The sequence below is a fragment of the Mediterraneibacter glycyrrhizinilyticus genome, assembly GCF_015560805.1.
Classification (GTDB): Bacteria; Bacillota; Clostridia; order Lachnospirales; family Lachnospiraceae; genus Schaedlerella; species Schaedlerella glycyrrhizinilytica_A.
Window position 1 is genome coordinate 7,315 of sequence record NZ_JADMSO010000009.1, and the last position, 57,671, is coordinate 64,985.

Consider the following 57,671-nt stretch of genomic DNA (forward strand, 5'->3'; position numbering starts at 1 on the left):
TAATCTTCCACCGTATATTCCCCTTGCCTTTTTTCTCTTCGTGCTTCCGCTTCATAAGGAAGTGCAGATTCTTTTACATACATCGGCTCTTTTTTCTGAAATACCTGTTCCAGTGCACGTAATGTGTCATAACGTGGCGATGCAGTCACACCGCCGAATACTTTCTGCACCGTTCCGAGCGGAACTCCGGAAAGATCTGCAATCTGCTCGTAAGTATATCCTAATTCCTGCTTCCGCTCTCTCATCTGTTCGATCGTCATACTTGCCTTTCCATCCTTTCTCGTCTCCGATCTCTTATCCATTGAAATCCCTAATTTCTATCTTAATCCACCAACGAAAATGACCGGAGATATTCGTAGATCTCTCCAAAGTCCACCTTACACTGTCCCTCAAAAATCCCCACCGGAACTTCTGCGTCAAATCCAAAGAGTATCGGATAATTCTCATGTTCAAAATCATATATCAGTACTTTTTTCTTCTCCACATCCACCATCCAATACTCACGTACTCCGGCTGTCATATACTTCTCCAGCTTTATAAACATATCTTTTTTCCGTGTGGATGGAGAAAGGATCTCCACGATAAAATCCGGAGCCCCTACGATTGTATTTCCGGATAATTTGCTCACGTCGCATAGAATGAGTACATCCGGCTGCACGATCGTCTTTTCGTCACAGTCCAGCTGTACATCGATCGGCGCATACATCGGAAGACACTTTCCTTTCTGCTCTAAAATATAATTACTCAACAGTGTATAGATTCTCCCTCCTACAATCTGATGGATTCCCGTCGGCGCTGCCATATCGTAAAGTGCACCGTCGATAAGTTCCATTCGCTGATCTTCCGGCAGTGCACGATAATCTTCCACCGTATATTCCCCTTGCCTTTTTTCTCTTCGTGCTTCCGCTTCATAAGGAAGTGCAGATTCTTTTACATACATCGGCTCTTTTTTCTGAAATACCCGTTCCAGTGCACGTAATGTATCATAACGCGGCGATGCAGTCACACCGCCGAATACTTTCTGCACTGTTCCGAGCGGAACTCCGGAAAGATCCGCGATCTGCTCGTAAGTATATCCTAATTCCTGCTTCCGCTCTCTCATCTGTTCGATCGTCATACTCTTACTCCTCTTCCTGATTCATCTCACACATTTATGACTGTATTCCATCTTACTTACCTCTATCCTATCACTTATTCTTTCCATAATCAACCTTTCATTTCCATTTTACAATAATATTATTTCCATTTTGTAACCATTCAGAACAACTACCGGAATAACTAATTAATTTATTTAAATATGAACCATTAAAATACGAATCCCTCCTAGATATTAGTGTTCTTATCCACTAATCACCTACGAGGGATTCGCATTTCTATTTTCCATACTCTTTCTGTTTTTACTCTATAATTGTAAACAGATAAATATCATTTACCGCAAGTTCAGCTCCCATCACTACCTGTCCATTTTCATAGACATATTCTGCCGACTCTTTTTCCATCCTGGTTCGTCTGATGAGTTCTTCTTGCTCCGCAGGTTTTAAATCTTCCGGACTTCCCCATTCTTCCCACAATTTCAGTGGATTTCCATGTTCTTCATCGATCCGCTCCAGGAATACATTGTAAGGCTCTTTATTTAATTCAACGCAGATAGTCGCTTTCTCTTTTGGTAAATCCAGATTTTTCATCTTCTGCCGGAATAGCAAAATCTGGATTCTTCCATTCCCGGAAAAAGCCGCAACTCCAATCTCCTGATCTGTTGCTCCGTCGCCCAAATCCAAACGATTCTCCGCAAGATCATTCAGCATTTTCAACGCATAATACTGTGGCTTTGGCACTCCACTGTGAGTCATCAGTCCGAACCCTCCGTGGAACTCCTGTGGAAATTCTGAAAATTCTTCAAATATATCGGAAAAACACCAAATAGACGATCCGTCAATCAGAGGTTCCGTATCCAGAGCCACTTTCACAAGATAGGCCGCAACTTTCCTTGTGTCATTTGTGTATGCCGAAAAGATCGCATTCTCATTCCATTCTGAATAATATATTGGAAGCCCCTCAGCCTGAGACTTTACAACTGCGGCATTTTGCCGGAATCCGTTATTTGAAATGTCCGTCAATTCTGATTTATCAGGCATCATCTTCCTCAATCCGTCAAGTATACTACTATTTTCCATACCATCGAACAAATGTTCCATCAACTGCAAATCTGGCATTTCTGCCTGTGGATTTCCCTCTGCTTCAAGATCTTCCGTCGACTCTACGCCCCCGATCGGATCTCCGGCGTATTGATGGCTGGAAATAAAATCTACCGGTATCTCACGTTCTTTACAATATGCCATAAAACTTCCGACCCATTTACTTCCGGAAGCAGCCGGACCTCCGACACAAATCTTATCATCCACTTCCTTAATCGCCCGGGCAGTAATCTCATATAAATGGAAATATTGCTCTTTCGTCCCCGCCCAAAACACGAATACATCCGGTTCATTCCATACCTCAAACGGCCAGCTTTCCACTTCTTCCGCTCCATATCTGTCAATTAAATATGTAACGAACTTTTTGATAAACCCTATCCATTCTTCATCATCCCGCGGCGGCGCGATACATCCTCCATAGTAAAACGCACATTTTGCATCCGAAGAAGCCAGATGTTTTGGCATAAACGAAAGTTCCACATATGGTTTCATTCCACATGCAAGAATATTATCATAGACCATACCTATCTTGCGAAAAGATACCTGTACAAGTTTTTCAGCACCCGGAAGCGGCATTAAATCAGAATACTTCATAACCACTTGCATATCATCGTTAAAAATCCCATGAAAACGCACACGTTGAATCCCCAGTTCCTCATGAACTTGTTTTAATTGTCGCAGATAGTCTGCCCGTAATGCAAGCGGAGCATGACCACTCCCCACACAATATTGCCAATGTTTGTTTAATTGTGTTTTTTTACTGTTTTTTCTAATTTGAATTTCCATAATGTGTTCTCCCAAATCTTAAATATCTCTCCTATATGCTATGCCTCTTTCTTTATATGCTGCCGCTATTTCCTTTATTTCACGCCATGTTCTGCTCTCAATTTCTTTAAATCTTTCTCCAGATTGAAGAAAAGAAGAAGAATAAAGCTTATAACTGCAAGAGCCAACGGTATGTAATTGTAAATAATACTTATTCCTGTCATAACGTGATTTACAGTCTCAACTCCACCTGCAACATACTGCTCTATCGCTCCAGTTCCCTGTCCCATAAGTTCAGCCCAATCTGTAAATCCTCCTTCTGCAACCGCTTTTGTAAGCATATCAAATCCGCTCGCTGTGAGAATCACTCCCAGTAAAAAAGATGAGATACTTGTCGCAATCTTCTGTGCAAAACTGATAAAGGATGAATACATTGCTTCCGCAATGACACCTGATTTATAACTTCCATACTCCATACACTCGATCGTCACCTGTGAACCTACAAACGCAATCGGTATATTGGGAAGCTGAAACAGAAAATAGGAAATACACTGTACCGGCAGACTCTTTGGAATCAAAATTCTAATAATAATCCCTATTACTTCAAACACAACTGAAATTTTTACAATATTGATAACTCCATATTTTCTACAAAGCTTTGGCAAAAAGAATACAACCGGTAAAGCAATCGCCGACATCGCCATAACTGCAGAAAATGCCCCAAGGTTGCCAAATACATACTGAAAATAATACTGTCCACTGTTAAATGCTCCAAGAAGATTCATCATCAAAAAGAAATTCAAGATTGTCCACATAAAAATATATTTATTCTTTACAACGCTCTTTAAAAAGCTGGAAATGGATATCTTTTCTTGAACATCATCTTTTTTATAACCATAATACTGATTCAATTCTTCCTGTGTATATTCTTTACACATAAAGAAACATGCAATACTTGCTGTGATACCCATTACGCCGAATATCCCTGCAAGAATCATGAACCCTTTTTGTGATCCATGAAAAGCAGATATTACTGCCGGCAGCGCAATCTGCAATCCCAATGACCCTATTGAAAACACCGCTCCCCCAATTGTCATAATTTTTACCCGGTTATCATCTTTTACGATACTCCGCTTTAAATGTGTATCAAAAGCAACGCCTCTCATTGTCTCAAAAACAGCACTCGCGAGAGTTCCAAATAGAGTAATATAGATGACCAATGCAATATTACGCGAGTCGGAATCCATATTTGCAAACATCCCTGTCGGCACAAAGAAAATTGCCAACACACACAGCCATACCAAAACACCTGACAGGCAATACGGTCTTGCTTTTCCCCATTTTGTGTTTGTCTTATCTACAATCACCCCCATAAATAAATCCGTAACCGCATCTATCACCGCTTTCAACCCCATTCCGGATGCAATTGCAGCCGCTGTAAGACCTAAACTATTCGTACCGAAATAGGTAATCTGACCGATCAGCAGGCTGGATAGGATTGAACTTGCACGAGTTAAGGCAAATCCAAATGCTTTTTTCCCTGAGAATTTCTCATCTTCAACGTTTACTCTTACATTTTCTTTTATCATACTGTTCTCCTACTTCTCCACAAATTTTTTTACTATATAGAAGTGTACAATACCTTTTATCTTTCATTTAGCATCTGATTCATATAAGCCACCACTTCATCGAAGACATAAAATGCCTTAGTACTCTTAAAAATCATCGTCGTTGTATGTTGTCCGTAAAATACCCCGGTACTCTTATATACTTTATGAGGAACGCCTAACTGTTCCAGCTTTTCAGCCATTTTAAATGTATTAAACCGAAGTGAATCCAAACTTCCATATATCATATATGTAGGCGGATAATTTTCATTTATGTAAGAAAAAGGAAGCATTTTCTCCAACTCTTTCTTCCTGTTTTCTGCAAGTATTTCTTTCACTGGATATCCGGTAAATGCTTCTAACATCAAATCCACATCCGGGAATCCCTTTTCTGCCATATTTTTAAAATCGACTGCCCCACAATTAAACATATTCACCTTAACGTCAAATTTCGCATTCCGCATCTGTGGAAGCCCCAATTCCCCCAGAATCTCCTTATTCTTTGATATAGCCGAAACAAATGCCGCATAATATACCCCCGCTGACTCTCCACCTACTGCAATTCTATCTGTATCCAGATGATACTTTTCTGCATGGTCTAATACATAATCCACTGCGCGAATACACTGATTGATTGCCACCGGAAACTTTGCTTCCGGGGCAAGATCATACTCAATATTTACAACAAAATATCCACTATCCGCAAATTTACCACAGTAATTCCGCCTTGACTCCTTGTTTCCTGCAATCCATCCACCGCCGTGAATATAAAAGAATAGTGGTCGTTTAAGCTCTTTGCACGCTTTCGTATATATATAATCCAAACGTTCTCGTTTTCCCTCGCCATAAGAATGTTCTTCCACTGTTACATGATCCATAAAATCCGTTTTTTCGATGCTCCTTGCCCATGCATCCTGTTTTGACAGATTCTCTCTATTTTTTCTGACTCTTTCTTCCAGCGATTCTATTTTTTTATTTCTCATAGCTTTCTGCCTCCTTTCCAACAGAAATTTTGCTTGTATATTCAGCCATCTTCGCCTGCTCTTATCCTATTTTTCTACTATATTACAAATGTATACTTCCCAGCCTCTCTTTCATAAGTGCCGCATTTCTCAATTCGAATCTTTGCTTCACATCCGACCGGAATTTCTACCGTATATCTTATCTGCTCCCCATCCTTTTCCCATGCACAGCACACTTTTCCATACAGGCTCTGATATTCCAGTGATGCCTCTGTCAGACTTCCTCCCGGAACCGGAGCAATCTCAAATCGATTTTCTCCTGCAACTCTGATTCCGCAGACTGTATTAAAAATCCAGTCGCAGCATGCTCCATTCGAATAATGGTTCCGGGATGCCACACCATCCCAGTTTTCCCATACCGTTGTTGCTCCCTGTTTAATTTCGTATATCCAACTTGGATATTCTTCGTTTTCCAGCATTTTATATGCCGCTTCCGTATCTCCAGCCTCAGAAAGCATATTCAAAACAAACGGCGTCGATAAAAATCCGGTTCCGACATGGTAATTACTTTCTTCAACCATATTCTTCAAACCATCTTGTACATTTTTCGCAGACTGATCATTTATCAGCTTCAACGCCAGCGGTCGCACATATTGACACATTCTTTTCGATTCAACTCTATCATTCTTGATAAAATAGAACTGATATGCACGTTTCGCCTTTTTTGAAATATCGCCGTATCGTTCAGCATCGGCTTTTTCTCCGATTGCTTCTGCCATCTCTGACATACAGCGTAAGGAATAGATCAAATATGCGGTTGCCTCTTCAAATTTCGGAAATACCACATCCGTCGGGGAACTTCCCGGTTCATTCCATTCCCCAAAATGAAATCCGGTCGTTACAATATACCGCCTGTATTCACTGGGCACTAATTTCTGATCCAGTTCCGGATCGGAGGTATCTCCCATTCTGGAAATCATAAATTCCGCCAATCTTTTCATAGAATTATAGTGATCTTGTATCATCTGAATATCGCCAAAATGTTTCCAATAACGATATGGAATCAAAATTCCAGCGTCTGTCCAACCGCTCGATCCCTCTACAAACTCATTCATTCCCCCATGAGCCGCGCCACGCGGAACGATATTGTAAACCTTTCCATCCGGCGCCTGATCGTCAAATACATCCCGCATCCATTTTTGGAAAAATGCAGTAAAATCCATCAAATAGCATCCTGTATCGAAAAACAACTGCGCATCTCCCAACCATGGTGCACGCTCTCTGGTCGGACAATCGGTCGGCACATCCAGAAAATTTCCTTTCATGCTCCACAATGTATTCTTCACCAGTTGCTCCACATCAGACGAGGAGCAGGAAAATTTTGCCGTCACATCCATATCCGAATATACGGCAATTGCCTGAAAATGTTCCGGCTTCACCTCTTCCGGCCAGTTTTCCAATTTCACATATCGGAATCCCTGCACACAAAATTTCGGTTTCCAGTATTCTCTTTCACTGCTTCCGCATATATACACCACCGTCTGGAAACGGGTATCATCACAATAATCGGGAATAAAATCCGGACTGGTATCTTCTGTAATCAAATTATGAACGGTAAAGTTCCCCTCTTCATCCAACATTTCACCCATCTGCATTCTGGCTGTATGTCCCTTTGTTCCATGAATCGAAAATGCCATATAACCGGCAAGATTCTGTCCGAAATCCAATACGGTACTACCATCCGGCGTTTTCAGAACTTCAGGTACGAATGTCTCCTGTTCAAGTACCGGAACATTATTTGCCGAGCAAAGAATCGAATCCCATTTTGTCAATTTCGCTTTTCCTAGATAAGACGGAACACTTCTGCCCGAAACAGTTTCTCCGTCTTTCATGTCATTGAAGCGAACTGGTCCGTCATTCGACCATGCAAAATTAGTATCAGTTCCAACTGTAACTATTGTTCCATTCTTTTTCTCGATCTCCAATTGTCCAATCACACATGTTGTGTCTCCGTAAACACAGGTGGAACCAAATACTCCCATTTTTCCCCGGAACCACCCGTCTCCCAAAGAAATATCCCAGATATTTTCTCCCGATTTCAACAACGATGTCACGTCATATGTCTGATAATGATTTCTGACATCATAGCAGGACAATCCCGGTGTCATGACCTGATTTCCAACACGTTTTCCATTCAGATATGTTTCATATATTCCACATGCTGATATGTACAAACGCGCGCTTACCATATCTTCCAGATCTTCATTGAATACCTTTCGGAATTCATCTGCCGGATAACGCTCAGAAACCTTTGCTTCGTAATCTCCTGTAATCCACTGTGCTTTCCAGTCGGACTGTTCCAACAACCCCATCTCAAAAACAGCCGCTTCACTCCACTCTCCCGGTTCATCATTTTCATCCCAGATTTTTACCTGCCAGTACACCTTTTCCCGGCTCTTTAGTTCATCTCCGCCATAAACATGATGCTGCATATGATCAGACATGATTTTTCCGCTGCTCCATACTATACATGTTTCCAATTCCGCTTCTGTATGTGCCGCACGGATTTCAAAAGCAGTTTGCTTTATACTGTTTCCAGTCAGATTCCAGCCAAATCTTGGACGCCTAATGTCAATCCCTAAAGGATTTTCCAAATATTCTGTTCTCAATTTAATTGCTCGTAACATTTTTAATCACTCCTCTTCTGCCTGCAATGCCGCTCTTAATTTCTGGTTTTCTTCGCCTACACGAATCGATTTAAATGTGAAGAACATCAAAACCCCCACTACTGCCGGAATAATATTAAACATAAGGTTGATCATAATATGTGCAGACGTTGGCTGTACAGACTGTGCTCCATCATAATTCGCAATTCCTAACAAAAATCCCATAATCGCACTTGAAACACCCATTGCCGCTTTGTATGTAAAACCTGTCAATGCCATATAAATACCCTCTGCGCGAATTCCATTTTTCAGATAACTGTAATCCATACACTGAATTGTAATTTCCTGTCCCACAAGATTGATTCCTGTCAAAAGAAAACCTGCAAAAAAACTGGAAACACATAACAGGACCAAATTATTTCCAACCATTGCTCTTGCCGCAAATCCAATAGCTCCAATCAAAAACGTCGCTCTTGTAAAGTTGATCGGTCCGATTTTTGCAATAATCTTCGGATAAATCGGATATAACGGATACGATAAAAACGAAACCATACTAACTGCTGACATCAACGTTAAATCCCCAAGATTTGTAGAATAATAATAGGTTCCTGCTCCGTTAAACAATCCCATAGCAAGCATCGCAACCGCATACTGTGCCACATAAATTACCATATATTTATTTTTTATAATTGCACGCCCATAGTCTCTGAAAGAAAGTTTTGTTTCCTTTCCCTGTCCGGCTTTTTCCAGTCCCAATTCAACCAATTCATCTTCAGTAAATTCCACACAACAGAAAAATGTAATTGCCGTAGAAATACATCCGATAACAGCAAAACCAATCGCCAGCATTCTCCATCCGCCCGGCGTATTGTTTTTAGCGATCAATAAAGGTAACACCACAGCAATCACGATCGCTGCCAAGCTTACAAGCAATGATGTCATTGTTAATGTTTTTATACGGGCACTATCACTGACCGTTGTTCGTTTCAGCAGCACACCTTTACTTACGCCGATCAGTGTGTTAAATACTGCGTTACATAAATTATAAGTAACAAAAATCCATATCAGTTTTCCTATATCCGAAAATCGTTCCGGCGTTGAAAAAATAGCAACGACAGACACCCAATATAAGAAGCCGACCAGTACAAAAGGTCTCGCCTTTCCCCACCGGGTACGGGTGCGGTCGATCAAAGCCCCTGCCAACAAATCCGTAATCCCATCAAATACTCTTGAAAAAGCCAACACCATACCTATTGATACTGCGGACAGATACAAACTATCCGTCGCATAAAATGTAACGTAAGAAACTAACAACGCTCCCAGTGTATTCGTTCCATCCTGCAATGCATATCCTACTGCATTTTTCAGACTGAATTTCTGTGCCCTTTCCTGTAAAGTTAACTGTTTTTTCATGATAACTTCTTCTCCTTTACTCAAATTCCAATTGTAACGTATATGTAGGAATGTTCTCCGCTTTTATTTCTATTTCTGCTTTTCCGGGTTTTCCGGTATTTCTTACATAAAATCCCATTCTTCCCAAATATGTCGTATAACTGTTCCCTGTAAATTTTTCTTCTGTTACAGGCTGCCCGCTTCCGATTCCCAGCAGTTCTGCCTCCCCCTTTACACAGACTGTTACTTTTTTATCCTCCAACATCTTTACAATCTTCTCATCATCTGTAAGTTCCACAGAGACGAACGTCATATCTTGTCCATCTGCTTTTAGTGTTGTTTCTTCTGGAATCACGTTGAATATCGTCTGATCCCCTGCTGTTTTTAATATCTGATTTCCGATCCGTTTCCCCATATTATCATATGCAATTGCTTCAAGACTTCCCGGTGTGTATACAGCCTCATATTTTACTTTACAATATCTCAGTTCCTTTTTTCCAAGAGATACTCCATCCTGAAAAAGTTCTACATATGTTCCGGGACTATACACTTCTATCTCCGCTTTTCGCCCGTCCATTCCTTTCCAACTCCAGCTTGAAACTGCATCCGTTCCCCGCCATGTTCCAAAAAAGAAGTCCTCTCCGGAATGATTTACCGGTCTTACGGCTATATATGGTTTTTTATACTGCCCCCAGGCAATTGCCGCATGATACCCCTCTGTTTCCATATGTCCAAGTAAATCAATCACACCACATCCTCCGCTTATGCATGGGTACGGTCGATTAAAACCGCCTTTACTCTGACCATAAATCGGAACTCCGATTCCCGCTTCCCCGAGATAATCCATTGCCGTCCACATAAAATCCCCGATAATAAAATCATTCTCCTGAATCATTTGCCAGCGTTCAGCAACAGACTGCGGATAGGTCTCCGTTCCGATCATGATTCGATCCGGATTCCATTTATGATGCGGCATGTAACAATTATCTGCATAATTATATCCCGCAATATCAACCGCATCCAGACATGGCTTCAAAAGTTTTTCCACCTTTTTCGGTTTGCCCATCCATCTTGAAATAAACGGAGCCGCTGTCGCAATCATATTCGCTAACAAACTGGCAGTTGCCTGTGCGTTTTCTGCCTCTTTATATGGATCTACAACATCTTCTCTGGAAGAATTTGATCGATTCATCGCTCCGCCCATAACCGAAACCACCGGATTGATTCCACTGATCGTCGGCCTTGTATTGTCATACTTATGACAGCATTCCGATAATAATCGGCTGTATTTCACGCCGTCCGGATTTCCTGTATCTGCAATTTCATTTCCGATGGAATACATGATTACCGATGGATGATTCCGATCCTTTAACACCATTGCTGATAAATCTTTTTCCCAATCTTCCTCAAAATACAAACCATAATCATAATCTGTCTTTTTCATCTTCCACTGGTCAAATGCCTCATCCATCACATAAAGTCCTATTTTGTCACACGCTTCCAACATCGATTTGCTGATCGGATTATGTGCTGAACGGATCGCATTAAATCCTGCCTCTTTCAGTATCTTTGCTTTCCGGAATTCAACTTTTTTGTATGCACAGGCTCCCAGGATTCCATTATCATGATGAATACATCCTCCTCTGAGCTTGACACTTTTTCCATTGATCTGAAAGCCTTTTTCAGCAGACCACTTCAATGTTCTGATTCCTGTCACGATTCTTTGCTCATCCAGAACACGACCATTCTCACTTAGTCTTACATACACGCTGTATAAATCAGGATGTTCTGCATTCCAAAGCTTTGCATCCTGAATTTCGATTCTGCAATCTGCGCCTGTTCCCTCCGCGACAAAATGTTCGTTGCCACTTTGATCTAACTCACAAACTTGAATAGATATGCCGCATCCTGTTAAGTCTTCCATTTCAGTTTTTATACGAAGCACCGCCGGTTCAATAGATTCTGTGATTACTCGGATTCCATGAAAAGGAAGATGTTTTTTATGACCAACTATTAAGTTGACATCTCTGTAAATCCCGCTTCCGGTATACCATCTGCTGTTTGGTGTCTGTGAATTGTCGGCAATCACCTTAATTTCGTTATCTTCTCCTATTCTTAGTTTATCTGTCAGATCCACATAAAAGCCCGTATATCCATAATTCCAGCCGCCAACTAATACATCGTTCAAATAAACGGAGGATTTCATATATATCCCCTCAAATTCCAAGTAAATCGCCTTGTCTTTATATTCAGGATTCCCAAATAATTTTTTCTTGTACACATATCTGCCTCCCGGAAAGAATCCGGCTGCTGCGCCGTTTTTCATTCCCGGAAGTCTTTTTTCCGTAAGCATTGCATCATGGGGCAGTTGTACAATATGCTCTCCGTCATTATGTATATCATTATAAAAAAGCCAATTGGAATTAAAATTCTCTATAACCATAATATACTTCTCGTCGCCTTTCTCCATTCTTTCCTTTTATGAACAGCACTGCTACCTCATTCCTAAATAAAGAATATCTATACTTCCACTCCCATGATAAGTCATACATATGTCTCCTTTTTTTATATTCACGATATCCATTGAACAAAATGCCTCAAACTCCGTCCATTCCGCTGCTGCTTTTACAGGAATCCGTACAAATTCCTGTTCATTTACACTTACAACAATCTCCCCATTTCCTGTTCCTCGTATCTTTACAAAAAATCGGCTTTCCGTTCCATCAAATGCCATATAACGATATCCGGCTTTTGCGCCCTCCTGCATATTTGCTATATAGGGAATTTCCACATCTTCCGTCTCTGCAATATAAGGATCTGCTTCACTGTATTTAAGAAATTGAAACGGAACAAACGGATCCATTTTCTTTTTCTGCAATCTCCATGCAATGTAAGCCGGATACGTTCCTTTCATTGGAAATGCATCTTGATTCATTCCATTCGACGTCAGCTCTGCCTGTATAAAACCGCCATTCTCATCCTTGTAAATCTGTTCTACACATCCTTGCCGTGCATAAGGGGTCCGATTAGAGTTACGATGATAAAAAATATAATATTTTTCCGCCATCTTCAATAAGCTTCCATGATTATTTCCCCAGTAATTCATCGGTTCCTGACAATTTTCCTTTTCCGGAAATATATCTGCATTCGATACAAGTACTCCTCCATAAACAAATTCCCTGTCCGGATAATCACTCGTCGCATAACATAATAAATGAGTATTCGGAAGTGGAGAATAGATAAAATAGTATTTTCCATCCATCTTACGAATAGAAGATGCTTCGAAAAAACGATTCTCCTCAAATACATTTTCCGTGTTTGACGTCACGATTTTGGGCTTTCCTTTTATAGTCAGCATATCTTTTTCTAATTCGTAAACCATAGCGCCTTTCATTTGTCTCCCATTTACTTCCGAAATCGGCAATCCCTGTCCGGAATAAAGATAGATTTTTCCATCGTCATCTATAAGCACCGCCGGATCAAACTGGTAATCATCTCCCTGTGTTGACCCGATCACATGCCCATCCCGATCTTTCACATGTCCGTAAAAAGTATATTTTCCAGCCGGTTGTTCACATACTGCCACGGAAATAACCATACTCCCCTCTATAGAATAATACAGATAGTATCTCCCGTCTGGTCCTTGTGCCACATCAGGTGCATAATAATCCTTTGTTCCCTCCGGATCGTATGGATCCTGTCCTTTTTCTAAAATAACTCCCTCATACCTCCAGTTTCCCAGATCATTTAAGGCAGCCGACCAGCCTACATAACTTCCTGTACAATACCGGTCGGATCCTAGTTCATCATGAGATCCAAACACATACAGTCTGTCCCCGAAAATATGCGGTTCACCATCCGGTACATGTTCTTTGCCGGGTAAATATGGGTTACATGCAAAATCTAGTTTTTTCACACTCGTGTACCTCCTGTTTCAATCTTATCAAACATATTATCCCTGCATTTTATTTTACTGTTTTCTTCAAATTTTTGAATAAACCATATACCAAATGTCTATTCTTATATGAATTTTTTCCCGCTTTCTTATCTCTCATGAAACTAATCTTGTAATTTCTTCTAAAATATCTTACACTGAAACAGTACAGAAATTCCGTATTGGAGGAACAATTTCATGAATGAACTTAGTATCGAACAGACTCGTAATATTCTTCAAAATTTAACAAATCTGGAAATTTCCTATATTGAATATTCCAAATCTCCAAAAGACTTTGGAAAATATCAGAATTTTCTGGAATATTTTAATAACTATATCATCAAAAGTAAAAAATTGTATCGTTTTTATTTTCCGGCAGATTTAACGAATGAAACGATTCCTTCAACAAAAAAAATCAGTGACTTAGGTGAAATCACTGATTCTATGAATATTTTACCCGGATATGACTTTTCCGTGGCCAAGTATTTTAATTTTCCAAATGCATTGCGACATAAATGTAATTACTTTTCTCTGATTTATTTGTTTGAGGGAAATGGAGAATTGACTTTGGATAAAAAAACTTTTCAGATGCAAAAAGGAGATTTTTATCTGATTCCGCCCGCAGTATATTATGCCGTACAGCTCACGCTCGACAGCCTTTGTATCTGTTTCAATCTCAGACAGTCATTTGTCGCGGCAGAATACAAAAATATTTTCCATGAGGATCCTCTTATCACACAGTTTATCACAAGTTCACTTGCTCCTGAGCATACAATGACTTACCTGTTACTTCGCACAACCAACAGCAAAATGATCTATACACTGGCTTTTTCAATTTTCACGGAATATATCAATCAGTCAAAACACAGTAACAATGTTATGAAAAACTTACTTTCGCTTATGTTCGCCATCATTCTTCGCGATGACAAAACGATTATGGATGCCTCTATTAAAACAACAAAACTTGACCAGCAGTATCAAGCAATCATCAATTATTTAAAGCAATACTATCAAACTGCTGATTTATCTTCTCTGGCTGAATATATCCATTTCAGTAAACAATATATATGCCGGATTGTAAAAGAAAAAACAGGAGATACATTTAATACTTTATTAATTAAAATCCGATTGGAAATGGTAGAACAATATTTACTGGAATCCCAACTGACAATGGAAACCATTTCTGATTTGTGCGGATTTACAGCACCATCTCACCTGAGCCGCGTATTCAAAAAACACTATGGAATGTCACCATCTCAATATCGAAAGGAACATCAGGCTTAACCCGTCGGAAAGTTCCTCGTTTCGAGGAACTTTCCAGATCTGTTCTTATATCCGCTCCACTCAGCTTCTAACTGCCGCTTCCAGAAATGCCGCGCATCCCTCCACTTCTTTATCATAATAAAGACGGAACCGTTCATCACAGATATACATATCAGCGATCGCTGCATGCGCTTCTTTCGTATACTGCTTCCATGTCTTTCCAAGCCATTCTTTATGAAGCAGCACGATGCGCTTTCCCCTCTCACTTTCCGGAGTCTCGCCTGCCAAAACCGCTTCTTTCAGCTGGATCTTGATCTCTTCTCCGAGATTTTGAAATCTCTCCCAGTCTTCTTCCGACATATCCAGCACTTTTCTGTTTGCCGCATCCAACTCTTCATCTCCGTATTTCTCCCTTATCTCCGCTCCGTACCTTTCTTCATTTCCCTTCACTACACGTTCTTTAAACGCCTGAAATCGCTCTTTATCACTCATTTCACATTCTCCTTTCATTGACCGGATCGTCTGCTCCACTGTCCGGATCAGAGACTCCACATGTGCCTTCTGTTCCTCCAGTTCCCGGAGATGTTCCTTAAGCGCACGCATAATATCAAAATCATCCTGATACAGGATCTTCCGGATCTGTTTCAGATCAAATCCGCGCTCTCTGTAAAACAAAATCTGCTGCAGAAGCGCCAGCTCACGCTCTCCATAATAGCGATATCCCGCTTCACTGATTTCTGACGGTTTCAGAAGACCGATCTCATCATAATACCGCAGAGTGCGTGCACTCACTCCCGCCAGTTCCGATAATTTCCGAATACTATACTTCAGCTTCACGTTCTCATCTCCTTTTCAACATACCTTAAACCGATAGCTGCGCGCGATTTCCTATCGGCTTGAAATCAGCATATCACTTGACGTTACGTCAAAGTCAAGAAAGTTTTTACAAGTTTTTTCCTCATTTATTCGATATTCTTTTGAAACAAAATCCATGTCACACCAAAATAACAGAAAAGCAACGCCAAAAGTACACCTACCGTCACACCGATCTGACGGATCAACTCTGCAGATCCGATATAAGCGTCAATCTGTGCGGCGACTGTTCCGATAAAATAAATAAGAAAAACTGCAGAGATCATAAGCGCCGTTCCGATCGGTATCCCAAACCATACGCCTAATTGTTTTAAAATCAAACGACGGATTTCTTTCCTTTCCACACCGAGTTTCAAAAGTACGCCAAACCGGTATTTATAATGTGCCGCATCCAAAAGCTGCTGAAGCGAAAGTATCGTCAGACAGATTACCATCAAAACGATGGCTCCGTAGATCATCATCGCTTTCATCAGAAAATTACTTGCGATCGTACTGTTGACCTGCAGTGTCTTTAAGCGGATATAATAATTCATCCCCTCTCCTGATATGGGTTCTTCCGGATAAAGCTCTGTAAACAGTGCTTCCAGTTTTTTCGCCTGTTCAAACGTCACCGTCTCTTTCGTCTGGATATAACGGTTCTGTCCGACAGACAGCAAACGGTCACAGACAGCATCCGGAAATATATAAATGACATTCGTGTAGGAGTTATAGACGGTCTCACCGATCGCATCCTGATAGACCGCATTCTCTGCCAACTTCAAAGTTCCCGCATCTGTCCGCACTTCCCGGTGTTCCATAACAAATGCCTCCCGTTCTTCTTCGGTCGCAACAGTCTGCCACTGCATTGCAAATCCTCCGTCGTCAAGACGGATCTCGGGAAATCCGACCATTTCCCGAACCGCATTATAATCGGAAAGCGCCATTGCCGTCACGGGAAATTCCCACTTCACTCTGTCATGAAATGTATTCCGTTCCGGAAGATATAACGAGAACAGGCAGTCATGTGTTGTCTCGATTTCATTTTCCTCTAAAAAATCCGTCACATTTTCATACCCGGTCTCTTTTATCTGTGATTCATCGGTTGTATCATTGTAGCGGCTGCTGATCTGAATATCATACAAAGATCTGATGTCCAAATATCCCAATGCCCATTCACTCAGCACGATCGAAGAAATAAACAGTACGATCGATAATACAAGCGTCAGGCAGATCAACGTCATTGTCTTCGTAGTTGTACGCAGTTTGGACAGGATCTGCCCGAAGAAAAATAAATTCGTCCCCGCATATTTACAATGGGGAAAATGTTCTTTCCAGACTGTGATCATACTTCCTGCAAGATACATCAACGCACAGACCAAAAAGATCAGATCTGCCAACAGAAACATCATAAATTCATTTAATGCCCCCGCCCCTCCGAAAAAGACAAAATTCTGCTGCATTTTCGGAACGCATGCTACGGTCACGATGTGAATGATCGAGCATATCATCGAATATACAACCGCTTTTTGCAGACGCTTCCGGAACAGAAAAATGCCGTTTCCGAGCAACGTCATCCCCGGCACAAATGCGATCCCAAGGAAAACAAGTTTTGCCGGAAAGATCAGACGCGGATCATAGTAAAAATAAACTTTCCGGATTCCGCTGATCAGCTCCCAGATCATGATCACAGCATACATCCCGATTATCACCGGCATAAACCGTCCTGTCCTGACATCCGCTTCATTTCTCTTTTCTGCCGAAAACAACTCGATCGTTTTACTCTTTTGTAATGTATGCGCGCTTGTAAAGCCGACCACACCAAAACTCAGCGCAAAAAATCCGACGGTCCACAAAACGGTATCCGGAAACAACGTCCAGACCAGTTCATACTCTTTCCCGTAAGAATCCATTACCATCGCCGTAATAAACTGGGAACCAAACGCACCGAGCACGATTCCGAAAACAAGCGCGATCATTCCCATAAAAAACGTCTCCGCAAAAAACATACCGGCGATCGCTCGTTGTTCCATTCCAAGTACAGCCTGTACCGCAAATTCTTTCGAGCGGCTCTTCAACATATAACGGCTGACAAACCGGATCAAAAACAATAAAAGAAGCGCGACCGCACACACTGCCAGCTTCATACCGTCACTGAGCATTGTAAAATCATATTCCGCACCGATCGGCGGATCGTAATCATTGCTTGAGATAGACAAAAACGCATAAAACAACGTTACGCACACGGTCATGGTCACCAGATAGATCAGATAATCTTTGACGGAACGTTTCATATTTTTAAAGATCAGTCTTGCATACATTTGTCTGTCCGCCTCCCATCATCGTAAGTACATTTAAAATCTTTTCAAAAAATACTTTGCGGGAGTCGTTCCCTTTCTGAAGCTCCGTAAAAATCATGCCGTCGCGCAAAAACAGGATCCGCTCTGCATAACTCGCTGTCATCGCATCATGTGTGACCACCAGGAGCGTCGCCCCGAGATGTTCGTTCATCCCCTGCATCGTCGCCAGCAGCATCTGCGCCGAATGGCTGTCCAGCGCCCCGGTCGGCTCATCTGCAAGGATCAGCTTTGGCCGATGGATGATCGCTCTGGCGCAGGCGCACCTCTGCTTCTGTCCTCCGGAAACCTGATACGGATATTTCTCCAATATGTCGGTTATTTTTAAAATCTGTGCAATATTCTGCACCCTTTCCTTGATCTCTTTCGCGGGAACATGGTTGATCGTAAGCGCCAGCGAAACATTTTCTTCGATCGTCAGCGTATCTAAAAGCTGAAAATCCTGAAAGATAAATCCGAGATTTTCCCGTCGGAATCGTGCGATCTCTTTAGGATGGATTTCCGTAACGTCCGTTCCGTCCAGATAAATATGTCCGGCGCTCACCGTATCGATCGTGGAAATACAGTTCAGCATCGTTGTTTTTCCCGAACCGGACGCTCCCATGATCCCGAGAAATTCCCCCTCCATCACCGAAAAATCAATATCCCGGATCGCTCTTGTTACATTTCCCTCATTTCCGTAATATTTCTGAATATGATCCAGTTTTAATAATTCTTTCATATATTCATCCACTCCTTTGCCTTGATACAATGATCATAATCAATTTTTCCGCTCAGTTGTATCAACTTTTCTAACAAAGTTCTAACGAAAATGTAAGAAAAACAATTCTCTTCTACGCTTTTTCAACTTTCCCATTTTGATTGCGGAATATCTGCGGCGTCATCCCCGTATATTTTTTAAATGTACGATAAAAATGGGACAGATCATAAAAGCTGAGTCTTTTTGTGATCTCCCCGACCGGAACGCCGGAACGCATCATCATCTTGGACTCTTCAATCTTTCGCCTGTTGATATATTCGTTCATCGACATCCCCATCTCTTCTTTAAATTTACGGCGCAGAGCGCTTTCCGACAAATAAAACTGTTTTGCCAGATCGGAGATACGGATATTCTCATAGATTTTCAAATTGATATACTGCAAAACACAGCGGATCAGCGACGATTTGCTGCGATTCGCCACTCCGTGCAGTTCTTTTGTAAAATGTATGATCGCACTGTCCCGAACTGCCAGAACTCCCATAAAATCAGTCTCATCCTCTACTTTCCGCGCATAATAATTCCGAAGCCGGATCACCGATAAGATATCCTTTCCGACCTGGATCGCCAGAGAAGATAATTTTTCCAGGATCATGATCGTATAATTTTTTTCCGTCCGCAAAGAATTGCTCGTCAAAAGCGGCAGAACACTTGTCCCAAGCTCCGCGATCCCTTGTTTCAGCACTTCCGTATCTCCCTGGCTCACCAGATTCATGATCTTATTTTCATAATAAAACAGATATTTCTCTCTCCTGAAAAAATATCCGCCGCCCCGCTCTCTCATCTCCTGAGCCAATTCCAACTGATTCTTTCCCACCTGCCGGTGAAGTGTTTTTGAATAAGCTTCTTCCAAATTCAGACCAAACAGAAAATCCAATAAGATCATATAATCCCGCATATCTCCCAACGGATAAAACGGCAGTGCAGAATAATATTTCCAGCATTCTTCTTCACTTAAAATCTTCCGGTTTTCTTTGCTGAGATTTTCATATACAAGTGAAAACGAATTCCTCGGAACCTGATTGATCCGAAATGCACCGATCATGATCTTTACTTCCTTATAATAAAAGCAGAGAAACAATTCATTCATCATCCCACTGTAAAATTCAATCTCCCCCGCTGAAATTTCATTTCGGCGAAATTCATATATAACCGGCTGTTTGTAAATGGAAATATACTCTTTTAATACCTTATCCGTGCTTCTTTCCAACACCCTGACCGGCATCTTCAGCATTGCATGCAGCGCTTTGATCTTCTTTAAATCCTGTTCTGACAAATTCATATTTCAACGACTCCTTCCCTGTTCTTTCCTGTTTTATACCTTTTTTATTCTATTGGTACTTGGAAAATATAGCCATACCAACACAGAAAACAAGTTGTTTTGTACAAATTTTATTTTTCTTTTACAGTGTATATCCCTGCCTGTGTTTTGTCTTTATAAAGTCTTTCACTCCGATCGCGGAAAGCTTTTCCCGAATGCGCCCGATATTTACACTCAACGCATTGTCATCAATATACAATCGATTATCCCACAAATATTCGATCAGATCTGCCCTGCTGCAGATTTCTCCCGCATGAGAAAACAGATAATACATGATCTTCCATTCATTTTTTGTCAATTCCGTTTCCTGTCCGTTCGCTTCGAGCTTTCCGCTTTCTATATGAAGAGAAACTCCGTTGTAAGTCATCCGGTTGTTCTTTGAACCGGGATAAGCACGTTTTAGAAGAGAATCTATCTTTGCAAGCAGGATCGCCGTATGGTACGGTTTTGTAATAAAGGCGTCCCCGCCGAGCATAATGCTGTTCAGTTCATCCATATCGCTGTCCAAGCTTGTGACGAAAACGATCGGAACCTTTGAAAAAGCCCGGATTTCCGAACAGATCGTAAATCCATTTTCCTCCGGCAGTCTGATATCCAGCAAAATAAGATGTGGCTGCAGTTTTTTGACCTGCCCTGCCACACCCGTAAAATCTTCGATCACAAAGACATGATATCCGTTTCCCTCCAAAAGGATCTGCAGTTCCTTTCGGATGACCGGATCATCTTCTATGATTAAAATTTCAGCATTCATCTTCTCTTTCTCCGTTCTTGCTTTTCATGCTTTTTTGCAGCTCCCATGTAAAATGATTCATCTGGAATGCGAGCCGTACGGTAGTTCCCTCTTCCCCGGATTTGACGTCGATTCCAATCCCAAGTTTATCGCAAAGCCGTTTGCAAAGATATAATCCGATCCCGGTTGCATTTTGCCGGATCCGCCCGTTTTGTCCTGTAAACCCTTTCTCGAAAATACGCGGCAGATCATTTGCAGAAATCCCGATTCCATGATCTTCCACATACAGAAAAATCTGATCTGTCATTTTTTCCGCATAAAAATGAAGATAAGGCTGGTCGTTCCGATATTTTACTGCATTGACGATCAGCTGGTTTAAAATAAAGCGAATCCACTTTTCGTCGGAGCAGACAGTCACATCACTTTCTTCGGTCTCGATTGCCGCTTTATTCTGCATGAGGAAATATTTATTGTCGCCGATCGCCTGATGGATCACATCGAAAAGGCGGATTTCCCGGACGGAATAATCTTTTTCCGTATGTTCGCTCCGCGCATAATAAAGCGCCTGTTCCGTATATCGATCCGTCTGCTCGATCTCCGTCATCAATTCTCTTGTAAATTCCGACTTATGATTTTCACACAACAGTTTCATCGCTGTGATCGGCGTCTTGATCTCATGGATCCATTGTTCGATATACTCCCGGTACTCCTGCCGGTCTCTTTTCACGTCTCCGATCTGTTCCAGCATCGATTTGGACGCCATTTTAAAAAGCCGGATATAGACTTCCTCCTCCGCGCCTGCCGTCCGGGGAAGCATCTCCGCCAGCAGATACCGTTCGTCCAGATTTTTCGCAAGTTCCAATAATTGATCCAGTTTTCTTTTTCGCCGCCAACACAAAACCGACAGATATACGAACAAACTCAAGATCCACACAAGCAGGATCAAAGCAACGCTATCCGGACTGTTGCCGACCAACAGCAAAAACACAGACAGTAAAACCATCCCGACGCCATTTATGACCAAAACCGGGATCCTGTCTTTCCAATATTTTCTTCTGCTCATATCCTGCCTCCCCTGCCGTTTCTTTTTCACGTTTCTATCTGATTTTTCAGATTGAGGAAATAACCAAACAGCGGTGTAAGAAAATCTCTTCTCCTGCACCGCTGTCAAATTATGTTTTTATATGAGAAAATCCACTACATCACAAATCGCAATATTCTATATACCCCAACCTGACATCCTGTCCTAGCACAATGGATATTTGGCAGTCAGCTCTGCGACCAGCTCCTTTGCTTTTTCCACATTTTCTTCGCTTTCGATCACAAGCGCAATGATCTCCGCGATCTTCTCCATATCTTCTTCGACCATTCCGCGGCTTGTCACTGCAGGAGTTCCGAGTCTGACGCCGCTCGTTACAAACGGGGAACGCGGATCATTCGGGATCGTGTTTTTATTCGCCGTGATATGCGCATCATCCAGACGTTTTTCCAACTCTTTTCCGCTAAGTTCTGTTCCTGTCAGATCGACAAGCATCAGGTGGTTGTCCGTATCCCCCGATACGATCTTCACACTGCGTGCCTTTAATGCATTGCAAAGCGCTTTCGCATTCTTCACAACCTGTTCCATATATGCTTTGTATTCCGGCTGCAGCGCCTCTTTGAAACAAATTGCTTTCGCCGCGATCACATGCATCAGCGGACCTCCCTGGATTCCCGGGAACACTGCTTTATTGAAATTGAACTTTTTGTTCATCTCTTCACTGCACATGATCATGCCGCCCCGTGGACCGCGCAGCGTCTTGTGGGTCGTTGTCGTCGTCACATGTGCATAGGGAATCGGACTCGGATGCAGACCTGTCGCAACAAGTCCGGCAATATGTGCAATATCCACCATAAGATAAGCGCCGACCTCATCTGCGATCTCGCGGAATCGCTTAAAATCGATCGTCCTCGCATAAGCGCTTGCTCCCGCTACGATCAATTTCGGCTGATATTCCTTTGCGATCTTTTCCACTTCATCGTAATCGATCACGCCGTCTTCATTCACACCGTAAAAACGAACCTGAAAATATTTCCCCGACAGATTCACCGGAGATCCGTGGGTCAGATGTCCGCCGTGATCCAGATTCATCCCCATGATCTTATCTCCCGGTTCCAACATCGCAAACATCGCCGCCATATTTGCCTGCGCGCCGGAATGCGGCTGTACATTGACATACTCGCAGCCAAATAATTCTTTTGCACGTTCCCGCGCCAGATCTTCCACTACATCCACGCACTGACACCCGCCATAGTACCGCTTTCCCGGATATCCCTCCGCATATTTGTTCGTCAGCGTACTGCCCATCGCTGCCATCACGGCTTTGCTGACCCAGTTTTCCGAAGCGATCAGCTCGATATGAGAGTCCTGACGCTCCATCTCTGCCCGGATCGCTCCTGCCACCTCCGGATCTGTCTTTACAATCTCATCAAAATCATACATTGCACACACCCTCCGTTTCTGTCCTTTTGTGTATCGCTGCACACTCACAAAATAACGATTTTAAAGTTTAATTTGTTTCTCAGTCTATCATACCATAGGTTGGAAAACAAGACTTTTTTACTTTATCTGATTACCGGATCAGCTTGCAAAAGCCTGTAAAACAAAACATTTTACAGGCTCTCCCGCATAGCTTTTTTTCATCCGAAGTGCTATAATACTTCCTATATTTTGAAAGAAAGGGTGTTATTATGAAACGCTTTAATAAAAAGGATTTATTTACAATCCCCAATCTGATGGGATATTTCCGTATTCTGCTCATCCCTGTTTTCTGCTATTTCTACATAAAGAAGCAGGCATATCTGCTTGCTGCTGGGATTGTCCTGATCTCCAGCCTGACCGACCTGTTTGACGGTTATATCGCCCGGAGATTCAATATGGTCACGGAACTCGGAAAAGCACTGGATCCGGTTGCCGACAAACTGACTCACGCGGCTCTGGCTCTCTGTCTTGCATTCCGCTATCCGCTCATGTGGGCGCTGCTGGCTCTGATGGCAGTCAAAGAGGGATACATGGGGATCATGGGACTTTATTTTCTGAAAAGAGGTAAAATGCTGGACGGCGCCATGTGGTTCGGCAAAGTATGCACGGCGCTTTTGTTTGTCGTCCTGCTCGTCCTGTTTTTCTTCCCGCATCTGCCGCTTGCCGCAGTCAACGCATTGATCCTGATCACGATGGCGGACATGCTCTTTACACTGTGTATGTACATTCCGGTCTTTCACCGGATGCGGAAATCCTGATATTTTACGCAAAATCAAACAATGACAACTGATTGCTCTGCGGCAGATCTCCGAACAATCCCAGATCTGCCATCAGATCGATCACAGTCTTGCTGACTTTCGTCCTCTGTCGGAAATCATCCAGCGACAAATACGGTCCGTCCTGTGAAGCGATCTCCACCGCCTCGGCAGCTTTCTCGCCCATTCCCTCGATACTTGCAAACGACGGCATCAGTTTTCCGTCCACGATCAGAAATTTCTTTGCCTTTGCACGATACAAGTCGATGGGCATAAATTCCAGTCCGCGGGCGTACATTTCCTGCACGAGCCGCATATCTTTTAGCGTATCCTGTTCTTTATTGCTCAAGAAATCGGACCGCTTCTGATAGTCTTTGATATAATAATTCAGTTTTTCTTTCCCCTGACACATCAGTTCATAGGAAAATGCATCCGCACGGATACTGAAATACGCCGCATAGTATGCCAGCGGATAATTGATCTTGCAGTAAGCGATCCGGTACGCCATCATGACATACGCCGCCGCATGGGCTTTCGGGAACATGTAGCTGATCTTCTTACAGGAATCGATGTACCATTCCGGCACGTCTTTTTCCCGCATCGCCTCTTCCCACTCCGGTTTCAGCCCCTTTCCTTTCCGGACACTTTCCATGATCGTAAACGAAAGCGCACTCTCCACCCCTTGATTGATCAGATAGATCATAATATCATCTCGGGTACAGATCGCTGTGGAAATCGTTGCCTTTCCGGCTTTGATCAGCTCCTGCGCATTGCCCAGCCACACATTGGTTCCGTGAGACAGTCCGGAAATCCGGATCAGATCCGATAGCGACTGCGGATTTGCCTCCTGCACCATCTGGATAACGAAATCCGTTCCGAACTCCGGGATTCCAAGACTTCCAAGCGGGCATCCGCTGATATCTTCCGGTTTGATCCCGAGCGCGCTCGTGTCGTGAAACAATGAGATCACGTTTCGGTCATCCAATGGGATCTCTGTCGCGATAAACGGATGTTCTTCATTATATTCGTTCGGCAGGGCGTCGGATGTGATATATTCTTCCAGCATTCGGATCATCGTCGGATCATCATGTCCGAGGATATCCAGTTTCAGCAAGTTGTGATCGATCGAATGGTAGTCGAAATGGGTCGTCGTGATATCCGTCGTCATATCGTTCGCCGGATGCTGTACCGGCGTAAATTCATTGATATTGTGACCATGCGGAAGCACGACGATACCTCCCGGATGCTGTCCGGTACTTCTCCGTATTCCGGTGCATCCCTGGCTGACCCGTTCGATCTCGCAGCGGCGTTTTCTAAGTCCCCGCTCTTCATAATAATTTTTGACATAGCCGTATGCGGTCTTATCCGCCAGCGTTCCGATCGTTCCCGCTTTGAACGTATGTCCCTCGCCGAACAAAACTTCCGTATATTTATGAGCTTTCGCCTGATAATCTCCGGAAAAGTTCAAGTCGATATCCGGCTCTTTGTCCCCTTTGAATCCAAGGAACGTCTCGAACGGAATATCAAATCCGGCTTTCACAAGCGGTTCGCCGCAGACCGGACATTTTTTATCCGGCATATCGAATCCGCAGCAGCCCGCATACGCTTTGACTTCCTCGGATTCAAAATCACTGTAATGGCAGTTCGCGCAGTAATAATGCGGACTCAGCGGATTTACCTCGGTGATCCCGGCCAGCGTCGCGACAAACGAAGATCCGACCGAACCTCGGGATCCAACAAGATATCCGTCGTCATTGGACTTCCACACCAGTTTCTGCGCGATAATATACATCACCGAATATCCGTTGGAAATAATGGAATTCAGTTCCTTTTCCAGACGGGAAGATACCTGGATCGGCAGATCTTCCCCGTAAATCTCGTGAGCGCGGTTATAACAAATATCGCGCAGATCCTGCTCGGAATTTTCGATGACCGGCGGGCATTTATTGGGATTGACCGGAGAGATCTTCTCGATCATATCCGCGATCTTGTTCGGATTCTCGATGACGATCTCCTGTGCTTTTGCAGATCCCAGATATTCAAATTCCGCCAGCATCTCCTCGGTTGTCCGAAGATAAAGCGGCGCCTGGTTGTCCGCATCGCTGAACCCTTTTCCCGCCATGATGATCCTGCGGTACACCTCGTCTCCCGGATCCAGAAAATGTACGTCGCACGTCGCAACGACCGGTTTTTTGAACTTTTCTCCCAATTCCACAATCTCACGGTTGATATTTTTCAGATCTTCCTCACTGTTCACATCAGAAATCTTTTCGCTCTCGATCATAAAGTTGTTGTTTCCAAGCGGCTGGATCTCATAATAATCGTAGAAATCCGCAAGCCTTGCGATCGCCTCCGGCGATTTATGGTTCAGGATCGCCTGATACAACTCTCCCGCCTCACAGGCGCTTCCGATGATCAGTCCCTCCCGGTATTGATTCAAAAGACTTTTCGGAATCCGCGGTCTTCTCGCAAAATATGTCAGATGTGAAGCAGACACAAGCTGATACAGATTGTACCGTCCGATATTGTTCTTTGCAAGGATAATGATATGATGCGTCGGCAGTTTCCGGATCGCATTCGGATTCATATCTCCAAACTGGTTCATTTCTTTCAGTGTCGTAATATTACGGTCTTTAAGCATCTGCACAAATTTTACAAAGATTTCCGCCGTTGCCCCCGCATCGTCTACGGCGCGGTGATGATTTTCCAGTGAAATATCCAGCGCTTTCGCTACGATATTCAATTTGTATTTCGATAAAGTCGGAAGCAGGACACGCGCCAACGCAACGGTATCCACGTATACAAAGTTTGGTTCGATATCCTGATACCGACAGTTCTGCTCGATGAATCCAACGTCAAATCCAGCATTATGTGCAACCAGCACCGCATCTCCTACAAATTCCAGAAACTGCGGCAGGATCGTCTCGATGTCCGGACTGTCCATCACCATCTCGTCGGTGATCGACGTAAGCTGTGTGATCTCAAACGGGATCGGACGCTTCGGATTCACAAATGTACTGAACGAATCCACGATCTCACCATTCTGTACTTTTACAGCGCCGATCTCTATGATCCGGTCTTTGATCGCGCTGAATCCGGTTGTCTCCAGGTCAAATACAACATAGGTTCCATCCAGACTTTCTGTTCCTGCTCCCACTGCGATCTCCGTCAGATCGTCCACCACATATCCCTCTACGCCGTAAATGATCTTAAACGGGTCGTCCTTGTCCAGCCGCTCGATATAGTGATTGGCGTCCGGAAATGCCTGAGCAGTTCCATGGTCTGTCACGGCGATCGCCGGATGTCCCCAGTCATGTGCGCGCCGCACGATGTCCTGTACCTCCGACACGCCGTCCATGTCGCTCATCTTCGTATGGCAATGCAGTTCCACACGTTTCAGCGGACTTAAATCCTCTCTTTTTACAGTAAAGTCTCCGATCTTCCGGATTCCCGTAACCGATCCGATCGTCAGTTCTCCGTCATATTTATCGATCGTTGTGATGCCTTTTACTTTGACATACGCGCCTTTTTTCAAATTTCCGAGCAGTTCCGGAAGCTGATCGTTGCGCGCAAACATCTTGACCATGATCGTATCGGTAAAGTCACTGACCGCAAACATGATGATCGACTTTTCATTTCGGATCTCTCTCGTCTCAAAACTGATGATCTTTCCATGGATCGTAATCTCACCCATCTCGCTTACGACCTGATCCAGCCGGATCGGTTCATCTTCAAAATTCCGACCATATATCAGATTCGGGTCATCGCCCTGCTTAAGAGGACGCACAAAGTCTTTTTTAAATTCTTTTCCAGAACCGAATTTGCCGCCCCGCTTTCCTCCGGATTTGCTGCCTGTTACTGAACCGCCGCTTTTTGCTACCGGGGAGGCTGCCGCTTTTTCTTTTCCTGTTCCGCTTTCTTTTGCCGCATCTGCAGTTGATCCGGTTTGTTCCTCTTTCGGCAGATCTCCCAATTCTTCGTGATGTTTTTTATTCCGCGCAAAAATGGCGTTGATCTCCCGCTGGATCCGCTGCTCGTCAAATTCCTGATTCCGGCTCTCTTCGCACTCCCGGTAACTTACGCGGATCTCTGTTGGAATCTGGAATCTCTGATTGAACACTTCCTCCAGAAGCCGCACGATATGATCCCGTTTTCCCTCGGAGACGATCGTATCCACCAGTTCCAGACACATTCCCTTTTCTCCCTCGAAACGGATCTCCGCCTGATCGAACATATTTGCCGCAAGCACGCTGTACTCACGAAGTTCCTCCAAAATACTCTCCCGATACTCTTCCATCAGAGCCTGCGGCGTATATTGTTCCGAAAGCGCATACTTTTCTTCGATCCGGATCGAAACACGCGCTGTGCCGAAAAGCTGTTCCTTGATCCGCTGTTCCATCCGATGGATCTGCTTTTTCTGGATCACATGATGACTGAATATATGTACATGAAGAAAATCACGGCTGGAATTGGTCGTGATCTTCTTTACTTCCACATCCCGAAACAAAAAAGCCAGCTCTTCCTCTGCTTTCAAGGTCGGGAATACTTCAAAAAATGTCTTGATTGTTCCTGTTACTTCTCCCAATTGATCAGCTCCTGACGAAGTGTTTCTAAAAGTTCCTCTTCTTTTACTTTGCGAACGATCTCGCCTTTTTTGATCAGCAGACCCTCACCGATGCCGCCCGCGATTCCGAGATCCGCCTCTTTTGCTTCTCCCGGTCCGTTGACCACGCATCCCATCACTGCCACTTTGATATCCAGCGGAAATTCCTGCACCATCTTCTCCACTTCATTTGCAAGTCCGATCAGGTCGATCTGCGTTCTTCCGCAGGTCGGGCAGGAAACGACTTCGATCCCGCCCTTTCTCAAGCCCAATGTTTTCAGGATCAGCTTCGCGCTCCGGATCTCTTCCACCGGATCTCCGGTCAACGACACACGGATCGTATTGCCGATCCCCTCGTGCAGAATGATGCCGAGTCCGACCGAAGATTTAATGTTTCCGGAATAGATTGTTCCCGATTCGGTGATTCCGACATGAAGCGGATACGGGCACTGTTTTGCGATCAGTTCATGCGCTTTTACACACATCAGGACATCCGACGATTTGATACTGACGACCAGATTGTCATATCCCATTGATTCGATCATATGTACTTTATCCAGCGCGCTCTCCACGATCCCCTCTGCAGTCACGCCGCCGTATTTTTCCAGCAGCGGTTTTTCCAGAGATCCGCTGTTGACGCCGATACGGATCGGAACTCCATATTCTTTCGCCTTTTCCACGACCGCACGGACCCGCTCCTCGGATCCGATATTTCCCGGGTTGATCCGGATCTTATCCGCACCGTTTTCGATCGCCGCGATCGCCATTTTATAATCAAAATGAATATCTGCCACGAGCGGAATATGGATCTGTTTCTTGATCTCTTTTAACGCTTTTGCCGCCTCCATCGTCGGAACGGTACAGCGGACGATCTCGCATCCGGCTGCTTCCAGCCGCAAGATCTGTTCTACTGTTGCCGCCACGTCTTCGGTCTTCGTATTTGTCATCGACTGAATCGCAACCGGATGCGCTCCTCCGATCGTCACGGAACCGATTTTTACTTCTTTTGTCTGCATTCTCAACATCGCACGTTTCCTCCTTTACATAGCAAATCACCGGAAGTGCCAAAAGGCACATTCCGGGATTGTAAGCAATCGCCAAGGTCTCGGGCAAGCCCGGACTTTGGCTCGTCGCCTATGCAAAAGAAACAGGGAATCCGATTTCCCTGTTTACTCCCTTTTGCTGCCTTTCCTGCTGCACTTCATACTCAACTTACTGCTGCGCTCTATTGTTTTTCAAATGTCATCTGATCACCGTATTCACGTTCTGTCAGTGTCAGCACATTCTGTTCGATATTATAATCGTAGTTTCCCTCCAAAGACGTCACTACATTCTCCACGGTCTCCTTACTCATGCCGGATTCCACTGCTTTTTCCACCGCCACCTCATCGACATGAAGTGAAAAGATCTTGGAATCCCGATCCAGCGTATATGCCATATTGACAACCTGAAGCGAACCGTCGGCTTCATCCTGCCACTCCACTTTTGCAATCTCGTTGCCCTGGATCTCGATCATACGCCCGCTGTCTTCATCGACCCAGCTTCCCTCCATCGGATTTGCGGTGAACATCCGCACGATAAAGTAAACCGCGATCAGGATGATCACAATGGAGGAAACGGAAATCGCCGTCCGCCAAAGTATATTCCGCTTCCGTTCGTTATTTTCTGCTATCATACAACTACCTCTTTTCTTTTCCCATCCGGAACACTTTCGCTTTCCATCTGTCTTTCTTTTATGCAAATAACGCTCCCAGCACTCCATAGGAAAGGACCGTCATCAGAAATGCCGCCAGAAATACGCCGAGCACGATCGCCGGAAACGCCTTGCGGAAACGGATTCCGAGAAGCGCCGCGATCAGCGCTCCGGTCCACGCTCCGGTTCCCGGAAGCGGGATACCTACAAAGATCACCAGTCCCCAGAACTCGTATTTCTCAATGTTGGCGCTCTTACTCATCGCTTTCTTCTCCAGCTTTTCCACCATCGGTTTCAGTTTCTTTGTTCCTTTCATCCAGTCAAAGATCTTCGTGATCAAAAGCAGGATGAACGGAATTGGGATCAGATTTCCGACAATACAGATCGGAATTGCCTGCCACTGCGGGATATCAAGAATCGCAGGTCCGGCTGCAAGAAGCCCGCCGCGCAGTTCCAGGATCGGCACCATGGAAATCAGAAATACGATAAATCCTCCTCCCACTTTTCCGCCGAGTGTATCGATAAACCAACTGATCATTGCGTCTTTCATATATATAATTATCTCCTTAATCTACTTTCTTAATCTGTCTTTCTTAATTCTCCGCCGCCAGACATGCTCTGAGCGCCGCAAATAATGTCTCCATCTCCGCTCTTGTGCCGATCGTGATCCGCAGATACTGCTCGATCCGGCTGCTGCCCCAGTAACGTACATAAATCTGCTTCTGTTTCAGCTCTTCAAATAATTGCTTCGCATCTTTTTTCGGATGGGTTGCAAAAATAAAATTTGCACGGGAATCCGGAAACTCAAATCCCATCTTTGTCAGTTCCGTCTTCGCCCACTCTCTTGTCTCTATGATCTTTTCTACCGATTCCTTAAAATATGCGTCGTCTTTCACCGACTCCACACCGCAGACAAGCGCGGTCTGATTCATCGTATAGGAATTAAACGAATATTTAACGTCATTCAAATACCCGATCAGCGCCGGATTTGAGATTGCATATCCGATCCGCATCCCTGCCATGGAACGCGACTTGGAAAACGTGCGGACTACGATCAGGTTGTCATAACGGTCGATCAATTCTGCTGCCGAACGACCCGCGAAATCAATATATGCCTCGTCCACGATCACGATCACATCCGGATTGTGTGCGATCACATCTTCCACAAAATCCAATTCTTCATAAATCGCAGTCGGCGCATTTGGATTCGGAAAGATCACGCCGCCGTTTTCACGGTAATAATCTTCTTTCACAAGCCGGAAATCCGGATCCAGTTTCGGACACTCATACGGGATCCTGTATAATTGAGCCCATACTTTATAAAACGAATACGTAATATCCGGAAACAGGATCGGTTTCTCTGCATTAAAAAATGTCAGAAAACACATCGAGAGTACGTCGTCCGATCCGACTCCCACAAAGATCTGGTCGTTTTCCACGCCATGATATGCTGCAAGTGCCTCTGTCAGCACTTCCGCAGACGGGTCTGGGTACAATCGCAGACGATCCGCATCCATCTCCTTTAAAACACGCGCTACATTCGGAGACGGAGGATACGGATTCTCGTTTGTATTCAATTTGATCACTTTCTGCTGCGGCTGTTCCCCCGGCACATACGGTTCCACTCTCCGAATCTGCTTTAACAGCCTCGGATTCAAATTTCTTTTTGTCTCCATGATTTTTTCTTCCATGACCCTTACTTCCTGTATTCCGCCGCAAGCTCTGCAAATTTCGGCAGAGAATTTACGATCGTCTCATAAGATACACAGTATGCCAGACGCACATATCCCGGACATGCAAACGAACTTCCCGGAACGATCAGGATATTATACTTTTTCGCTGCCTGACAAAATTCCCTCTCATCTTCCACCGGTGATTTCACAAACAGATAAAATGCGCCCTCCGGTTTGATACATTCAAATCCAAGATCTTTCAATCCCTGATACAGTGTCTCACGGTTTCTGTCATAATAAGAAATATCCGTCTTTTCATTCAGACATGCTTTTACAACCTTTTGCTGTAAAGTCGGCGCATTGACAAATCCGAGGATCCTCGTCGCCACATTTGCCGCGCTGATCAGATTCTCGCTGTCTGCCGCCTCATCCGGGATCACCAGATATCCGATCCGCTCTCCCGGCAGGGACAGGGATTTGCTGTAAGAATATCCCACGATCGTATTGGCATAATATTTGGTCAGATACGGAACTTCCACACCGTCGTAAGCCAGCTCTCTGTATGGTTCGTCCGAAACGAGATAAATCTCCGTTCCGAATTCTTTCTGCTTTGCCTCCATGATCGAAGCCAGTTTCCGGATCGTCTCTTCGGAATAGACAACGCCAGTCGGATTGTTCGGCGTATTGACGATCACGATCTTTGTCTTCGGTGTGATCTTTGCCTCAAATTCGTCCATCTTCGGCTGAAAATCCACCGTGTTCGGCGAAATCTCAACCATCACGCCGTCATAATTGTTCGTATAGCTTCGATACTCTCCGAAATACGGCGCAAATGCGATCACTTCATCTCCCGGATTCAAAAGCGCTTTGAAAATAACATTCAAACCGCCTGCCGCTCCCACCGTCATCGTGATATTATGGGCCGCGAATGCCGTGCCGAACCGCTCGTTCAATGACTCTGCAACAGCCTGCCGTACGTCCTCATATCCTGCATTGCTGTTCGTATATCCGTGAAGTACGATCGGGTCTTCCTCTTCCAGAATCTCGCGGATCGCTTTTTTTACCGCTGCCGGAGCCGGCACGTTCGGATTGCCGAGACTGAAATCAAATACGTTTTCCGCACCGTAAAGCTTTGCAAGACGGTTTCCCTCCTCAAACATTGCACGGATCGCAGAACTGTTTGCAACCATATTTTCCATTTTCTTTGAGATCATATTCCACACTGCCTTTCTCTTCATGCTCCTGTGACTTTACTCTTGCATCTTTATGCTTCACATTCTGTCACAAGTCCTTTTTCCACAAGAAATACCGGGCGATACGATAATTTTGCCTTGCGCAGCCCCTCTGCTCCGGTATCTTCTTCCCGGTTTACATACTGATATTCCTGACACTCATGCTGTACAAACTGCTGGTTGATCATCGGATATGCCCCCTCCACATCCGAAAATGCTTTCTCGATGTGGACGACAAACGTATCTTCACAGACCGGTTCGCCGATACAAAATGCAGCAATCTCTCCTTGTACCCGCAGAACGCCTCCGACCATCCCCAGTTCTTGAAACAGGCGGAGAGCATTCAGCGTCACGCACATCTCCGCATTCTTTTCCTTATCTTCCTCACAGCCGTTCTGATTCCGCCACTTCAACGCCATCTGGAAACATTCTTCCACATTGTCATCCGACAACGTCTCATAATTCCAGTCTTCATACAGCGACTTGAACTTATTGATATGATTCCGCTTTCCGTGAAGTTTCTTTCCTGCCAACGTCGAAAGCTTTTCTGTCTCATAGACGTAATCCGCCTCATCTCTATCATATTCGATCTGAAAACGCCCCGGATACCATGCTTCCAACTGTGCAAAATTCTCCGGAGTCACATTATAAAGCCGGAACGGCACATTCCTGTCTTTGCTGTACTGCATCAAACGCTCCAACGCACATTTGACTGCCGGCGCATCTCCCGCCGGATATGCGTAAGCAAGCGCGTATTCATCATCCATAAATACAAGCGCGTCCTCTACGATCGCATATTTCACATGATACCGCCGTGACCAGAGATATACATTTGCAAACGTACGCTCACAGCTTCGGCTCGGCGCTTTGGCAAAATAGGAACTGATGATCTCACGATCTTCCAACTCCGGTCGTTTAAACGCTATTTCTTCCATATTAATAAACTCTTCTCTCTTTCCCGGCATATTTTTACACCGGACTCTCTTTCATCTTGTTTCTTTTTCTCCGGTACAGACAAGACTTTAATGTCAGTGCACAAGGGAAAATACGCCTTATATACCGACGCTGCCGTTCTTCCTGCACCGATGCTATAAAGTATAACACAGTTTCCGCTTCTTCTTCAACCGGACATCTTATAAAAAGTTCGCAAATACCGAAGCACAGACAACGGTACATAAGCCGGAAACCACGATCGCAAGACTACTCATCGCGCCCTCTACCTCGCCCATTTCCATTGCTTTCGCCGTTCCGATCGCATGCGCCGACGTCCCGAGCGCAAGTCCTTTTGCGATCGGATGCCGGATACAAAACCATTTGCAGACCGCCTCCGCGATCACGTTTCCAAGTACTCCGGTGATGATGATCACAGCCACTGCGATCGTTACATAGCCGCCCAGTTCTTCCGCCACACCCATTCCGATCGCCGTTGTTATCGACTTCGGCAATAACGTCACATACTGCGCATGGTTCATCCCGAAAAACGTACACATCGCGAGAATCGAGAAAAGGCTGGTCAATACGCCGGACAGGATCCCTACAAGGATCGCCGCCAGATTTTTCTTCAAAAGCTCGATCTGCTGATACAGCGGAATTGCAAGGCTCACCGTTGCCGGAGTCAGAAAATAGCTGATATATTTCGCACTGCTGTTATAACTTTCATAATCGATACGAAAACATACAAGAAATCCGATCACGATCAGGATCGAGATCAAAAGCGGATTCAAAATTGCCAGTTTCCATTTTTTCCGGATCCATGTGCCGATTTCAAATGCAAGGAGGCTTAAGACGATCCCGCTTGCCGCCGAATTAAAGATCACCTGATCCATCTTGTTCCTCCTTTTCTCCTGTCTGCATTTTCTCCGTCTGTTTTTTCTCTTTTTGCTTCAGCATCATTTCCGTCACTTTTCCGGTTACGATCAGCACAAGAAATGTCGTCACGACCGTAATGATCCCAACCGGGACAAGCATGGTTTTCAACTTTCCCCATGCAGTGATCAGACCGACGCCTGCCGGAATGAACATCACCGGCATGATCTCGATCAGAAATTCTCCGACCTCCCGCACAGATTCGATTTTTATAACCTTTAAACTCAAAAACAGGAGCATCAGTCCAAGACCGTAAATGCTCCCCGGGATCGGCAACGGAAGAAGATATTTCAAGATCTCTCCCATACACGTCACTCCACATATAATTCCAAATTGCCTAATATATTTCATCGTATCTTACTACCCGTTCATTTTTGCAAGTTTGGCTGTCTGGTCTGCCGCGATCAGGCTGTCGATGATTTCATCCAGATCCCCGTTCAGGATCGTATCGAGCTTATGCAGGGTCAGCTTGATCCGATGATCTGTCACACGGCCCTGCGGGAAGTTGTATGTGCGGATCTTCTCCGAACGGTCTCCGGTTCCGACCTGACTCTTTCTCGCCTCCGCTTCCGCATCATGCTGTTTTGCCAGTTCCATCTCATACAGTCTTGCACGCAGGACTTTCAATGCCTTATCCTTATTTTTCAGCTGAGACTTCTCATCCTGACAGGAGATCACGATTCCGGTCGGAATATGTGTCAGACGTACCGCGGAGTCTGTTGTGTTGACACACTGACCTCCGTTTCCGGACGCACGGAATACGTCGAATTTACAGTCGTTCATATCCAGTTCCACGTCAACTTCTTCCGCTTCCGGCATGATCGCAACGGTGATCGTGGATGTATGGATTCTTCCGCCGCTTTCCGTTTCCGGAACACGTTGTACACGATGTACGCCGCTCTCATATTTCAGGCGGGAATATGCCCCCTGTCCGGTGATCATGCAGACACACTCTTTGAATCCGCCGATCCCGTTCTCATTTAACGAGATCATCTCCACTTTCCACCTGCGGCTCTCCGCATAATGCACATACATCCGATATACTTCCGCAGCGAACAGCGCCGCCTCGTCTCCGCCTGCGCCCGCGCGGATCTCCAGAATAACGTTCTTCTCATCGTTCGGGTCTTTCGGCAGAAGCAGGATCTTCAATTCCCGCTCCAACTCTTCGATCCGTGCTTTGGAATCATTCAGTTCTTCTTTTGCCAGTTCACGCATCTCCTCATCGGATTCTTCTTCCAGCATCATAAGACTGTCTTCCACATTCTGCTTACACTGTTTATATTCTTTGTACGCCTCCACGATCGGAGCCAGATCACTCTGCTCTTTCATCAGTCTTCGGAAACGTTCTGCATCATTTGCCACATCCGGTTCCTGAAGTTCGCCCATGACTTCTTCGTACCGGATCAGTAAATCTTCCAATCTGTCAAACATAACCTCTTATTCCTTTCTCTCTATCGTCAATGCTTCTTTTCTTTCTTATTTTAAAAACCTTCGCACTTATCATACATGCCGGACACCACGCGGTCAAGTCCTGCAAGATCCTTTTTTACCGACACCGACTGAAAACCGGCTGCCTGCATCATGCCCGAAACCGCATCCCCCTGATCGGATCCGATCTCAAACATCAGCCATCCGCCGTCTTTTAAATAAGAAGCGCTTGCTTCTATGATCCTGCGGTAAAAAAATAAACCGTCTTCTTTTCCGTCCAATGCAAGATACGGATCATGATCCCGCACTTCCGGCTTCAGCGTTTCGATCACATCGCTGCGGATATACGGCGGATTCGAGACGATCAGATCAAACCGATATGTTTCGGATCTGACTTCTTCTGTCGTCCCAAGCGCTTCAAACAGATCTCCCTGTTTCCATATCGCATCGATCCCAAGCCGTTTTCCGTTCTCTTTGGCCACTTTCAACGCATCCCCCGAAATGTCTGTGCCCACGCCGGACACACTGTCCTCGCGCCGTTCCTGCTGTGCATGGAAAAGAAGACTCAGCAAAATGCACCCGGATCCGGTACACAGATCCAGAATTTCCATATTCTTTCCCCCGCGCTGTTTCAAAAAATCCAACGCGGTTTCCACCAGCACTTCCGTATCCTGACGTGGGATCAGCACATGCTCATTCACCTGAAATTCCAGTCCCATGAACTCCTGCACGCCGGTCAGATGCTGCAGCGGGATCCGTTTAGAGCGTTTCTTGATCAACGCAGCGTACTGCGCTTCCTTTTCCTCCGCCATCTTCCGGTCTGCATCCGCGAAATAAACCGCCCGCGACATCCCGGTCACGAACTCCAGCAGATACCAGGCATCCAGTTGTGCCTCTTCAATTCCGCTTTTCGCAAGGATTTCTGATCCCCATTCATATGCTTTTCTGACAGTCATCATACTTCATCCTCTTTTGGATCGGCTGCATCCGTATTTTCCTGTTGTTCCGCATGCTTCCTCTGTTCTGCATCTTCTCCGTACTGCGTGCCGAAAGTTTCATTTTCATACGCCCGCCAGTCAAACACGGCTTCCACCGCACGGATCGCCACTTCGATCATACTGTCATCCGGCTCTTTCGTCGTCATATTCTGGATCAGAAGTCCCGGTTTGCTCAGGAAATTTACAAGACAGTGATCACTGTTTCCTGCCAGACGGATGATCTCATAAGATACGCCTGCGATCAGCGGCAGCATCGCGATCCGAAGCAGCACGCGCAAAACCTGTGATTCTGCCGTAATGAAAAAGCTGAATATGATGCTGACGATCATCACAAAAAATAAAAAACTGGTTCCACAGCGTTTGTGCTGTCTGGAGCTTTTCCGTACATTTTCCACATTCAGTTCCAGCCCATGTTCGATACAGTTGATACATTTATGTTCCGCTCCATGATACATAAATGTCCGCTGGATATCTTTCATTCTGGATATGAGCGCAATATACGCCAGAAAGATCCCTACCCGGATCACACCCTCTACGATCGTAAGTACCCAGTGCGAAGCAACATAACTCCGCACGAGATTGCTCAGGAAATATGGCAGTACCATAAAAATCCCGATCGCAAGCACCACAGAAAAAGCGACGGTCAGATTCATCAAAATCCGCTCTTTTTTCTCCTCTTTTTCCGCTTCCTCTTCAGTCAGCTCTTTTGCATCGACCTCTTCATCCTCGAAAAAACTCGCCGAATACATCAATGTCTTCATCCCCAGCACAAGAGAATCCACGAAGCTGAAAATTCCGCGGATAAACGGAATTTTGGAAACCGCCTTCCACGGGACAATGCTTTTATATTCCTGTACGTCAACCTCGATCTCCTGATCGTGTTTGCGCACTGCAACGGCATAACGGTCTTTGTTCTTCATCATGATCCCCTCTAAGACCGCCTGTCCTCCTATATTTGATGATTTCATATAATCTCCTCAGATACAATAACAGGCTGAGATAATAATCTCAGCCTGCTGTATGTGTTTCTTATTTGATACCATACTTCTTGTTGAACTTGTCAACACGTCCGCGTGCCTGTGCAGCTTTCTGCTGTCCTGTGTAGAACGGATGGCACTTGGAACAGATTTCTACGTGAATGCTTTCGTTTGTAGAACCTGTAACAAATGTATTGCCGCAGTTGCAAGTTACTGTTGCCTGATGGTACTCTGGATGGATACCTTCTCTCATGATTTTCACCTCTCTATTTAAAAAATAATATTTTTCGCTAAACATCTTGCTTATTGTAGCATATCATTTTTAGATTTGCAAGTTCTTTTTATCATAAATTCTTATATAAATTTCTGCCGGTTTACCATCTTGACCAATTCCGCGTTGTCTTTTGTTCTGGAGAACATATTGAGAAGATTATCCACCGCATCGTCCGCTTTCATTCCGTTCATCGCACGGCGGATGATATAAACCGCATCCTGCTCCTCTTTGCTCAAAAGCAGATCTTCCCGTCTTGTCCCGGATTTCGGAATATCAATAGCCGGGAACACACGCTTCTCCTGCAGCTTCCGGTCCAGAACAAGTTCCATATTACCGGTTCCTTTAAACTCTTCATAGACAACATCGTCCATCTTGCTTCCTGTCTCCACAAGCGCTGTCGCAAGGATCGTCAGGCTTCCTCCCTCGCGCATATTACGCGCCGCACCAAAGAAACGCTTCGGCATATGAAGCGCCGCCGGATCAAGACCTCCGGAAAGTGTACGTCCGGACGGAGGCACAACCAGATTGTACGCCCGTGCCAGCCTCGTAATGCTGTCTAACAGAATCATTACATCTTTTCCATGCTCCACAAGACGCTTCGCGCGCTCGATCACCATCTCCGATACCCTCTTGTGGTGCTCCGGAAGCTCATCGAACGTAGAGTGGATCACTTCGACATTCTCTCCCTCGATCGCCTCCTTGATATCCGTCACTTCCTCCGGACGCTCATCGATCAAAAGGATCAGTAGATGCATATCCGGCTCGCTTTTCTGTACGGAAAGCGCTACTTCTTTTAAAAGGGTTGTCTTACCTGCTTTTGGCGGGGACACGATCATACCACGCTGTCCTTTTCCGATCGGAGAAAGCAGATCCATGATCCGCATCGCTGTCGTACTCTGTTCATTTTCCAGTGCGATACGCCGGTTCGGGAAAATCGGCGTCAAATCTTCAAAATTATGACGCTTCATCGCCTCTGCCGGGCGCAGTCCGTTGATCGTCGTTACATACAGCAGTGCGCTGAATTTTTCCGACTGTGTCTTCACCCTGATATTCCCGGTCAGGATATCTCCTGTCTTTAAATTAAATCTGCGGATCTGGGAGGGAGATACATAAATATCATTCTCTCCCGGCAGATAATTCTCACATCGGATAAATCCAAACCCATCCGGAAGAACCTCCAGGATCCCGTTCGCAACCTTTCCGCTGTCCAGCTGCTCAACGTCTGTCTCCTCTTTCTTCTCTTTAAACGATTCTTTTACTTCTTCTTTGGCTTCTGCCTGCGCCACTTCCTGCTTCTCTTTCTCATCCTGTGCCAGCATCGCATCGATCAGATCGCTCTTTTTCATTGTCGAAATACCGCGCATCTTTCTTGCCTTTGCCAGATCTTTGAGTGTTGCAAGCGGTAAAGATTCATATTTTTCTCTTGTCATATACTGCTTTTCCTTTCTTAAAAATGACTGTGGAATCTGTTTTGTATTTTAACGTTAATTCGGGAACTTGAGTCTGAATTGACACAAAAGAATTAAAATCTTTTTTCAGTATACACCAAAATCTCCGAAAAGAAAAGGCTTTTTTCTTTCTTGCGCATATAAGACAACAGTGATATGATATTTTCCATAAGTATAGGAAGACAATGAGGTACAAAACTATGACAAACAGTGAAAAAGCATTACAGATGCACGAAACATGGAACGGAAAGATCGAGACAACCGCAAAATCCCACGTCAATTCTCGTGAAGATCTTGCGATCGCCTATACACCGGGCGTTGCGGAACCATGCAAAGTCATCGCCAAAGATCCGGATGCCGCTTACAAATATACGATCAAAGCGAATACGATCGCTGTCGTTTCCGACGGAAGCGCTGTTCTTGGTCTCGGCAACATCGGAGCCAAAGCAGCAATGCCGGTGATGGAGGGGAAAGCAGTTCTTTTCAAAGAATTCGGCGGCGTCAATGCGGTTCCGATCTGCTTAGATACTCAGGATACCGAAGAGATCATCCGGACAGTCGTCAACATTGCCCCTGCATTCGGAGGGATCAATCTGGAGGACATCTCCGCTCCGCGCTGTTTTGAGATCGAGGAACGTTTAAAAGAGCTTCTTGATATCCCGGTTTTCCACGATGACCAGCATGGCACCGCGATCGTTGTGCTTGCCGGAATCATCAACGCGCTGAAAGTAACCGGAAAAGAAAAAGAAAACTGCCGGGTTGTGATCAACGGTGCAGGATCTGCCGGGGTTGCCATCACAAAATTGCTTTTGACCTATGGGTTCTCTCATGTGACCATGTGCGATATCAACGGAATCATCAGCCAGTCCTCTCCAAATCTGAACTGGATGCAGAAACAGATGGCGGAAGTCACCAATCTGGACGGAAAAACCGGAACTCTGGCAGACGCTTTAAAAGGCGCGGATATCTTCGTCGGCGTCTCTGCTCCGAACATTGTGACACAGGACATGGTCGCTTCTATGAATAAGGATGCGATCCTCTTTGCAATGGCAAATCCGGTTCCGGAGATCATGCCGGATCTGGCAAAAGCTGCCGGTGCAAAAGTTGTCGGTACCGGTCGTTCGGATTTTCCGAATCAGGTCAACAACGTCGTTGCATTTCCGGGCATCTTCAAAGGGGCTCTTGAGGGACGCGCCGCACAGATCACAGAAGAGATGAAGCTTGCCACTGCGAAAGCGATCGCAGGGCTTGTGGCGGATGAGGATCTCTGTGAAGACAATATCCTCCCGGAAGCATTTGACCCGCGTGTTGCGGACGCAGTCAGCCGTGCTGTAAAAGAACTGATCTGAAAAGGCAGCTTGCAGCCACAGTCTACAACGAACTTTTTAAGGAGATTGATCTTGGTCGAAAACAGGCATAACATACAGACACGCTGGGGTGAAAAACGTTATCATTCCATGGACTATGACTTAAAGAAGCGATACGGTGAAAAAGTGTACCGTATCGCACTGGACGGCGGTATGACCTGTCCCAACCGGGACGGAACGATCGGAAGCGGCGGATGTATTTTCTGCAGCGCCAATGGATCCGGTGACTTTGCCGGTTCCGCAAGCTGCTCTGTTTCCGAACAGCTTGCACATGGGAAACAACTTCTGAAAAGCAAACGCCCGGTGCACGCATATATCGCTTATTTTCAGGCTTTCACCAATACCTACGCTCCTGTGGAATATCTGGAAAAGATCTATATGCAGGCAGTTTCAGACCCGGACGTACGGATTTTGTCCATCGCGACCCGACCGGACTGTCTGGATGAGGATATTCTTGCTTTACTGGAGCGGATCAACCGGATCAAACCGATCTGGGTTGAGCTTGGACTGCAGACCATCCATGCCGATACTGCCGCTTATATCCGCAGAGGTTATGAACTTCCTGTTTTTGAACGGGCAGTAAACGACCTCCGCGCTCGCGGGATCGAAGTGATCGTCCACACGATCCTTTGTCTTCCCGGGGAGACAAAACAGCTGATGTTTGAAACACTGGATTATCTCAATCATATGGATATCCAAGGCATCAAACTGCAGCTTCTGCATATACTGAAAGGAACAGATCTTGCGATCGATTACGAAAGACAACCTTTCTGGAGTCCCTCCATGGAAGAATATATCGAACTGCTCGGCTCTTGTATCATCCGTCTCCGCCCGGATCTTTCGATCCACCGCCTGACAGGCGACGGTCCGAAAGATCTTCTGATCGCACCGCTTTGGACATCCCGGAAACGCGAGGTACTGAACACACTGCACAGATATTTAAAAGAACAGGATCTCTGGCAGGGAAAGGAATATCATGAATGAGACATTTACCTTATACAAACTGATTATACTGTACATGTTAGATAAAGTGGATTTTCCTATGACCACATCTCAGATCTCCGAATTTATACTGGATCAGGGATATACCAACTATTTTACACTGCAGCAGGCTCTTGCCGATATGGTGGATTCCGATCTGCTCCGCGTGGAAAACACCCACAACCGGACCCTTTATCATCTCACCAAAAACGGCGCCGAGACGATCCGGTTTTTCAACAAAAAGATCTCTCCTGAGATCCAGGAAGATATCGACAAGTTTCTGAATGAGAAATGTTACGAATTAAAAGAAGAAGTTTCGGTGAAAGCGGACTATTACCTGAACACGAATCATGAATTTGAAGTCCGCTGTCAGATCGTAGAAAATGGTTTCAGCCTCATCGATCTGAAACTGACTGTTCCGACCGAGACAGAAGCTGAAACCATTGCCAATAACTGGGCTAGAGAAAATCAGGAAATCTACACCTCAATTCTCACGAAGCTTTTGTAACCATTCCTTGATCTGTTTTTCTTTTCCTAGATCGCCGGGTTCATAGAACCTGGCGTCTTTTATTTCTTCCGGAAGATACTGCTGGCGGGCGTAATGGTTCGGGTAATCATGCGCATACTGATAGCCGATCCCATGTCCCAATTTTGCAGATCCTTTATAATGCGCATCCTGCAGATGAGACGGCACTGTCGTCTTTGTATTCCTTACACTTTCATTCGCCGCAAAGATCGCGTTGACTGCCGAATTACTCTTCGGCGCTCCCGCAACATAAAGCACTGCCTGGGACAAGATGATCTGGGATTCCGGCATCCCGATCCGCTCCACCGCCTGCGCCGCCGATACCGCCACGACAAGCGCCATCGGGTCCGCGTTTCCGACATCTTCCGCCGCACAGATCATGATCCTGCGGGCGATAAATTTCACATCTTCCCCGGCATACAGCATTTTAGCAAGATAATACACTGCCGCATCCGGATCCGATCCGCGCATACTCTTGATAAATGCGGAGATCGTATCATAATGATTATCTCCGGTTTTATCGTAGCGGACAACCCGTTTCTGGATACATTCCGACGCCACATCGAGCGTCAGATGAATGATCCCGTCCTCACTCCGCTCGGTTGTAAGGATTCCAAGTTCCACCGCATTCAATGCGCTTCTTGCATCGCCTCCGGAGAGATCTGCGAGAAACTCCAGCGCATCTTCACTAATCTCGGCGCGTAATGTTCCCATTCCTTTCTCTTTATCGTATACTGCGCGTTTCAGCAGTTCTTTAATATCTTCTTTCTCCAGCGCTTTCAATTCAAATACACTGGAACGGGATAGAAGTGCTCCGTTCACCTCAAAATATGGATTCTCCGTCGTCGCGCCGATCAGCGTGATCGTTCCGTCCTCCACATACGGAAGCAGGTAGTCCTGTTGCCCTTTATTGAACCGGTGGATCTCGTCAATAAAGAGAATCGTCTTTTTCTGATACATTCCCAGACGGTCTTTCGCCTCTTTGACGACCTCCTCCATATCTTTTTTCCCTGCGACCGTCGCATTGATCTGTTTAAATTCCGAACTCGTCGTATTGGCGATCACTTTAGCCAATGTCGTTTTTCCGGTTCCCGGCGGTCCGTAAAATATGATCGATCCCAGTTTGTCCGCTTTGATCGCCCGGTACAACAATTTATCTTTTCCGATGATATGCTTCTGCCCTACCACCTCGTCCAGCGTTGTCGGACGCATCCGCGAGGCAAGCGGCGATTCTTTTTCTTTCTGCGTCTCCCGCATATAATCAAATAAATCCATGTTTCATCCCTCCGTACTTAGTCAGGACACCCCGGCAAGCTCCCGGATCACTTCTCCCGCGATCAGAAGTCCTGCCACCGGCGGTGTAAATGAAATACTCCCCGGCAGCGCTCTGCGCATGCCTTTGTCCTCCCCTGTCTCTCTGCCCGATGTATCAACCGGCGTTTCTTTGGAATACAGCACTTTTAGATGCCGGATCCCTCTTGCTTTCAGTTCCCTCCGCATCACCTTGCAGAGCGGGCAGACACTTGTCTTTGAAAGATCCGTGATCTCAAACAGTTCGGGATGCAGTTTATTCCCGGTCCCCATGCTGCTGATCAGCGGTATTCCATGCTTCTTCGTCAGTTCCGCGATCGCGATCTTCGCCGTTACCGTATCGATCGCATCGATCACATAATCCGGTCTCTTTAAGATCAGCTCTTCCAGATTATCCGGAAGCACAAACATTTCATAAGTCTCCACTTCGATCTCCGGACAGATGTCTGCGATCCTCTCACGCATCACTTCCGTTTTGTAACGCCCCACCGTACTGTGGTATGCGATGGACTGCCGGTTGATATTGGTCAGTGAAACCGTATCATTGTCGATCAGGATCAATTTTCCCACCCCGCTTCTCGCAAGCGCCTCAATGCAGTGGGATCCGACGCCGCCTACCCCAAACACCATCACCGATGCCTGTTTCAGTTTTTCCAGCCCCTCCGCTCCAAGTAAAAGTTCTGTTCTTGAAAATTCGTGCATGTTCATTTACTCCTCTCCACGTTCTGCTATTCTTTCATCCTGTGATCGATTCCCGATATCTCTGCTGCCGTTTATCCTGTGATCAATTCGTCTGCCGTGACGAACCGATAACCCTCCGCCTGAAGAAGATCGATGATCCGCAATGCCGCTTTTACAGAACTGTCATAACAATCGTGCAACAGAATCATATCATTTTCTTCCACTTCCGTCACTACTTTATTGACAATTTCATCCACATTCTCCGTTGCCCAGTCCAGCGGATCCACCGTCCACATCACCGGGATCACCTGCACCCTCGCTTCCAGTTCTTTCTGCCAGGAGCCAAAAGGCGGACGCATAAATTCCACCCGTGCTCCGGTGATCCCCTCGATCAGTTCGTTCGTCCTGCTTATCTCTTTATATGCACTCTCGTCATCCAGCTTTGTGATCTCCACATGACTGTATGTATGATTCCCGATCAAATGTCCCTCCTCGTACATCCGCTTTACGATATCGGCATTGTCCCCCTGCTCTATATTTTTACCGATAAGAAAAAATGTGGCATGAACGCCCCGTTCTTTCAGACCGTCCAACAAGACCGGCGTATATGCCGTACTTGGTCCGTCGTCAAATGTCAGCGCGATGCACGGCGCCTCCGCGGTCTCTCCGCCCTCTGCCTTTTTCCTTTCTGTCTTTTGAACTTCTGCTTTTTCCGTCACATCCAGACTTTCCGCCGCGCACGCCGCCCCGCCTTTCTCTGCCCCCTCTGCTTTCGGAACCGCAATGCCCGTCAAAAGCAAAATATATACAAGCCCCAGCGCCTGCATCCGCCGCTTCGCAGACACACGGTTTGTTCCACTCTTGTTTGTTCCACTCTTGTTTCCTCCGTTCTTTTCCACAATATTTTCCCCGCATCGTTCCAATTCTTTTCTAATATATGCATTGTACTTCTGATTTATTGATGCTATAATAAATAATTGTGTTTCTGCGGCGTAAGCGTATTTTCCCGCTGCAGATCGATGATAGCGTCGGTGTACAAGGGGGAGGTTGAGGCGTGTTTCCCCTTGTACACCGACGCTAAGATCCATAATAAAACAAGGAGGTTATACAATGAACGACACTACAAAAGAAAATAAAATGGGCGTCATGCCGATTCCAAAACTACTCATCACCATGTCGCTTCCCATGGTCATTTCCATGCTGGTCCAGGCACTCTATAATATCATAGACAGTGTCTTTGTAGCCCAGATCAACGAAGAAGCCCTGACAGCCGTTTCTCTTGCATTTCCGGTGCAGAATCTGATGATCGCCATCGCTACCGGAACCGGCGTCGGAATCAATGCGCTGTTATCGAGAAATCTCGGTGAAAAGCGGTTCAAGGAAGCCAATCTGGCTGCGAGAAACGGAATCTTTCTCGGCGTACTGAGCTGCATTGTCATCGCGCTTCTCGGTCTGTTCGGCTCCCATGCTTTTTTTGTCCTGCAGACTGACAATACAAAGATCGTCACATACGGAACGCAGTATTTACAGATCGTTACCATCGCCTCTGTCGGTATTTTCCTTGAGATCACGCTGGAACGCCTGCTTCAGGCAACCGGGAAGACATTCTATACAATGATCACGCAGGGAACCGGAGCGATCATCAATATCATCCTGGATCCGATCATGATCTTTGGTCTGTTCGGCTTTCCGAAAATGGAAGTCGCCGGAGCTGCGCTTGCAACTGTCACCGGGCAGATCGTTTCCATGATCCTTGCTTTTTATTTCAACATCAAACGGAATACGGAACTGGATCTGAACATGCGCGGTTTCCGTCCGAACCGTTCGATCATCGCCGTGATCTACGAAGTCGGAGTTCCCTCGATCATCATGCAGTCCATCGGTTCCGTCATGGTATTTGGCATGAACAAGATCCTTTTGATGTTCTCCTCCACTGCTACCGCAGTGTTCGGCGTTTACTTCAAACTGCAGAGTTTCGTATTTATGCCGGTGTTTGGTCTGAACAACGGAATGATCCCGATCATCGCCTACAACTATGGCGCGCGCAACAAAAAGCGGATTCTCTCCACGATCCGTCTGAGTACAGGGATCGCCATCGCCATCATGATGGTCGGACTTGCCGGATTTCAGCTTTTCCCGGCACAGTTGTTAAAATTGTTCGACGCTTCCCCGCATATGCTGGAAATCGGAGTGCCTGCCCTCCGCATCATCAGCCTCTGCTTTATTTTTGCGGGATACGGCATTGTCATGAGTTCCGTATTTCAGGCGCTCGGAAACGCAGTATACAGTCTGATCATGTCCGTAGCCCGTCAGCTCGTCGTGATCCTTCCGGTTGCGTATCTGCTCGCAAAACTATTCGGGCTCACTTTTGTATGGGCTTCCATACCGATCGCAGAGATCGTATCCGTGATACTTTGCATCTTTTTATTCCGTCGCATTTACCGGCTCAAATTAAAGCCTTTGGAAGATTCTCCCACGGAAACTTCCCGGTAAGCCGACGGGCTCATATGCGTCCGGCTTTTAAATGCTTTGGAAAAATACAGATTATTTTCAAATCCAACCGAATAAGCGATCGCCGCGATCGAAAGGCTCGTCTCCCGCAAAAGGTGACGGGCCTTTTGAATCCGGAAATCGGTCAGATATTCTTTCGGCGACTGCTTCAGGCATACTTGAAATGACCGGAACAGGTAACTTCTGCTGATCCCGACATACGAAGCCACATCTTCGATCGTGATCGGATATGAATAATTTAACTGGATATAATCCTGCGCCTTTCTGACATACGTCATCTGCACATCCCGGATTGGTTCTTTTTTGACCGCATAATGCAGAAACACCGACAAAAGCGTATAAAGCGCTCCGGTCATCGCCGCTGCCGATTCATAATCACTCCCCTTGACTTCATAGATCTTCTGGAGTTGTCTTCGGATTTCCAGGTCCGGAAGCGTTCCTCTCCGGATCAAAGGTCTCTCCGGCGAAAAATCTGTCGCCCCGATCAAAATCCCCGCATCTGCCCCCTCAAATCCAACCCAGGTATATTCCCATGGTTTCTCCTGATCCGCATAATATTTCACCTCTGTATCCGGATACAGGATAAACGTATCTCCCGCTTCCAGCTGATATCGGTTTCCATGCACCTCATAATAACCGGTTCCCGCGATCACATGGTGGATGCAATAGTGATTCCGCACTCCCGGTCCCCATTGATATCCCGGTTCACACTTCTGATATCCGGTATTATATACGGACAGAGCGTTGGAAAGACTCTCTCCCGTTTTATATGAATATTTATAAGTTCCCTCCATTCTTTCGTCACCTTCCCCCTGATTTTTGTAAAAATCTTACTTCTGTTCTTTCTCGATTATATCGCATCCTCGATTTCAAATGCAACATAATTACATATATTGGCACGGATTTTTTATATACATGCCCTGCAGATTTATACTATAATAATTTTATCTATATGAACTGAACAAGGAGGATTCAGAATATGAAAGAAAAATTACTTGAAAAATTCAAAGAACTGTTCGGAAATGCCGACGGCGTATCCCTCTATTTTTCTCCCGGACGTGTCAATCTGATCGGAGAACACACCGATTACAACGGCGGACATGTATTCCCATGCGCCCTGACTCTCGGTACTTACGGTGCCGCAAGAAAACGGAATGACCGGCTCGTTCATTTTTATTCCATGAACCTGGATCATCTCGGCGTGATCGAGGCGTCTCTTGACGAACTGGTGAACAAAAAAGAATATAATTGGGCGAACTATCCGTTCGGCGTCGTATGGGCGTTTGCCGAAAAAGGTTATACATTGGACTGCGGATTCGATATGGTGATCTGGGGCAACATCCCGAACGGATCGGGACTGTCATCTTCCGCATCACTGGAAGTTTTAACAGGTGTGATCTTAAAAGATCTCTACGGTATCGACGCGCTTTCCATGACAGACCTGGCATTGATCGGACAGTATTCCGAGAACAACTTCAACGGATGCAACTGTGGGATCATGGATCAGTTCGCCGTTGCCATGGGAAAAAAAGACCACGCGATCTTTTTGGACACGAGCACTCTGAATTACGAATATGCGCCGGTTGTTCTCGAAGATGCCAAGATCGTGATCACGAACAGTAAAGTAAAACACAGTCTTGTAGATTCCGCTTACAACCAGCGCCGTCAGGAATGCACCGATGCGCTGTCAGAACTGCAGAGCGTCGTAGAGATCAAGACACTCGGTGATCTGGATGAAGAGACTTTTGAAAAACACAAAGATGCGATCAAAGATCCGATCCGTCAGAAACGCGCCAGACATGCGGTCAAAGAAAATCAGCGCACGATCCAGGCGGTTGCTGCTCTTCGTGCCGGAGACATCACCCGCTTTGGTCAGCTGATGAACCAGTCTCATATTTCACTGCGCGACGATTACGAAGTTTCCTGTGAAGAGATCGATATCCTTGTAGATCTTGCCTGGGCGCTCCCGGGCGTGATCGGTTCCCGTATCACAGGCGGCGGCTTCGGCGGATGTACCGTCAGCATCGTTAAAAACGATGCGGTTGACACATTCACAGAATCGATCGGTCAGGCTTATAAAGAGAAAGTCGGACACGAGGCGGAATTTTACATCGTAGATATCGGCGACGGTGCAAAACGTCTGTAAAGAAAGCCGGCAAGAACCGCATCCGTGTTTACCGAAAGGACATCCATCCGGTGAACACGGACGCTGAAGATGGAGGATCAAACATTGAAATTATATGAAAACATCAAAAAATTAGTGCAATACGGAATCGACACCGGACTGACGCCGGAATGTGAACGAATCTATACGACCAACCTGCTTTTGGATCTGATGCGGGAAAACTCCTATGAAGACGTCGCCTGCGACCTTTCCGACATTGTATTGGAAGACGTTCTGCACGATCTGCTTGATGAAGCATGCGCGCGCGGGATCATTGAAGATGACATTACTTCCCGCGATCTGTTTGATACGAAACTGATGAACGCGCTTCTCCCCCGCCCTGCGCAGGTGCAGCAGACATTCCGGGAGCAATATGAGATCTCCCCGGAGGCAGCCACCGCATACTACTATAAATTCAGTCAGGACAGCGACTATATCCGCCGCTATCGAATCAAAAAAGATCAGAAATGGACCGTGGACACCGCATACGGAACTCTGGATATCACGATCAATTTATCCAAACCGGAAAAAGATCCGAAAGCGATCGCAGCCGCAAGAAACTCCGCTGCTTCCAGCTATCCGAAATGCCAGCTCTGTATGGAGAACGAGGGATATGCCGGAAGAGCCGATCATCCTGCGAGAGAGAACCACCGGATCATCCCGATCACGATCAACGATTCCGATTGGGGCTTCCAGTATTCTCCTTATGTATACTACAATGAACATTGTATCGTATTTAACGGCGAACACACGCCGATGAAGATCGAACGGAATACGTTTGTCAAACTGTTTGATTTTATCAGATTATTCCCTCACTATTTTCTGGGATCCAATGCCGACCTGCCGATCGTCGGAGGCTCCATTTTAAGCCACGATCATTTTCAGGGCGGACATTATACATTTGCCATGGCGAAAGCGCCTGTCATCAGATCCTTTACCGTGAAAGGCTACGAGGACGTCACCGCCGGCATTGTCAAATGGCCGTTATCCGTGATCCGCCTGCAGTGTGCGGATGAATCACGCATCATCGATCTGGCAGATCATATCCTCCGGACATGGCGGGGATACACCGACCCGGATGCATTTATTTTTGCCGAGACCGACGGACAGCCGCACAACACGATCACACCGATTGCCCGGAAACGCGGGGATCTCTATGAGCTGGATCTGACGCTGCGCAATAATATCACAACGGAAGAACATCCACTTGGTGTCTATCATCCGCATGCAGCGCTGCACCACATCAAAAAGGAAAATATCGGTTTGATCGAAGTCATGGGACTTGCCGTACTTCCGGCACGTCTGAAAGGCGAACTGGAGCTTTTAAAAGAATATATTTTAGAGGGAAAAGATATCCGCTCCAATGATTCCATCGAAAAGCATGCCGACTGGGTAGACGAATTCTTACCAAACTATCCGGAGATCAACGCTTTGAATGTCGAGGAAATTCTTCAGCAGGAAGTCGGAAAAGTCTTCTGTCAGGTATTGGAAGACGCCGGAGTATACAAATGTACACCGGAGGGAATAGAAGCATTTGAACGATTTACAAATACGCTTTAATCCGGCATGCGCAGAGCCCGTATCCAAAAGACGATCGTTTCTTTTGGACACGGGCTCTGATATTTTATAGAAAAGAAGAGGACATCATGCATTTTTTATATGCGTAATATCCTCTTTTTTCTAGCTCTGTTTGCTTTTACAACTATTTATTTCCGATCAGATCTGGTTTCCTGCATCGTAACCCTCTCTGATATTGCGGTATCCGTTCTTTGTCTTCAATGCATCTCCGACAACAACGACTTTGCATCCGCAGTCTGCAAGTTCTTCTTCCAACGGATTGTAACTGCGTACGCCCATTGCGTTGACTACCATATCTACATCAGAGAATACGACAGTCTCGCCTTTTTTCTCTGCATAAACAGCGCCCTCTTCCACTTTCATCAGCTTCGTACCTCTGTGGATCTCAACATTGTATTTTTTCAAATGCTGAAGCAGGCAGGCTCTTACCTGAGATACCGCGTCTCCGATAATATCCGGCGCCATCTCGATCATCGTTACATTGCATCCCTGCACTGCAAGGAATACCGATGTATCCGCTCCTGTCATTCCTCCGCCGACTACAACGACATTTTTTCCATAAGAAGTACGTCCTCTCAGTACGTCGATCGCAGACTTCACAAACTTCGTATTGTCCAGTCCCGGAATCGGCAGCACAAGCGGAACGCTTCCCGTTGCAAGAATCACTGCATCCGGCTTTTCCGCTTCCACGATTTCTTTTGTAAGCGGTGTGTTCAGACGGATTTCTGCATTATATTCTTCCAACAATCTTCTGTGATTGTAGATCCATGCATTATAATCTGTCTTTCCGGGCGGCATTGCCGCTGCGATCCACTGACCGCCGATCTCGCTATCTGCCTCAAATACAGTTACATGATGTCCTCTCTCAGCCGCACCATATGCTGCGGAAAGTCCACTCACACCGGAACCTGCAACAAAGACTTTCTTTGGATGTTCCACTTTCGACAGATCATACACCGTCTCTTTACATGTATGCGGATTGGCCAGACAGTTGACCGGATTTCCGGCTGCCGTCTCCCCGGTACATCCCTGATCACATCCGATACACTGGATGATATCGTCTGCTCTTCCCTCTTTTGCTTTCTTCGGGAGATCCGGATCCGCAAGTGACGCGCGCGCCATTGCGATATAGTCCGCTTTTCCGTCGCGCAGCATAGTCTCTGCCATATGGATATCGATATAACGTCCTACCGCGATCACCGGGATCTGTACGGATGCCTTTACCGTTGCAACGTCTTCTGCATATTTCATTGCAGAAATAAAGCTCGGCGGAATGATCGTTTCTTTGGATGCAAACATTCCCTGTGAACAATGCAGAGCGTCCACGCCGGCTTCTTCCAGTACTTTTGCCATCACGATAGATTCCGGAACTTCCAGTCCGCCCTCCACATGATCACAGATATTCATACGGAAGATGATCGGATAATCCTCTCCTACTACGCGGCGGACTTCCTCTACGATCTCCAGCGCAAAACGCATTCTGTTCATCAACGTTCCGCCATATGCATCGGTTCTCTTATTGGAGAACGGAGACAGGAACTGATTCACAAGATAACCATGCGCGCCATGGATCTCCACACAGTCAAACCCACATTCTTTCACCCTGCGCGCACACTGTCCGAACGCTTTGACAAGATCGTGGATCTCTTCCACAGTCAACGCCCGCGGAATGTAATTCATTGCCGGCTCTTTGATCGCAGACGGTGCAACCGGATGGCTCTCGTAAGCATCCAGTTTACGCTCCCGTCCGGCATGATAAATCTGTGCGCCGATCTTTCCGCCGACCGCATGTACGCGGCTGACGCACTCTTTCCAGGACGGGATCTGCGCGTCATTCCAGAGCGAACCCACGATCGGATCGCTTCCCGCATCTTCTGTCACTCCCAGATCTTCGGTAAATACCAGTCCCCAGCCGCCCTCGGCTTTCGCTTCCAGATAACGGATCACCTGCTCATTCGGTGTTCCGTCATCATTTCCGAGATGGGAAGACATTGCGCTTACGACCAGACGATTCGGAAGTTCCATATTTCTGATTTTTCCGGTTTCAAATACTTTATTAAATTTCATAAATCAATCTCCTATTCTATATCACCTTATTATGCCAGCCCAAACGCGATGTTGATCAGTACATACAGAAGACCCATACCAAGCGTCATTACAACGGTCTCCATAAAGATAATAGGAAGATATACATCTTTGAATTTTACTCCTGCCAGGTTGCACTCTGTCTGAAGGAATCCTGCATGCGGCAGAGAGTCCAGACCCAAACTTCCGTAAATAACGGTACGGTGGAATACTGCTGCATTTGTCAGCGGCAGGATCTGTGTCAATACCGGCGCTGCCAGTACGATACCTGCGGAAGATGCTCCCGCAACGCCTGCGATCAATGTTACGGAGATCAGCGCAACAAACAGCGGATGTCCGTTGATGCCGAGGATCTTTTCAACAGCAACTTCGTATCCCGGTGTCGCTGTGATGATCGTACCAAAACCAACGATTGCAGATGTGTTGATGACAGTTGCTGTTGTTGTATTGATGGAATCCACAAAATGTTTTTTGATCGGCTCCCATTTGTGCGGCAGATATTTGAACAGAAGAATGATCGATGCTGCAACACCTAAGATCAATGCAAATTCTACCTGAAGTTTCAGCGCGTTCAGCGCAATGATCGGAACGATCATCGGGATCACTGCAAGGATCCAGTGCGGAAGATCTTTTGGATCCACCTCGTCGTCCAGAGATACCTGCTCGTTTTCAGCCGGAACATATCCGATTCCTTTTTTCTTCATACGCTTCTCATAATATGTGATCCAAAGCATACCTACCACTGCATATACTGCGGTACAGAAGATCGCAAGCAATCCGCCTGAGCTTACTTCTGTTCCGAAATAATCTGTACACAGCACGTTGTTTGCAACTGCAACATACGGAAGACTCAGCCCGATGTTGATACCAAGTGAATATCCCGCGATGATAAAGCAGCGGGAAAGATTGGCACGACGGCACATTTTGATCGCCAGCGGCAGTACGATAAACAGTGTGATGTATACGGAAATTCCGGATGCGATAAAAAGTGCGGATACGATACAGATTCCAAGAGAAATCCGTTTCTCACCTACTACCCGGAGTACCATTCTCGCAAGCGAGTCTGCGGCGCCGGTAATATCCATAATTTTTCCGAATACTGCTCCGATAAGGAACATCAGGAACCATTTCTGTACGAAACTTACAAATCCTCCCATGTAGGTTGTAAGCAGTCCGTCGTAGATGTCCATTCTAAAGTAGATTAAAAGAATTAAGGAACATGCCACACCGCCGATCGGTGTCGGAACCCCCTTATAACAAAGAACGCCGATCAATAAGATCGCGATCACAAGAATTATGATATCCATAATTACCTCCTGATTGTGTATTGTTAAAATTTATCTGAATACAAACCATTTCAACAGCTCAAGTAGTGCTGCCGGAAAATATCCCCATAAAATCCGGCGTCTTGTTGAGTGTGCCCGCAAATCATTTTAAAACTGATAAAACTTGAGTTGCGAAGCAGCTGTTTCAAATCATGGAAACCACGAAACTATATGTTTACTCTCATTCTTAATTTTTATTCTGATCTTTCTCCTGTATCCATACGGATCCGCTACTACCGATCCGCTTTGATACTGTCCAGAAATGTCTGGAGGATCATGTCGATCATCTCATGCATATTGACTTTTCCTCCGGAAAGCGCCCACTCAAACACGATCCCTTTGATGATCATGCAGCAGGTCTCTGCGTAAAATATCGCTGTATGCTCACTTTTGATCAGATGCTCTTCTTCCGCTTCCTGAAGACAACAGCGGACGAACTCATACATCAGCTGCGGATTATCCTCATGATAAATCCGCGTGTTCAGCGCCGAATTTTTCGGCGTATAATAATTGGCAATGAAATCAATGCCGTTATCCTCTACATAAGATGTATAGCAATAATAATATTCTACGATCTTTTTATCAAACGGAAGCCCCTCCACCTGAAAATGATGTTCCTGACGATACTTGATAAACCGCTCTCTTAAGTAGTAGCTAAGCAGATCTTCTTTTGTCTTAAAGTGATAAAAGAATGTTCCGTTTGATATATGAGCTACCTTGCAGATATTGCTGATTGAAAGATATTCGTATCCTTTTTTCTTGATAATATCAACGGCAGCTTTGTAGATCTTTTCCTTTGTATTCTGTGTCTGCACGCTTCTCGGCGTACTCAGTTCTTCCAACATATGTAATCACATCAACTCATTTCTAAAAAAATCTGAAATCCAAACATGATCTGTAGGAATACTGTTCCGTGTTCATCATGTTCGAATCTCTGTTTCAATCTGTTATAGAGTGCACTATAAAACACTCATTATTCTGTATATCATTATTTTACAAAAAAGTAAAGCATTTTCGCATAAAAACTGCATATTTTCCCAGCAATTCCCGACGCCCGAAAAAACTTGCAGAAATATGTCGAAAATCATTGACAACTAATTAACAAAATGTTATGTTGCTTGTATAGAGTGTGCTCTATGCATATTTAAAATATCCCCTAAATATTTTAAAAATCATATTTTACACAACAAGGAGAACGGTTATGAATTATGCAGACAGATTTACTGGAAAAGTAGCAGTCGTAACAGGTGGAGCAAAAGGTATCGGTAAGGCAATTGCCGAGAGATTCGTAGCGGAAGGCGGAAAGATCGTGATCGGTGATATCTGCACCGAGCGTTTCCCGGAACTGATCGAAGAACTCGGCAGCGACAACGCGGTGTGCATGCGCTGTGATGTCAGTGTCAAAGAAGATGTTGACGCACTGGTTGAGAAAGCTTATGAAGCATTCAACGGATTTGACATCATCTTCAACAATGCGGGAATCAACATTTTCAAAGATTTCTTAAACTGCACGATCGAAGACAGCGACAAGATCTTCAACACCAACTTCCATGGTGTATTCTTCGGATCTCAGGCTGCCGCAAAAGCATTCATCGCGCATGACACAAAAGGTGTGATCGTAAACACCTCTTCCATCAACTTCCGCTGCGTAACACCGAACACAACCTGCTACGCTGCAAGTAAAGGTGCGATTTCCATGTTCACAAGAGGTATCGCAGTGGAACTTTCCAAATATGGCATCCGTGCAAACTGCTTTGCGCCGGGAACAACAAATACCGATATGGTCGGTGAATCCGCAAGAGAACGTTTCCCGCATTACACAGCAAAACGTCTCGTGATCCCGCGTATGGCAAAACCGGAAGAACAGGCTGCTGTCGCGCTCTTCCTCGCATCCGACGACGCGTCCTACATGAGTGGCGAGACCGTATTCAACGTAGGCGGATGGGGTATCTTCTAAACAATTTTTATTTCATGAAAAGTAAAATACATATTTTCTTAATAGAGAAAGGAAATGAATGTTATGAAATGCACAAGAGAAGAGTGGAAAAAATTAAGTGACCGCGTAATGTATAGTCTCAGACCGACCCAGTATCCTGTCGCTATGAAATTCGCTCATACACAGGAAGAGCTGGATGCGATCCCGAATATGAATTACTGCCAGAATAAGGCTTCCGTATGTAAGCTGATCAGTATGGCTGCATATTTTCAGGAGACTTTCGGTCTTACAAGAGACCATTTCTCAGGACCGTACTGTGCGATCAACAACGGTTGTATGGATGTAGACCAGGATTATCTGGACGGAAGCATTTTATACCGCAAACCGACGCCATGGCACCATGATCAGGAAGATGCTAAAAAGCATATCGCCGAAAACCGTAAACTTCTTCCGGAAGTTCCTTACATCGGCATCGCATGTTCCTCTCTGTCCGCATGTGACATTGAAGAGCCGGATGTGATCTCTCTTCAGCTTCCGACACAGGCTGCATTCCATCTGCTTGCCGGATATGTGGAAAATGATTATGAAAAACTGTACTTCCCATTCAGCGGAGAATCCAACTGCGCAGACACATGGATGTACACAATGAAGACAGGAAAACCGGGCGTATCTCTCGGATGCCGCGGCGACCGTGCAACCGGAGCCCTGCAGTTCGGAGAAGTCCGCGTTACGATGACAGCAGAAGCTTTGATCAAAGCATTGGACGGTGTGGACACTGTAGAAAAGAACGGAATCGGATATCCTTATAATCCGGTATGTCTGTATAAGAACCAGTTCTGACAGATTGCTTTCTTAAGATTTTAAATAGAATCCCGGCTGGCGGTGGAGCTGCCAGCCGGGATTCTATTCGTTTCAAAGTCTTACACTTTTTACCACAGCA

General features: G+C 45.4%; 47 protein-coding genes. 10 read left to right on the plus strand and 37 right to left on the minus strand.

The window, feature by feature from the left end:
• The 9 genes from I2H87_RS09865 to I2H87_RS09905 all read right to left on the minus strand — a co-directional run.
• Nucleotides 1–260, minus strand: a 260-nt coding sequence (locus I2H87_RS09865; RefSeq protein ID WP_195609881.1) for a helix-turn-helix domain-containing protein, incomplete at its 3' end; no start/stop codon positions are given.
• A gap of 62 nt (nt 261–322) precedes the next feature.
• A complete protein-coding gene (locus I2H87_RS09870) occupies nt 323–1,117 on the minus strand; it encodes a Uma2 family endonuclease (protein WP_054703555.1) in 795 nt (264 codons plus the stop codon).
• A gap of 280 nt (nt 1,118–1,397) precedes the next feature.
• Nucleotides 1,398–2,981 (minus strand): GH39 family glycosyl hydrolase, encoded by a 1,584-nt coding sequence (locus I2H87_RS09875; RefSeq protein WP_117550318.1) that lies wholly within the window; start codon nt 2,979–2,981, stop codon nt 1,398–1,400.
• 74 nt (nt 2,982–3,055) lie between these two features.
• Nucleotides 3,056–4,549, minus strand: coding sequence for an MFS transporter (locus I2H87_RS09880; protein ID WP_054703551.1), 1,494 nt, complete (start codon nt 4,547–4,549; stop codon nt 3,056–3,058).
• 56 nt (nt 4,550–4,605) lie between these two features.
• Nucleotides 4,606–5,550 carry an alpha/beta hydrolase gene (locus I2H87_RS09885; RefSeq protein WP_054703550.1) on the minus strand — a complete coding sequence of 315 codons (945 nt, stop codon included), beginning with the start codon at nt 5,548–5,550 and terminating at the stop codon, nt 4,606–4,608.
• Nucleotides 5,551–5,627: 77 nt separating this feature from the next.
• Complete coding sequence (locus I2H87_RS09890) at nt 5,628–8,216, minus strand: alpha-L-rhamnosidase (protein WP_195609846.1); 2,589 nt, start codon at nt 8,214–8,216, stop codon at nt 5,628–5,630.
• A 6-nt stretch (nt 8,217–8,222) separates the two neighbouring features.
• Entirely contained in the window at nt 8,223–9,608 is a 1,386-nt protein-coding gene (locus I2H87_RS09895; protein WP_117550322.1) for an MFS transporter, read from the minus strand.
• Between the two features lie 16 nt (nt 9,609–9,624).
• A complete protein-coding gene (locus I2H87_RS09900) occupies nt 9,625–12,030 on the minus strand; it encodes a glycoside hydrolase family 2 TIM barrel-domain containing protein (protein WP_195609847.1) in 2,406 nt (801 codons plus the stop codon).
• A gap of 51 nt (nt 12,031–12,081) precedes the next feature.
• Entirely contained in the window at nt 12,082–13,503 is a 1,422-nt protein-coding gene (locus I2H87_RS09905; protein WP_054703542.1) for a family 43 glycosylhydrolase, read from the minus strand.
• A 216-nt stretch (nt 13,504–13,719) separates the two neighbouring features.
• Between I2H87_RS09905 and I2H87_RS09910 the strand changes: the two genes are divergently transcribed.
• A complete protein-coding gene (locus I2H87_RS09910; protein WP_054703541.1) occupies nt 13,720–14,805 on the plus strand; it encodes an AraC family transcriptional regulator in 1,086 nt (361 codons plus the stop codon).
• 60 nt (nt 14,806–14,865) lie between these two features.
• On the opposite strand, the gene I2H87_RS09915 is transcribed toward I2H87_RS09910, so the two are convergent.
• The 7 genes from I2H87_RS09915 to glyA form a co-directional block, all read right to left on the minus strand.
• Entirely contained in the window at nt 14,866–15,621 is a 756-nt protein-coding gene (locus I2H87_RS09915; RefSeq protein ID WP_330611544.1) for a MerR family transcriptional regulator, read from the minus strand.
• 125 nt (nt 15,622–15,746) lie between these two features.
• Nucleotides 15,747–17,954, minus strand: a complete 2,208-nt coding sequence (locus I2H87_RS09920) for an FtsX-like permease family protein (RefSeq protein ID WP_195609848.1) — start codon at nt 17,952–17,954, stop codon at nt 15,747–15,749.
• Nucleotides 17,932–18,711: an ABC transporter ATP-binding protein gene (locus I2H87_RS09925; protein WP_195609849.1), complete on the minus strand. Its 780-nt coding sequence runs from the start codon at nt 18,709–18,711 to the stop codon at nt 17,932–17,934. Before I2H87_RS09925 ends, I2H87_RS09920 begins: the two co-directional genes overlap by 23 nt.
• Before the next feature lie 112 nt (nt 18,712–18,823).
• A complete protein-coding gene (locus tag I2H87_RS09930) occupies nt 18,824–20,029 on the minus strand; it encodes a YSIRK-targeted surface antigen transcriptional regulator (RefSeq protein ID WP_195609850.1) in 1,206 nt (401 codons plus the stop codon).
• A gap of 121 nt (nt 20,030–20,150) precedes the next feature.
• Nucleotides 20,151–20,819 carry a response regulator transcription factor gene (locus tag I2H87_RS09935; protein ID WP_195609851.1) on the minus strand — a complete coding sequence of 223 codons (669 nt, stop codon included), beginning with the start codon at nt 20,817–20,819 and terminating at the stop codon, nt 20,151–20,153.
• Entirely contained in the window at nt 20,809–21,861 is a 1,053-nt protein-coding gene (locus tag I2H87_RS09940; protein ID WP_195609852.1) for a sensor histidine kinase, read from the minus strand. The genes I2H87_RS09935 and I2H87_RS09940 overlap by 11 nt, the downstream gene beginning before the upstream one ends.
• Before the next feature lie 183 nt (nt 21,862–22,044).
• Nucleotides 22,045–23,280: a serine hydroxymethyltransferase gene (glyA, locus tag I2H87_RS09945; RefSeq protein WP_195609853.1), complete on the minus strand. Its 1,236-nt coding sequence runs from the start codon at nt 23,278–23,280 to the stop codon at nt 22,045–22,047.
• Nucleotides 23,281–23,528: 248 nt separating this feature from the next.
• On the opposite strand from glyA, the gene I2H87_RS09950 reads away from it, so the two are divergent.
• Nucleotides 23,529–24,077, plus strand: coding sequence for a CDP-alcohol phosphatidyltransferase family protein (locus I2H87_RS09950; RefSeq protein ID WP_009266436.1), 549 nt, complete (start codon nt 23,529–23,531; stop codon nt 24,075–24,077).
• Nucleotides 24,078–24,081: 4 nt separating this feature from the next.
• On the opposite strand, the gene I2H87_RS09955 is transcribed toward I2H87_RS09950, so the two are convergent.
• The 14 genes from I2H87_RS09955 to rho all read right to left on the minus strand — a co-directional run bounded on the left by I2H87_RS09955 (nt 24,082) and on the right by rho (nt 40,248).
• The gene (locus tag I2H87_RS09955; RefSeq protein WP_195609854.1) at nt 24,082–28,659 is read right to left on the minus strand and encodes a PolC-type DNA polymerase III; all 4,578 of its coding nucleotides are present in this window, start codon (nt 28,657–28,659) and stop codon (nt 24,082–24,084) included.
• A complete protein-coding gene (gene ispG, locus I2H87_RS09960; RefSeq protein WP_022152343.1) occupies nt 28,647–29,702 on the minus strand; it encodes a flavodoxin-dependent (E)-4-hydroxy-3-methylbut-2-enyl-diphosphate synthase in 1,056 nt (351 codons plus the stop codon). The genes I2H87_RS09955 and ispG overlap by 13 nt, the downstream gene beginning before the upstream one ends.
• 200 nt (nt 29,703–29,902) lie before the next feature.
• A complete protein-coding gene (locus I2H87_RS09965; protein WP_117550337.1) occupies nt 29,903–30,352 on the minus strand; it encodes a hypothetical protein in 450 nt (149 codons plus the stop codon).
• Nucleotides 30,353–30,410: 58 nt separating this feature from the next.
• Complete coding sequence (locus tag I2H87_RS09970) at nt 30,411–30,920, minus strand: COG2426 family protein (protein WP_009266440.1); 510 nt, start codon at nt 30,918–30,920, stop codon at nt 30,411–30,413.
• 43 nt (nt 30,921–30,963) lie between these two features.
• A complete protein-coding gene (hisC, locus tag I2H87_RS09975) occupies nt 30,964–32,061 on the minus strand; it encodes a histidinol-phosphate transaminase (RefSeq protein ID WP_195609855.1) in 1,098 nt (365 codons plus the stop codon).
• 5 nt (nt 32,062–32,066) lie between these two features.
• Entirely contained in the window at nt 32,067–33,257 is a 1,191-nt protein-coding gene (locus I2H87_RS09980) for a pyridoxal phosphate-dependent aminotransferase (protein WP_195609886.1), read from the minus strand.
• Between the two features lie 50 nt (nt 33,258–33,307).
• The gene (locus I2H87_RS09985) at nt 33,308–34,210 is read right to left on the minus strand and encodes a DUF2156 domain-containing protein (RefSeq protein WP_054703570.1); all 903 of its coding nucleotides are present in this window, start codon (nt 34,208–34,210) and stop codon (nt 33,308–33,310) included.
• 198 nt (nt 34,211–34,408) lie between these two features.
• On the minus strand, nt 34,409–35,101 hold the full coding sequence (locus tag I2H87_RS09990) for an LrgB family protein (protein WP_009266444.1): 693 nt from the start codon (nt 35,099–35,101) through the stop codon (nt 34,409–34,411).
• A complete protein-coding gene (locus tag I2H87_RS09995) occupies nt 35,082–35,447 on the minus strand; it encodes a CidA/LrgA family protein (RefSeq protein WP_319638160.1) in 366 nt (121 codons plus the stop codon). The genes I2H87_RS09990 and I2H87_RS09995 overlap by 20 nt, the downstream gene beginning before the upstream one ends.
• A gap of 54 nt (nt 35,448–35,501) precedes the next feature.
• Entirely contained in the window at nt 35,502–36,572 is a 1,071-nt protein-coding gene (prfA, locus tag I2H87_RS10000) for a peptide chain release factor 1 (RefSeq protein ID WP_022151455.1), read from the minus strand.
• A 50-nt stretch (nt 36,573–36,622) separates the two neighbouring features.
• The gene (gene prmC, locus I2H87_RS10005) at nt 36,623–37,525 is read right to left on the minus strand and encodes a peptide chain release factor N(5)-glutamine methyltransferase (RefSeq protein ID WP_195609887.1); all 903 of its coding nucleotides are present in this window, start codon (nt 37,523–37,525) and stop codon (nt 36,623–36,625) included.
• A complete protein-coding gene (locus I2H87_RS10010) occupies nt 37,525–38,535 on the minus strand; it encodes a DUF1385 domain-containing protein (protein ID WP_117550341.1) in 1,011 nt (336 codons plus the stop codon). Before I2H87_RS10010 ends, prmC begins: the two co-directional genes overlap by 1 nt.
• Before the next feature lie 61 nt (nt 38,536–38,596).
• Nucleotides 38,597–38,797, minus strand: a complete 201-nt coding sequence (rpmE, locus tag I2H87_RS10015) for a 50S ribosomal protein L31 (RefSeq protein WP_004840445.1) — start codon at nt 38,795–38,797, stop codon at nt 38,597–38,599.
• Nucleotides 38,798–38,898: 101 nt separating this feature from the next.
• Nucleotides 38,899–40,248, minus strand: a complete 1,350-nt coding sequence (gene rho, locus I2H87_RS10020) for a transcription termination factor Rho (RefSeq protein ID WP_009266450.1) — start codon at nt 40,246–40,248, stop codon at nt 38,899–38,901.
• Nucleotides 40,249–40,466: 218 nt separating this feature from the next.
• Between rho and I2H87_RS10025 the strand changes: the two genes are divergently transcribed.
• The 3 genes from I2H87_RS10025 (at nt 40,467) to I2H87_RS10035 (ending at nt 43,122) form a co-directional block, all read left to right on the plus strand.
• Nucleotides 40,467–41,615 carry an NAD(P)-dependent malic enzyme gene (locus I2H87_RS10025; RefSeq protein ID WP_195609857.1) on the plus strand — a complete coding sequence of 383 codons (1,149 nt, stop codon included), beginning with the start codon at nt 40,467–40,469 and terminating at the stop codon, nt 41,613–41,615.
• A 108-nt stretch (nt 41,616–41,723) separates the two neighbouring features.
• A complete protein-coding gene (locus I2H87_RS10030; protein WP_195609890.1) occupies nt 41,724–42,617 on the plus strand; it encodes a TIGR01212 family radical SAM protein in 894 nt (297 codons plus the stop codon).
• A complete protein-coding gene (locus I2H87_RS10035) occupies nt 42,610–43,122 on the plus strand; it encodes a DUF4364 family protein (protein WP_009266453.1) in 513 nt (170 codons plus the stop codon). The genes I2H87_RS10030 and I2H87_RS10035 overlap by 8 nt, the downstream gene beginning before the upstream one ends.
• Here the strand turns inward: I2H87_RS10035 and I2H87_RS10040 are convergent.
• The 3 genes from I2H87_RS10040 to I2H87_RS10050 form a co-directional block, all read right to left on the minus strand.
• Entirely contained in the window at nt 43,099–44,415 is a 1,317-nt protein-coding gene (locus I2H87_RS10040; RefSeq protein ID WP_195609858.1) for a replication-associated recombination protein A, read from the minus strand. The genes I2H87_RS10035 and I2H87_RS10040 overlap by 24 nt on opposite strands.
• Before the next feature lie 21 nt (nt 44,416–44,436).
• A complete protein-coding gene (locus tag I2H87_RS10045; protein WP_195609859.1) occupies nt 44,437–45,153 on the minus strand; it encodes a tRNA threonylcarbamoyladenosine dehydratase in 717 nt (238 codons plus the stop codon).
• A gap of 71 nt (nt 45,154–45,224) precedes the next feature.
• Nucleotides 45,225–46,031 (minus strand): polysaccharide deacetylase family protein, encoded by an 807-nt coding sequence (locus I2H87_RS10050; protein WP_195609860.1) that lies wholly within the window; start codon nt 46,029–46,031, stop codon nt 45,225–45,227.
• A 211-nt stretch (nt 46,032–46,242) separates the two neighbouring features.
• Between I2H87_RS10050 and I2H87_RS10055 the strand changes: the two genes are divergently transcribed.
• Entirely contained in the window at nt 46,243–47,625 is a 1,383-nt protein-coding gene (locus I2H87_RS10055) for an MATE family efflux transporter (RefSeq protein ID WP_009266457.1), read from the plus strand.
• Here the strand turns inward: I2H87_RS10055 and I2H87_RS10060 are convergent.
• Complete coding sequence (locus tag I2H87_RS10060) at nt 47,571–48,437, minus strand: AraC family transcriptional regulator (protein ID WP_195609861.1); 867 nt, start codon at nt 48,435–48,437, stop codon at nt 47,571–47,573. The genes I2H87_RS10055 and I2H87_RS10060 overlap by 55 nt on opposite strands.
• Before the next feature lie 185 nt (nt 48,438–48,622).
• Between I2H87_RS10060 and I2H87_RS10065 the strand changes: the two genes are divergently transcribed.
• Both I2H87_RS10065 and galT read left to right on the plus strand, forming a co-directional pair.
• Nucleotides 48,623–49,789, plus strand: a complete 1,167-nt coding sequence (locus tag I2H87_RS10065) for a galactokinase (protein ID WP_195609862.1) — start codon at nt 48,623–48,625, stop codon at nt 49,787–49,789.
• A 69-nt stretch (nt 49,790–49,858) separates the two neighbouring features.
• Nucleotides 49,859–51,367, plus strand: a complete 1,509-nt coding sequence (gene galT / locus I2H87_RS10070) for a UDP-glucose--hexose-1-phosphate uridylyltransferase (protein WP_195609863.1) — start codon at nt 49,859–49,861, stop codon at nt 51,365–51,367.
• Between the two features lie 156 nt (nt 51,368–51,523).
• On the opposite strand, the gene I2H87_RS10075 is transcribed toward galT, so the two are convergent.
• The 3 genes from I2H87_RS10075 to I2H87_RS10085 form a co-directional block, all read right to left on the minus strand.
• A complete protein-coding gene (locus I2H87_RS10075) occupies nt 51,524–53,452 on the minus strand; it encodes an FAD-dependent oxidoreductase (protein WP_195609864.1) in 1,929 nt (642 codons plus the stop codon).
• 29 nt (nt 53,453–53,481) lie between these two features.
• A complete protein-coding gene (locus tag I2H87_RS10080) occupies nt 53,482–54,777 on the minus strand; it encodes a GntP family permease (RefSeq protein WP_009266462.1) in 1,296 nt (431 codons plus the stop codon).
• 251 nt (nt 54,778–55,028) lie between these two features.
• Nucleotides 55,029–55,640 carry a TetR/AcrR family transcriptional regulator gene (locus I2H87_RS10085; protein WP_009266463.1) on the minus strand — a complete coding sequence of 204 codons (612 nt, stop codon included), beginning with the start codon at nt 55,638–55,640 and terminating at the stop codon, nt 55,029–55,031.
• Nucleotides 55,641–55,996: 356 nt separating this feature from the next.
• Between I2H87_RS10085 and I2H87_RS10090 the strand changes: the two genes are divergently transcribed.
• Together I2H87_RS10090 and I2H87_RS10095 are read left to right on the plus strand one after the other, a co-directional pair.
• Entirely contained in the window at nt 55,997–56,752 is a 756-nt protein-coding gene (locus I2H87_RS10090) for an SDR family NAD(P)-dependent oxidoreductase (protein WP_009266464.1), read from the plus strand.
• 63 nt (nt 56,753–56,815) lie between these two features.
• Nucleotides 56,816–57,571 (plus strand): DUF169 domain-containing protein, encoded by a 756-nt coding sequence (locus tag I2H87_RS10095; RefSeq protein WP_009266465.1) that lies wholly within the window; start codon nt 56,816–56,818, stop codon nt 57,569–57,571.
• The last annotated feature ends 100 nt before the right edge of the window (nt 57,572–57,671 follow it).

What these genes read in the sequence shown, in the direction of transcription:
- I2H87_RS09940 (WP_195609852.1), bottom strand. Translation starts at nt 21,861, where the DNA reads ATGAGCAGAAGAAAATATTGGAAAGACAGGATCCCGGTTTTGGTCATA.
- I2H87_RS09880 (WP_054703551.1), bottom strand. Translation starts at nt 4,549, where the DNA reads ATGATAAAAGAAAATGTAAGAGTAAACGTTGAAGATGAGAAATTCTCA.
- I2H87_RS09875 (WP_117550318.1), bottom strand. Translation starts at nt 2,981, where the DNA reads ATGGAAATTCAAATTAGAAAAAACAGTAAAAAAACACAATTAAACAAA.
- I2H87_RS10095 (WP_009266465.1), top strand. Translation starts at nt 56,816, where the DNA reads ATGAAATGCACAAGAGAAGAGTGGAAAAAATTAAGTGACCGCGTAATG.
- galT (WP_195609863.1), top strand. Translation starts at nt 49,859, where the DNA reads ATGGAGGATCAAACATTGAAATTATATGAAAACATCAAAAAATTAGTG.
- I2H87_RS10075 (WP_195609864.1), bottom strand. Translation starts at nt 53,452, where the DNA reads ATGAAATTTAATAAAGTATTTGAAACCGGAAAAATCAGAAATATGGAA.
- I2H87_RS10090 (WP_009266464.1), top strand. Translation starts at nt 55,997, where the DNA reads ATGAATTATGCAGACAGATTTACTGGAAAAGTAGCAGTCGTAACAGGT.
- prfA (WP_022151455.1), bottom strand. Translation starts at nt 36,572, where the DNA reads ATGTTTGACAGATTGGAAGATTTACTGATCCGGTACGAAGAAGTCATG.
- I2H87_RS09895 (WP_117550322.1), bottom strand. Translation starts at nt 9,608, where the DNA reads ATGAAAAAACAGTTAACTTTACAGGAAAGGGCACAGAAATTCAGTCTG.
- I2H87_RS10055 (WP_009266457.1), top strand. Translation starts at nt 46,243, where the DNA reads ATGAACGACACTACAAAAGAAAATAAAATGGGCGTCATGCCGATTCCA.
- ispG (WP_022152343.1), bottom strand. Translation starts at nt 29,702, where the DNA reads ATGTTGAGAATGCAGACAAAAGAAGTAAAAATCGGTTCCGTGACGATC.
- I2H87_RS09985 (WP_054703570.1), bottom strand. Translation starts at nt 34,210, where the DNA reads ATGGAAGAAATAGCGTTTAAACGACCGGAGTTGGAAGATCGTGAGATC.
- I2H87_RS10030 (WP_195609890.1), top strand. Translation starts at nt 41,724, where the DNA reads ATGGACTATGACTTAAAGAAGCGATACGGTGAAAAAGTGTACCGTATC.
- I2H87_RS10010 (WP_117550341.1), bottom strand. Translation starts at nt 38,535, where the DNA reads ATGAAATCATCAAATATAGGAGGACAGGCGGTCTTAGAGGGGATCATG.
- I2H87_RS10040 (WP_195609858.1), bottom strand. Translation starts at nt 44,415, where the DNA reads ATGGATTTATTTGATTATATGCGGGAGACGCAGAAAGAAAAAGAATCG.
- rpmE (WP_004840445.1), bottom strand. Translation starts at nt 38,797, where the DNA reads ATGAGAGAAGGTATCCATCCAGAGTACCATCAGGCAACAGTAACTTGC.
- glyA (WP_195609853.1), bottom strand. Translation starts at nt 23,280, where the DNA reads ATGTATGATTTTGATGAGATTGTAAAGACAGATCCGGAGGTGGCAGGA.
- I2H87_RS09930 (WP_195609850.1), bottom strand. Translation starts at nt 20,029, where the DNA reads ATGAATTTGTCAGAACAGGATTTAAAGAAGATCAAAGCGCTGCATGCA.
- I2H87_RS10045 (WP_195609859.1), bottom strand. Translation starts at nt 45,153, where the DNA reads ATGCACGAATTTTCAAGAACAGAACTTTTACTTGGAGCGGAGGGGCTG.
- I2H87_RS10065 (WP_195609862.1), top strand. Translation starts at nt 48,623, where the DNA reads ATGAAAGAAAAATTACTTGAAAAATTCAAAGAACTGTTCGGAAATGCC.
- rho (WP_009266450.1), bottom strand. Translation starts at nt 40,248, where the DNA reads ATGACAAGAGAAAAATATGAATCTTTACCGCTTGCAACACTCAAAGAT.
- I2H87_RS09885 (WP_054703550.1), bottom strand. Translation starts at nt 5,550, where the DNA reads ATGAGAAATAAAAAAATAGAATCGCTGGAAGAAAGAGTCAGAAAAAAT.
- I2H87_RS09890 (WP_195609846.1), bottom strand. Translation starts at nt 8,216, where the DNA reads ATGTTACGAGCAATTAAATTGAGAACAGAATATTTGGAAAATCCTTTA.
- I2H87_RS09870 (WP_054703555.1), bottom strand. Translation starts at nt 1,117, where the DNA reads ATGACGATCGAACAGATGAGAGAGCGGAAGCAGGAATTAGGATATACT.
- I2H87_RS09965 (WP_117550337.1), bottom strand. Translation starts at nt 30,352, where the DNA reads ATGATAGCAGAAAATAACGAACGGAAGCGGAATATACTTTGGCGGACG.
- I2H87_RS10025 (WP_195609857.1), top strand. Translation starts at nt 40,467, where the DNA reads ATGACAAACAGTGAAAAAGCATTACAGATGCACGAAACATGGAACGGA.
- I2H87_RS09970 (WP_009266440.1), bottom strand. Translation starts at nt 30,920, where the DNA reads ATGAAAGACGCAATGATCAGTTGGTTTATCGATACACTCGGCGGAAAA.
- prmC (WP_195609887.1), bottom strand. Translation starts at nt 37,525, where the DNA reads ATGACTGTCAGAAAAGCATATGAATGGGGATCAGAAATCCTTGCGAAA.
- I2H87_RS09995 (WP_319638160.1), bottom strand. Translation starts at nt 35,447, where the DNA reads ATGGGAGAGATCTTGAAATATCTTCTTCCGTTGCCGATCCCGGGGAGC.
- hisC (WP_195609855.1), bottom strand. Translation starts at nt 32,061, where the DNA reads ATGGAAGAAAAAATCATGGAGACAAAAAGAAATTTGAATCCGAGGCTG.
- I2H87_RS10080 (WP_009266462.1), bottom strand. Translation starts at nt 54,777, where the DNA reads ATGGATATCATAATTCTTGTGATCGCGATCTTATTGATCGGCGTTCTT.
- I2H87_RS10060 (WP_195609861.1), bottom strand. Translation starts at nt 48,437, where the DNA reads ATGGAGGGAACTTATAAATATTCATATAAAACGGGAGAGAGTCTTTCC.
- I2H87_RS09990 (WP_009266444.1), bottom strand. Translation starts at nt 35,101, where the DNA reads ATGGATCAGGTGATCTTTAATTCGGCGGCAAGCGGGATCGTCTTAAGC.
- I2H87_RS10035 (WP_009266453.1), top strand. Translation starts at nt 42,610, where the DNA reads ATGAATGAGACATTTACCTTATACAAACTGATTATACTGTACATGTTA.
- I2H87_RS09920 (WP_195609848.1), bottom strand. Translation starts at nt 17,954, where the DNA reads ATGTATGCAAGACTGATCTTTAAAAATATGAAACGTTCCGTCAAAGAT.
- I2H87_RS09900 (WP_195609847.1), bottom strand. Translation starts at nt 12,030, where the DNA reads ATGGTTATAGAGAATTTTAATTCCAATTGGCTTTTTTATAATGATATA.
- I2H87_RS09980 (WP_195609886.1), bottom strand. Translation starts at nt 33,257, where the DNA reads ATGATCTCAAAGAAAATGGAAAATATGGTTGCAAACAGTTCTGCGATC.
- I2H87_RS10085 (WP_009266463.1), bottom strand. Translation starts at nt 55,640, where the DNA reads ATGTTGGAAGAACTGAGTACGCCGAGAAGCGTGCAGACACAGAATACA.
- I2H87_RS09935 (WP_195609851.1), bottom strand. Translation starts at nt 20,819, where the DNA reads ATGAATGCTGAAATTTTAATCATAGAAGATGATCCGGTCATCCGAAAG.
- I2H87_RS09910 (WP_054703541.1), top strand. Translation starts at nt 13,720, where the DNA reads ATGAATGAACTTAGTATCGAACAGACTCGTAATATTCTTCAAAATTTA.
- I2H87_RS09925 (WP_195609849.1), bottom strand. Translation starts at nt 18,711, where the DNA reads ATGAAAGAATTATTAAAACTGGATCATATTCAGAAATATTACGGAAAT.
- I2H87_RS09950 (WP_009266436.1), top strand. Translation starts at nt 23,529, where the DNA reads ATGAAACGCTTTAATAAAAAGGATTTATTTACAATCCCCAATCTGATG.